The sequence below is a fragment of the Prevotella fusca JCM 17724 genome, assembly GCF_001262015.1.
GTDB classification, from domain to species: Bacteria; Bacteroidota; Bacteroidia; order Bacteroidales; family Bacteroidaceae; genus Prevotella; species Prevotella fusca.
The window spans coordinates 1,347,501-1,405,171 of record NZ_CP012075.1; the positions used below are offsets into that span (position 1 = coordinate 1,347,501).

Here is a 57,671-nt window from a genome sequence, read left to right on the forward strand (position 1 = left end):
GTTGGAGAGCACGAATTATTCGGTTATGTCAATACAAAAGGCAAGCTGGTCATTCCGTGTGAGTATGCCACTGCTGAGCCTTTCTCCGAAGGTCTTGCCGCTGTGGGGGATGGCGAGAAGTATGGTTTTGTCAACGATAAGGGTAGTATGATTATTCCTCTGTCCTATGACAGTGCCTATTGCTTTTCAGAAGGTCTTGCCGCTGTAAAGCAAGACAGGAAATGGGGATATATCGACAAGGCTGGGCACAAGGTCATTCCATGCGAGTATGATGTAGCTTTTCGTTTTGTTGAAGGTCTTGCCGCTGTAAAGCAGAATGGTAAATGGGGATATATTGACAAGACTGGACGCAGGGTTGTTCCGTGTGAGTATGATTTCGCTTATCCTTTTGTTGATGGTCTTGCAGTAGTGCAGAAAGGACAAAAGTTTGGTTATGTAGATAAGGTCGGCAAACTGGTTATACCGTGCAAGTATTGGACTGCATCCGACTTTTCCGATGGATTTGCGGGCGTAAAAGAAACGGTTGCATCGGGTCATAAGTACGTGGACAGAAAGGGCAGGGCGCTCATATCCTGTGATAAAGACGTTTGCTATCCTTTCTCTGAAGGTCTTGCTCTTGTTGTTAAGAAAGACATGCAGTCGGAGGATAAATATGGCTATATTGACAGACAGGGAAAGCAGGCAATCCCTTGTCAGTATGATTGGGCTATGTCTTTTTATGAAGGTCTTGCAGGAGTTCAGAAAGGAACAAAGTGCGGTTATATTGATAAGCGAGGACAGCTGGTCATTCCATGCAAGTATGATGCTTTGAGAAGATTCTCGGAAGGTCTCGCTTTTGTCGGACAGGGTGAGAAGTGGGGTGTCATTGATAAGAGCGGTAATCTGCTTGTTCCATATAAGTATGAGTTTGTCGAGGACTTCTCGGAGGGTTATGCAATCGTCAGTCTGGGAGATGACTACTTTATCCTTGCCGATCCTCTGCATGTTGCTGAACTCAACAAGGAACTTTCCCTCCTGAACGAAAAGTCATTCCTTTCCGTGATTGCACCAAAGTCGACAAGGGAGGTGATCTTTTATTGTGTAGCCTTGCTGATGATGACAATCGGCATTATTCTGTATGTGAAGACAAGGCGTAGAATGCGCAGGGCAGATGTTCCCAAACGCTACAGGAGAGTATTCATGTTCCTTGAAATAGCCTTTGTTGTTATTTTCATTCTCAATATTTCAATATATGCTTTCTTCCTTCATTTGGATATGTACAGCACATCGACAATGAAGAGTCCTGCCATTGAAGAAAAAGAACAGGTGCAACCAGGCATTGATTCCTTGGCAACGGACTCTCCCACTGCGGAAGGCGCAGCTGACACGACGTTGGATGGAGAAAGAATCATCCCTTACAAGGATGGCTCCAAAGCAGTAAACTGAGAATAAATCTTTGTTTGCTTAAAGCAAGAAAAAGATGACGTCTTTTGTACGAAGTCTGATAATTAATGTCTATATTTGCGTAGTTATAAAAATAAATTCTTTACACAAAGATTGTTTATGAGAATTGGAAGTATAAGTTGGAATGAGCCGTTTAAAAAGTTCGTGCAGCTCAATATCATATTGGGTGCTATGAAGGTGATGGTTGGAGTCTTTATTGGCATTTTGATTTTAGGTGAAGTTAGGGATTTCTCTTTGGTTTTCCTTATAGAAGTTTTCTGCTCTTTTATTTTGTTTCTTCTTAGTCTTAATGCCTGGATATTCAGTGAACATCGATGGAAACCATTGGCATTTACAGTCCTTGGGTCTTTCTTGATAATGGGCGTAGTCTTAGCGCTGTTGTGGTTGATGGTGAGTGATTCGTCTTGTTTGGGTGTGTATTCCCTTATCATCTTTCTCATTTATTTTCTTTATCACTTCATAGTTGCCTTGATATTTATTCCTGTGGGCTACGGTATCTTTCGCAATTGGTTTGAGGAGGATGAGGACTGATGTCTCCCTCTGAGCTGTTGATTACCCCCGTCAGTCATTTGACCACGAAGCCCATTATTCCTGTTAATCGTATTGATTTCTGACATATTTTTGGGTCTTCAGCAAGTTGGAGTAGTAAGGTTTGCCTTTTGAGTTTAGAACTTTGAAGAATTATCTCTCACAGAGTGCATAGATAAGCAGATGCTACAGACACGCAGAGACCTCTAAAGGTTGCGGATGTCGGAGAAGGCTAACACCCCATAGAAAAGTAAACCGTCAAAGTTCAGCACATAGAGAAATGGAGTGAACGGAGGTCTTTGAATGGTAGAAACCGTCAGGCACGGAAGCACTGTAAGTGCAATGGGTAAAGGAGAAGTTCCCCCTTACAGTCGGCATAGTTTATCCATATACTTTGCGGATATGCTCCTTCACTCCATGCACTGACGGTGTCTCTGTGGTCTACAAGTTCCGGTGTTTGATAAGTCCCAGTGCCCTTCGTGCCTCCGTGTGAAATCCTGATAATTATTCGAGCCGGTTCTCATCAACACGTCACAGTTCACAATTTTGAATTATTGATTACTATTGTTGACAGCGTTGATTGCAGTCTTACGCCTTCGTTACAAAGGCAGGTAATCTGCTTGAAATAAAACAAAATCCTTACAGGCTCAAATTCCGTTAAATGCGTGGATACTTTTCGTATAGCTTTAACGAAAGAACCGAGGTCATTCATTAAGCAAAAACATAGTCAAGACAGCCTTGGCTGTCTGTTTTATTTTCAACCTCCGACACGGAAAACCTTTTCATGTTAACGCTTCGAAAATTTGCGGATAAGGCATTGAAAAATAATGACATAATTTCGGGTAAAACATCTACAGATAAAGGCAAAAACACGCATAAAAAGCAAGTCTGCAACCAACAGTAAATCAATTAGTTATAAGGTGGTGCAGGAAAAGGTGCTTAATTGGACTTCAAAAGGGCGTCAGTTAGACCTCAAAAGGGCATCTATTGCAAGCCAATTGGGCGTCTTTTCAAAGCCAAAAGACCATGTATTGGTTTTGAACCGCATGAAAATAGTTTACAAACGTTGGTTAATATGGGGATAAGTTACAGAAGACGGAAAACTTGTTGATAGATAGACAAAATATCGATTTGTCTTTCCTGCATTACACCTTGCAACTTGTTCCCCTTTGTAAGACCATCTGTTTTTGGATAGTCATACGATACAGGTGTATAAGCCTTTATAGATACAATCTGTTCGACAATAAAGCAAGATCTGTTTAGGTTCTAATGATCGATATGGGTTTAACGGAAGAACCACATAAAAGGCAGTACCACAAGAAGGTAAAATATATTTCTTTAGTTTCATTTTGTGCGGTTTGAAAAAAGTGTTATATTTGCACTTGTAAACCTAAGTCGCTGAAATTATCCCTGAATCTGCAAATGTTATCTTGGGCGGAATGTAATCGCATCTGCTGTTGTACAGCTGCTGTTTAGTGGGTACAGAGCCCGGGAAGGGATAATCAATTTAGAAAACCTAATTTATAATATATGCAAACAAAAGTTTTATACGGCTTGACAGGTGCCCTGGCAATGGGTGCAGTCATTCCTGCCCAGGCACAGAAGAAACCGATGAACATCGTTTTTATCATGAGCGATGACCATTCGTACCAGACTATCAGTGCTTACGACAAACGCTTTATCAATACGCCGAACATTGACTGGCTGGCAGACAATGGTGTGAAGTTCCAGGAGAGCTTCGTTGCCAATTCGCTCAGTGGACCCTCACGTGCCTGTATGCTTACAGGCAAGCACAGCCATGCCAACGGCTTCACGGATAACTCAAAGACCTTCGACGGGGGGCAGCAGACGTTCCCGAAGCTGTTGCAGCAGCAGGGCTATCAGACGGCAATGATCGGTAAATGGCATCTTACCTCGCTGCCGACAGGCTTTAACTACTGGGATATTCTCATCGGACAGGGCGATTATTACAACCCTGACTTCCTCAGCAACGGTAAGAAGGTGCGCCGTCCGGGCTATGTGACGAACATCATTGCTGACATGGCGATTGACTGGATGGAGAATAAGCGCGACAAGGACAAGCCGTTCTGCCTGCTGATGCACAACAAGGCTCCGCACCGTGTGTGGAATCCTGATACCTGTGACCTGCGTCTTTATGACGACGTAACCTATCCGTTGCCAACGACTTTCTATGATGATTACTCCGGTCGTCTTGCTGCACAGAAGCAGAAGATGAGCATCATGATGGATATGGACCTCATCTATGACAACAAGATGGCTGATAAGGAGAACGAAATTCACACCAGTACAGGGCTTGAGCAGTGGGGACGTGGCAATTACCAGCGCATGACACCTTCACAGCGAGCGCAATGGGATAGCTATTACGACCCTATTATCAAGAAGTTCAAGAAGGACAAACTCTCGGGTAAGGCTCTCGCTGAATGGAAGTATCAGCGTTATATGCACGACTATATGCGTGTGATTCATTCCGTTGACCGCAATGTCGGACGTGTCATTGAGTACCTGCGTGAGCACGGACTCCTTGAGAATACAATGATTGTCTATACCTCTGACCAAGGATTCTACATGGGTGAGCACGGATGGTTCGATAAGCGTTTCATGTACGAGGAGTCGTTCCGTACACCGCTGCTGGTTTACCTCCCGGGTGGCAAGCACGGTGTTGTCAGCGAGATGGTACAGAACATCGACTATGCGCCAACCTTCCTCGAGGCTGCGGGCGCAAAGGTCCCGTCTGACATTCAGGGACGTTCTTTCCTGCCGCTGCTGCAGGGCAGGAAGCCGTCCGGCTGGCGTCAGTCGCTCTATTATCACTACTACGAGTATCCTGCCGAGCACTCTGTATGCCGTCACTATGGTATCCGTACAAAGCGTTATTCACTGATGCACTTCTATAATGATATTGATTCTTGGGAACTTTACGACCTGAAGACAGACCCTGAGCAAATGAACAATATCTATGGCAAGCCCGGTACGGAGAAGCTCACGAAGGAGTTGAAGAAGCAGCTCCTCCAGCTGCAGGTGCAGTATGATGACCCTATCCGCAAGAAGGAGGACATCATGAAGAAGTAAAACGGTAAGATGTTTTGTCAGCCAGTCTGATAAGGCAGATGCAAAATTGACCTTTCGGTCTGAATCAAGGGGTACATCATGCTGTGATGTGCCCCTTTTTCATGTTGTTCCGTAGGAGAGAGGAGCTGGAAGGAAGATTTGTTTTGTCCTGTTTTTCTCTCCCAGTATTTTCATTCTATGCTTTCCAGCACTCGAATTAAGCCCAAACTGACGTTCAATAGGGCGTTAATTGAAGCCTGACTAAGGCTTGATGGAAGTCGGATTAAGCACCTTTTCTTGTGCGGGTTTATAACATATTGAACTGCTGTTAGTTATAGACGTAAGGGTGAAAGGCTTTTGGTTCGTGTTTTAAGGAATGCTGATAAACATTTTAGTAAATATATTTCGGAAATCCAATCGTAGAAGAACGATATTTTTTCTTAGAGAGAAAGACAGGGTGATGACCAATGCGACAAGCATACACTTCTTTTGTTTTAACCGCATTAATCCTCTTGCGCCGCCTTATTGCAGAGACGGATATAGCAGACTTGGTCAGGATAGGGAGACATAGTGAAGCATTTATAAATTTTTCTATATGCTTTTTCTTTGTAAATGAATTGGTTTTTTGTATCTTTGCCGCCGATTGTGCAAATCTGTATTAAAAACCTAAATACAAAACATTCATAATAATCAGAATGAAGAAAATCTTACTATCAGTGGCAATGATGATGGCGACCATCTCACTCCACGCCACAGACGCGAATTACCAAGTAGTTCCTTTACCACAAAGTATTACTGCAGAGAAGGGCGCAGCCTTCGTGTTGGATGGCAGCACCGTTATCAACGTAGCAGGCACGGACGAGGCTATGCTGCGTAATGCGGAGTTCCTGAAGCAATATATCCAGGAGGCAACAGGTATTGTGCCCGGTGGAATGAGCAAGAAAGGGGCAACGATTACGTTGAAACTCAATACAAAGTTGGAGAATGAAGAGGGCTATGTCATCACCGTGAAGGCTAAGAATATCACGGTTGAGGGTAAGACCCCGCGTGGCGTGTTCTATGGAATCCAGACACTGCGCAAGTCTTTGCCATTGGAGAAGGCTGAAAGCGTAACCTTCCCTGCGGCCCGCATTGTGGATTATCCACGCTTCGGCTATCGTGGTACGATGCTCGACTGTGCCCGTCACTATTTCAAGATGAGCTTCATCAAGGAGTTTATCGACATGCTGGCACTCCATAATGTCAACACATTCCACTGGCATCTCACTGAAGATCAGGGCTGGCGTCCACAGATTGACCGCTATCCAAAGCTCACAGAGATAGGCTCAAAGCGTGCGCAGACAGTTATCGGCCGTATGACAAACCTCTACGATGAAACTCCTTACGGTGGCTATTACACGAAGGATGAGATGCGTGAAGTGGTGAAGTATGCAGCTGACCGATATATTACCGTAATCCCTGAGATTGACATGCCTGGTCACATGCTCGGCGCATTGGCAGCTTATCCGGAGCTCGGCTGTACTGGTGGTCCTTACAAAGTAGCGGAGACATGGGGCGTGTTCCCTGACATTCTCTGTGCTGGTAATCCTAAGACCTACGAGTTCGTGAACAATGTTCTTGACGAAATTATTGAAATCTTCCCATCAAAGTATATCCACCTCGGTGGTGACGAGGCCCCACGTGTTCGCTGGAAGAACTGTCCACGCTGTCAGGCTGAAATCAAACGTCTTGGCCTGAAGAGCTCTAACGGCTTCCCCGCAGAGGCGCAGCTGCAGGCTCACTTCATGAACCAGGCTGCCAAGCACTTGGCTGAAAAGGGTCGCAATATCATCGGTTGGGACGAGATTCTCGAGGGTGATGTGGACAAGGGAACGACTGTAATGAGCTGGCGTGGTGTTGCCGGCGGTGCTGAAGCTGCCAAGCGTGGATTGGATGCCATCATGACTCCTACCACTTATTATTACCTGGATTTCTATCAGAAGCCAGACAACAGCATGATTCTCATCGGTAATATGCTCCCTGTTGAGAAAACTTACAGCTACAACCCGGTGCCAGACGATGCTGCGCCTGAACTGAAGAAGCATGTCAAGGGTGTACAGGCAAACCTCTGGACAGAGTATGTTATCGGTCGTGACCTTGCTTTCTTCCAGCTCCTTCCACGTGTTGCAGCCATGGCAGAGACAGGCTGGACCGAGAATGCCAAGAAAGACTTTGATTCTTTCAAGGAGCGTGAAAGCCGCCTCAACCAGCTCTACAAGCATTTCGGATGGAAGACCTGTCAGGAAATGTATAAGGAAAAGAAGTAGCACTGTGGATGGTGAGACTTGGATTATGTTTGTCAATGGAGGTGAGAGTCTTGCAGTTGATATAGGACTAAGTGCGCACTTCAAAGATTACGCTCTTTTCAATCACGATGCCGACTTTCTGCAGTTATTAAGATGTGTGCAAAGGATGGTGATGTTTTCGTAAATATCTCTGGCTATCAGTATTTGGGTAAGAAGTATGTTTTTGTCAATAGATAACGTCCCTTTGATTGCAGACTAAGTTGTAGAAATGGATGCCAACTTCAAATATTAAGGCTTGGCTCGTAACAAGTTTCGACGCTGAAAACAAGCAGATTGTACATGTTACAGAACCACAGACACACTACATGTTCGACAGCAATCATTTAGTCTAAGGCTGTATTAGGTATAGGACTTGCACCACCTTTTTCTCTTTATCTTATTTTCTAATTTCTTTTTAAATTATATTTATACCCCACCCATGAGTATCTGTAAATGCATCTGTGCAGCTTTCATGACGATGTTTCTAAGCGCCAGTCCTGTTTTCGCGCAGGGTTTTCCCCGTGTCAGTACCAGTCAGGATGAGCATTGGTACTATGTTAAGTATCTCCGTTCCGGTAATGTGCTGGAGGACAAAGGCAACAAGCAAAATTGCCGTACAGCTTCTCCGCAGGTCATGAGCAGTGACCGTCAGTTATGGAAAGTAGTAGCAGCTAAGGGTTCGGATGCCGATCGGAAATACCAGCTGGTAAGCAGGAGCGGTCGTACGCTTTATGTCAATGGTACTGATCCTAACAGCTCGCGCTTTATGACAGGTGCCACGGCAGCAGGTACCAATACCTTCCATATCTTCCACAGCAGTAACAACAGCTTTGGATCTGGTGCGTTTGAGATTGCGCCTGACTCAACAGGCAGTTATGCGATGAATCAGGTAGGTGAGATAAAGGTAGGGCAGCTTGTCGGTTTGTGGGATAAGGGTGATATTAATAATGTCCTGTCGTTTGTTACCAAGGATGATATGGTGTTCCCATATTATATGCCGGTCACCTCAACGGCTGCAAATCCTGTTTATTATTACATTCAGTTCCAGACAGGTAACTGGCTCTTGAGTGCCAAGGACGAGAAGGCTACCTGTCAGACGGCATCATTGCATACTGGTAATCTTGATGATATGTTTTGGCGTGTGTCAGAGAGCAACGGAAAATACGCTTTTGTAAGCAAGAGCGGAAAGATACTTTATATCAATGACTCATACCTCAACGCATCAAAGGAGCGCAGTTCTAAGGATACGCTCTTTACGATGGTTGAATCAAAGAACGCATTGGGTGGCTTTGAGATTGGTAAGTCAACCTATGGACGTAACTTCTTCAATATGTACCAAGGAGCTGGTGAAGGCAAATATATCAGCTTCTGGGATTTAGGCGATGGTGGAAATGTAGTGCGCTTCGTACCTGCTGATGAGCTCGTACCTGTTGAAGGCATTGCTACTTTCAGTCCAGCCAACAAATATACGCTTTGGTACACAAAGCCTGCAACTAACTGGATGACCTCTTGTCTGCCAATCGGTAACGGCCAGTTTGGTGCAACTTTGATGGGCGATGTTGCCATTGACGACGTACAGTTTAACGACAAGACCCTTTGGAGCGGTAAGCTCGGTGGTCTGACCAGCACAGCTGCTTACGGTTATTATCTTAACTTTGGTAATCTTTATATCCGTAGCCGTGGTTTGTCAAAGGTGACAGACTATGTTCGTTACCTTGATATCAACGATGCCGTAGCAGGTGTGAAATATACGATGGATGGGGTAGAGTACAATCGTACTTACTTCGCAAGCAATCCTGACAGCTGTGTGGTAATCCGTTACACAGCCTCACAGGGTGGTAAGATCAATACAACGCTTACGTTGAGAAACCAGAACGGACGTGACGTAAGTTATACCGTAGACAATAACAATCAGGCAACAATTACCTTCGATGGTCAGGTTGCCCGTCAGAATGATTATGGTGCAACGACACCAGAGAGCTATTACTGTGCAGCGCGCATCGTGACAGATGGCGGTACGGTTACTAAGAATGCAAAGGGCATGATTGAGGTGAATGATGCTAACAGCATGACTGTTTACCTTCGTGGCTTGACCGACTTCGACCCGGATGCACCAGAGTATGTCTCTGGAGCTAACCTCCTTGCAGGTCGTGCAGCAGCAACTGTTGATGGCGCACAGGGCAAGGGTTATGATGTTTTGTTTGCAGCACATAAGACCGATTACAAGTCACTCTTCGAGCGTTGTCAGCTCACCCTCGGTGACATCAAGAACAATATTCCAACGCCACAGCTCATCAGCAACTATCGTAACAACCAGCATGACAACCTCTTCTTGGAGGAACTCTACTTCAATTATGGTCGTTACCTGCTCATCAGTTCAAGCCGTGGCGTATCGCTCCCAGCTAACTTGCAGGGTATTTGGAACGACAACAATACACCTGCATGGCACTCTGATATCCATGCGAACATCAACGTGCAGATGAACTACTGGCCTGCTGAGCCAACCAACCTCTCTGAACTCCACCGCCCATTCCTCGATTATATCTATCGTGAGGCGTGTGTGAAGCCTACATGGCGTCGCTTTGCACAGGACATGGGGCACGTGAATACAGGTTGGACCTTGCCAACAGAGAATAACATCTATGGCTCTGGTACTACCTTTGCCAATACCTATACCGTTGCTAATGCGTGGTATTGCCAGCACTTGTGGCAGCACTACACCTACACAATGGACAAGGAATTCCTACGCACAAAGGCATTCCCGGCAATGAAGTCGGCTGTTGACTATTGGTTTAAGAAGTTGGTAAAGGCTGCTGACGGCACCTACGAGTGTCCTAATGAGTGGTCGCCAGAGCACGGACCAACAGAGAACGCTACCGCACACAGCCAGCAGTTGGTTTGGGACTTGTTCAATAATACCCGTAAGGCTATCGGGATTCTCGGTAATGACGTGGTGTCAAAGGCATTCCGTGATGAGCTTGCAAGCTATTTTGAAAAGCTCGATAATGGTTGTCATACAGAGGTAAATCCAGCCGATGGCAAGACTTATCTCCGTGAGTGGAAGTACACTTCACAGTTTAATAATCCAAGTAAGATTGGTGTAAACGAGTATAAGGCACACCGCCACATCTCTCATCTCATGGGTCTTTATCCTTGTACACAGATCAGCGAGGATGTTGATAACAATGTCTTCGAGGCTGCACGTGCCTCCCTGATTGCCCGTGGCGACGGTCACGGAACAGGTTGGTCACTCGGTCATAAGATTAATCTCAATGCACGTGCTTACGAGGGTCTGCATTGTCATAACCTCATCAAGCGTGCTTTGCAGCAGACTTGGGACACTGGAACAAATGAGGCAGCAGGTGGTATCTATGAGAATCTCTGGGATGCTCATGCCCCTTATCAGATTGATGGTAACTTCGGTTATACAGCAGGTGTAGCAGAGATGTTGCTGCAGAGTCATAACGACAAGCTCGTTATCCTCCCTGCCTTGCCAACAACATTCTGGCAGAAGGGCTCTGTAAAGGGCTTGAAGGCTGTGGGCAACTTCACCGTTGACATTGAATGGGCAAATGCCAAGGCTACTAAGGTACAGATTGTATCTAACGTTGGAACAACCTGTGTTGTGAAGTATGCTGGTATAGCAAAGAACTATAAGGTGACAACTGCTGACGGAAAGACTGTTAAGGTGAAGCGCATCAGCGATGATGAAATCAGCTTCCCGACAGTGAAAGGTGGCGAATATGTCCTTGTTTCTAAAGAGGCAAATGCCATCGTAGCTTTGCAGGGTGCACAGGACAGCAGCGTTGCTTCCGTATGTTATTACAGCCTTGACGGTACAAAGGCTGCAGAATCACAGAGCCGTAGCGTTTACATCAAGCAGATGAAGTACAGCAACGGCTCAACAAGCACAACAAAAGTAATCAACTAATTACATTATACTTTTTACCCACACTTCGGTCTTGGCTGAGGTGTGGGTTCATCTAAAAACATCTATTATCTTTCATTTATATGAAAACAATCAGAAACTATGGTCTTCTCGCATTGTTACTGGCCTTAGCACCATCCGTGCTGAGGGCTGGCACATGGGGTGCGAAGCCTGAACACGGTAAGACCTATTTAATTTCAGTAGGGCAAGACACCAAGAATGTCCTTACTCCCTACAAGTATTCATGGTTAAGAGACACCGGGCTTGCGTTCCTAACTTACGCAGAAGGCAATGATGCGCAGAAGTGGAAACTCGTCGCTGTGAGGGGTAAGCAGGACTGCTATCAGTTGGTAAATGGAGACGGCGAGTTGGCTTTCGACATGGCGCTCAACGATGCACAGAAAGTCTCTGGCTACCCTTGTATGTGGACGCAGAGCATCACCAATCCTAATCAACAGATTTATATCACTAAGAAAGGCAGTGGTTATAAGTTGAGTGCAGTGTCTGCAAGGAATGGTCAGACTTATTATGTAACATTTGGTTCAATCTCTTCTGTCAACGGATATTACTGTGGTTATGAGAACAGTGAAGCATCAGCTGCTACGCTACAGTTCAAGGAAGTCCCTGCAGTCGTTGTTGCTGCGGGTCCTGATTGGGAGAATGCAAAGGTATATGAGCGCAATAAGGAGAGGGGTCACGCTACTTATATGCCTTACCCGTCGACAAGAGCGATGAAGGCTGATGCTCAGCGTTATGACAAGCCTTGGTTGGAGCCAACAGGTGCAAACTACCTTAGCCTCAATGGTACATGGAAGTTGCGTTGGAGCGAGGGTGCTAAGCCTGTACTGCTGGGCAAGGATGACTTCTGGGGCGATGGTGTCAGCACTGACGGTTCAGCGTGGAATGACATCAATGTTCCTTCTTGTTTGGAGATGAACGGCTATGGTGAGCCAATGTACGTGAATGTTGACTATCCATTTGAGGATCAGCAGCCTTATGTTCGCATGAAGCAAGGATTGAAGAATTCTGTGGGCTCTTATCGTCGTGATTTCACTCTGCCTGCAGGCTGGGAGAATAAGCGTGTCTTCCTCCATTTTGATGGTATCTACTCTGCTGCTTACGTTTATGTGAATGGCAATGAGGTGGGTTATACCGAAGGAGCAAACAACGTCAGTGAGTTTGATATAACAAAATATGTACGCACAGGCAAGAACAACGTTGCCGTACAGGTAATCCGTTGGACGGATGGCTCTTATCTTGAGGGTCAGGATATGTGGCACATGAGTGGTATTCATCGTGATGTTTACCTCGTGGCTACGCCAAAGACTTACTTGGCAGACCATTATATCAAGTCTACTGTCACCCCGGGTGCTACCACCGTTGCTACAGGTAGCGCAGCTACTTCAGTAGAACTTACCGTCTGCAACCGTGATAAGACAGCTGCAAAGAAGACCGTGACCGTTACGCTCTTCGACCCATCGGGCAAGGAAGTAAAGAAGCTGAAGTCTGACTTTGTCTTTGCATCTGGCGACAGCTTGAAGACACAGACCGTTGATTTCGGTACTCTCTCTGGCGTAAAACTTTGGTCAGCAGAGACTCCGACACTCTACACCTTCACCTTCAGCCAGTCACAGGACGGCAAGGAAGAGGAGGCTTTCTCTACAAAGTATGGCTTCAGAAAGATTGACCTTGGCAAGGGTTATCTTGAGGTGAACGGTCGTCGTACCTATCTCAAGGGTGCTAATACACAGGATACTGACCCATTACATGGTCGCACATTCGGCACTGACCTCATGCTGCATGACATCACAATGATGAAGCAGGCGAACATGAATACTATCCGTACCAGCCACTATCCACGCCAAGCAAAGATGATGGCAATGTTCGATCACTTCGGTCTCTTCGTGGTTGATGAGGCTGACATGGAACTTCACAGAAACTGGGAAGGCTCAAAGACGATTATCAACAACACCGACTGGACAGGTGCTATCGTTGACCGCAACGTGCGCAATACGCTTCGTGACCGCAACCACCCAAGTGTTGTGTTCTGGAGTCTTGGTAACGAGAGTGGTTCTGGTTTGAACATCATGGCTGCTTACAATGCTGTTCGCAACCTCGACAACCGCTACATCCATTATGAGGGATCAACCCGTGATAAGGCTGAAGGCACTGATATTCACTCTGTCATGTACCCTGCTATGCACGACTGGCGCAGTGGTACAACGGGTCCTGTAATATCTGATGTGAACCGTCCGAACACTAATAAGCCTTACTTCATGTGTGAGTATGCGCACGCTATGGGTAACGCTGTGGGCAACCTGCGTGAGTACTGGGAGGCTATGGAAGGCTCAGCAATGGGCGTCGGTGGTTGTATCTGGGACTTTGTTGACCAGAGTATCTACTCATACGATGCTATCAAGAACAATCAGCTGACACAGAATGGTTTTCCTGTTTACATCACTGGTTTCGACCGCCCGGGTCCTCATCAGCACAACTTCGTCAACAATGGTTTGGTCAATGCTGACCGTGCTTGGAGTGCTGAACTCGATGAGGTGAAGCGTGTTTACCAGTGGGTAGCCTTTGATTTGAACAAAGACAGCCGTCAGGTGAAACTGACCAACAAATATCTCGACCGCAACCTCGGTCAGTTCTATCTCAAGTGGACTCTCCTTGCTGACGGTAAGCCAGTACAGGACGGTACGTTCAAGAAGCTCAACTGCGCTGCTGGTGCTACACAGACTGTTGACTTGAAGTATAATACTGCAGCCTTTGCAGGTAAGGAACTCTTCCTCAACATCGGTCTTTATACTAAGGATGCAACGCTCTGGTGCGAGCGTGATTACCCGGTAGCACAGTTCCAGCAGCAGTTGGCAGCCGGCACAACAACCCTCGCTACGGTTGATAACACTAAGGCTGAAAAGCTGACTTCTACGAAGAATGCTGACGGTGGTTACACCTATGCCAACGGCAAGCAGAAGGTTACGTTCGACAAGCAGGGTAATATCACACTTTGGTCATACGATGGCAAGAACCTCTTTATGCCAAATGCTGGTCCACGTTTCGACCGCTACCGCTGGGTTGAGAATGATGGTCCGATGGAGGCTTATGGTAATAGTCCAACCGACAATGGCGTAACCTCACAGACGGCTACCTTCCAGCTCTCAGGCGATGGCAAGAAGGCTACGGTGAACGTAACGCAGAACGGTAACCACTGCAAGGCTACTTATAAGTACACTATCTATGCAAATGGTACTATCGACCTCACCAGCTCATACGAGGCACAGGGTAATGGCGCAAGACGTCTGGGCTTCAGCCTGAACTTCCCAGAGGAACTCTCAAAGGTTCGCTACTATGCACGTGGTCCATTGGCAAACTATGTTGACCGCCTCGATGGTTCAGACTTCGGCATCTACGAGACTACAGTTAAAGATATGTATGAACCATTCGCACATCCACAGAGCAACGGCAACCGCATTGGTCTGCGTTGGTTCACCCTCACCAACAATGAGGGCAACGGTGTGAAGGTTGAGACAGCGGGCGATGTAGCCTTCTCTCTGACTCCTTGGACAGACACCGAGTTGCGCACTGCACGTCATGAGTGGGAGTTGCCTACGTCAGACCGCACCGTAGCCCACTTCGATGCTGTCCAGCGTGGTCTTGGTAATCAGTCTTGTGGTCCGGGTCCATTGCCACAGTATGAGATACAGCAAGGTAAGAAATACTCAAATACCGTGCGCTTCATCCCTTTTTCAGAAGCGGCAGATGATACCGCAAACGGAATCTCTGCCGTAGTAAACCCAGCGACAACAACCGCACAAGTCTACGACCTCTCTGGTCGTAGACTCCCTGAAGCTCCTGCCAAAGGGCTCTATATTCAGGGTGGTAAAGTAATAGCAAACTAATGTACTACACGGTCGACCATAGCGGCTTAGAGTGTAGGGTAGGGACGCACGAGGTATTCGTCTGAATGGTGACGTTGACGGATGTATGCCTTGTGCGTCTTTACATTTCAAAGCAGTAATCCCACTGGTTAACTAAAAATATCCTATAATTAGGTTTGTCTTTCATCTGATAATGACAATAAAGCACGGCACTTTCCGTTCTCAACAATGGTGCTGACGGCAGGCACATGATGTGCGGATGGTATGCGCCACTTGTGCTGACGGCAAGCACGCTTTCAAGAGGATACTCCGAAAGGGAGTGAAAACGAAGAAAGACTTGTTATGAAGCAATAAAACAAAAATATCTTTATTATGAAACAGAAAAGTAACTATCTATTTCCCTTAGCCATTATCGGCTTATTCTTCTTCTCTATTGGCTTTGCCTTGGGTATCAACTCTTACCTGATGCCAGTGTTAGAGAAGTCTATGCATATCTCAGGTGCAGCTTCCAGTCTGTTGCTTGCAGCGACTTTCGTTCCGTTCCTGTTGTTCGGTATTCCTGCTACTCGTTGTATAAAGGCAATCGGCTACAAGCGTACAATGGCTTTGTCGTTTGTTATCTTTGCTGCTGCCTTCGGTTTGTTCATCCTCGCAGCAAAGCAGAATTCTCTGACATGGTTCCTCATTGCGAGCTTCGTCAGTGGTGCAGCCAATGCCGTTTTGCAGGCATCCGTCAATCCTTACGTGACTATTCTCGGTCCGATGGAATCTGCCGCACGTCGTATTTCTTGTATGGGTATCAGCAATAAGCTGGCTTGGCCTGTCACAACCCTCTTCATCACCTTGGTGATTGGTAAGGGAATTGGCGAGACACAGCTCAGCGACCTTTATATGCCATTCGGTATTATCATCGGTATCTTCCTGCTCTTGGGTGTTATCGCGTTGATGGCTCCACTGCCTGACGTGAAGGCTGCAGGTGAGGATGAGAGCGAGAGCAGTGACGAGGCTGCTGTAAGCTCATACGCTGACGGTAAGACAAGTATTATGCAGTTCCCACACTTGTTGTTGGGCTGTCTGGCACTCTTCCTCTATGTCGGTGTAGAGACCATTTCGCTTGCAACAGCAACGGGTTATGCTCAGTCATTGGGCTTGGAAGGCGACAACTACGGATTTATTCCTTCTGTGGGTATGATTGTGGGTTACATCGGTGGTGTAATCTTCATCCCACGTTACCTCTCTCAGGCTGCTGCAATGCGTATCTGTGCTATCGTTGCCCTCGTGGGTAGTGTGGCTGTAGCCGTTGTGCCCGACCCGGTTATCTCTGTTTATTGCATCTTCCTGATGGCGTTAGGCTGCTCACTGATGTGGCCGGCGTTGTGGCCTTTGGCAATGGCAGACCTTGGTAAGTTCACTAAGTCTGGTGCTTCACTGCTGACCATGGCGATGGCTGGTGGTGCAGTCATGCCTTGGTTACGTGGTGTGGTACAGGATGCAACCTCTTTCCAGACCTCTTACTGGGTGAGCGTTCCTTGCTTCCTCTTCATCCTTTATTACGGAATGGCAGGATATAAGATTCGCACGAAGTAGTGATATTAGGAGTGAAAGGGGGACTTCATTCCTCTCATTCCTAAGTTAAATAATATTTCTATGTATAAATCAAGACTCTTTCTTTTGTTATTGTTATGCAGCGTCGTTGGTGCGACTTGGGCTGTAATGCCGTCACCAATGCCTGCTGCAGGTACTCCAGTCAGCCTTCATCCTTTTGTGGCAACGACCATCTCTGGTGGTCAGTTTGCAGAGGGCACACGCTGGTACACGTTGAAGTTTAAGAACACTACCTTAGCTGCGGCAGCCGATGACGGCACTATCAGCGAGGTAGTTGCAATGGCGGGAAGTATTGATAGTGAGCTGCCTGAGCAGCCCGATAATCAGCTTTGGTGTTTCGTCGGAAACGAGACGGAGGGTTATACCGTGTACAACAAGGCTTTCGGTACATCGAAGGCACTTGTGGCAACTGATCCTGCTACCAATACGGCAGAGCCTACAATGGAGACGTTGGAAGGCAATCAGAAGTGTTCCAAGTGGTGGTTTTCCGCTTCAACCAACCTCACTTCTCCCTTTACTGACCCTGTCTATATGCAGCTGAAGAATGCTGATGGTTACGCACTGAACCTCAGCGGACAGACGGGTCAGATTTGTTTCTGGACGGGCGGTAAGGATAATGGTTCAACCGTTCTTATCGAACCAGCTTATTCAATCGTTCTCAATCCTTGTGTTCTCGACCCAGATAATGCTACGTTCTATCGCAATGACAAGAAGACAACGGGGCAGAAGTGGAATACTTATGTGATTTCAAACTACGCTGATCCTGTCGTTACGTTGGCGAATGCGGATGGTAAGAACAACATCGGTTTCAGCAGTACGACAACCCCAAAGACGATTGTTATTGCCAGTGTTAACAGCCAGAACTATACGCTCTCTGTGGAGAAAGGTTATATCATTACGGGCTATTCCTTCACTTTCAAGGGCGGTTCTGGTAATACAACGGTGAAGGATGTCACTACTTCCAAGAGTGAGACGGCTGATGCGACAACGGCCAAGACCTTCTCCGTGACAGGCTTGACCCACCAGTCAGTACCTTTCCAAGTGCTGACTGATTTTGCACATGTCCAGAGCCTCACTATCAATATTGCACCAGCTTCGGCTGAGCTTTTGAAACAGCAGCTTGCCGATAACGCAAAGTATAAGACGGCTGTCGTGTTTGATAACACCAAGTCACGCTTCGGCTATCGTATTCCTGCATTGGGTCAGGATAGCAACGGTAAGCTCTATGCAGCTGTTGACCTGCGTCGCACGGGTTCGGATATTGGTATGGGTAACGGTCATAATGACATTGTGATGAAGACCAGCAACGACCATGGGGCAACGTGGGACGCAGAGTTTACTACCATCGCTGCGGGCGACCAGAGTCAGGACAACAGTTCTAAGCAGTGGACTTACAGCTTCGGCGACCCTTCTATTGTCGTTGACCGCAACAATCCACAGAATGTTCTCGTGATGTGTGTGGGTGGTCATACAAGTTTCTTTGCAAGTAAGTATGAGGAGCCACAGCACGTGGTTAGATTGCTCAGTACCGATGGCGGACAGACTTGGTCAAAGGATTCGCTGACCTATCAGATATATAATCTGACAAAGAACAGCGTGGGTGGACAGACTTACGGTCTGTTCCTCACCAGCGGAAAGATTATGCAGAGCCGTTATATCAAGCAGGGAGCTTACAACCGCTTGTATATCGCTTATCCTACGAACAACACAAAGCAGAACGCTACCTTCGTGATTTATTCTGACGACTTCGGTGCTACATGGAAGTTGCTCGGTGGTGATATGCAGTTGCCAAATTCGGGTGCTGACGAGTCAAAGGTTGAGGAAATGCCTGACGGTAGTGTGTTGATAAGTGTCCGCAACCGTGGTTCTAACACACGTGGTTACAGTCTCTTTACTTACACCGATATTGCCAAGGGCGAGGGTAAATGGGAGTTCCAGACCAATGCTACAGCTATGAATAATGCCGTGAATGCCGTAAATGGTGAGATTCTCATCGTTCCGGCACGTCGCAAATCAGACGGAAAGAAACTCTTTGTTGCCCTCCAGAGCATCACACTTTCTAAGTCACGTGAGAAGGTGGGCGTCTACTTTAAGGAACTCCCGGATTATAACAGCTACGCTTCAGCAGAGGCATTGGCAGCCGACTGGCAGAAGGGTATGCAGGTGAGCAAGGTGGGTTCTTGCTATACAGGTATGGAACTGCTCAACAATGACAAGATTGGTTATATCTATGAGGAGGATGCACCGGGTGGTATCGGTGGTTATAACATCATGTTCAAGCAGATTGCTTTGGAGGATTTGACCAACGGAATGTATGAACTCGACCGCACTGTCGATCGCATTCCATACGTGAAGCAGGCGGCAGAGATACTCCGCACGCGTCTGCAGAGCTATAAGGCTGCCAACAGAAAGTATGTCGGAATGCTCTCAATGGAGGGCTTGTCGGCTGTAGAAACAGCTCTCGATGGTGCTGAGGCAGCCGTTGCATCGGCTGAAGCTATGCCGAGTGAGCCTGCTGTCTATGCTGCACAAGAGAAGATGGCTGCTGCCTATGACGTACTTTTCAATGGTGTTGAGCGTGTGAAGATTGAGGATGGTAAGTGGTATCGCCTGAAGAACAAGTTGAAGACCAACGTGATGTTGTCTTCTGATAAGAATATTCTTACACCTGCAGAAGTTAATGAAACTACTGTTGATCCAGCATTGTTGTTTCAGTTCAGCCGTACCGCCGAGGGCAGCTGGACGCTGAAGAATGCGAAGAATAAGGTGTTCGCAATGGCTACACCAGCACCCTTCACCTCGTTGTCGGTTACTACAAATCCAGCGGACGCAGGTAAGTATAATGTCGTTTCAACGATTGAAGGACTCAGCTATCTTCAGAGTCTGGATCCTGCTCGTGCCGTCTATCCTGCCATCCACGCTGATAACAACGGAAGGATTGTGGCATGGGCAATTACATCCGAAGCCTCACAGTGGTTTATCGAACCTGTTGACTATGCAGACGAAACTGATGGTATTGTTTCGCTTACCCCTGCTGTTGAGACTGTACAAGAAGTTTTTAATCTTCAGGGACAACGTGTCTCACCTCTTTCTTTGCAGAAAGGCAGCGTGTATATCGTTAATGGAAAGAAATTAGTATATTGAGGAACTAATCGGATTTAAGGAGTTGTAGGGAGTTAAGCCGTTACCCCATGTTTTCGTAGAAGTATGATGACGGGACTGGGGTAATGGTTTGACTCCTTTTTTGTTTCTTGTTTCTTTGCTCTTTGTTACGATACAAAGGTTGAAAAATGTTTACATGTTTTGCGATTCTTGTTGCTTGAAGGGAAGTGAAAACAGTTCTTCTCCTTGCGTTTATAACCTTCGGATAGTCAGATGGTTATGTCCTTTGTGAAACAATAGGTGCTTAGTTGGACTTCAATTAAGCCTTAGTTAGGCTTCAATTAAGCACCTATTGGAGGTCAATTAAGCCTTAGTTGGGACGTAATTAAGCATCATGAAAAAGCAGGGGTAGGAAAAAACAGGACAAAAAGAGTGGTGTGGGCAAAGGCAGAGACGGGGAAGGGAATGGGTAAGCAGGAACAGCACAGCTGGCACGCAGGACAAGGAGGACTGCCATCGGGCTTTTTCTCTGCATTTCCTGCTTTCGTTTCAACTATTTTTTATAATTTTGCTCCCTATCATGAGGTATACTGTCAAATGCAACAAATGCGGTCGCGACTTCGTGGCTGAGACTGAGAACTACGGGACAATGAAATATCGTTGCCCTTACTGTGGTAACGTGCTGAACTGCAGGTTTGATGCACCGGGGCCATTGCGCACACGTGCCCGTTCTGTTATTCCTTTGGCAGAAGCCACACCAGTTGAAATAAAGAAGGCCGATATGCTTCCTACAGTCTCAACAAACCTCATCAGCTCGCCTTCAAAAGAGAAACTTGCCGAAATGAGGGCTAAGCTGGCAGAAGCGTCCCAGCGTGCCCTTCACGTCTCCAGACAGGCAGGTGAGACGCTGAAGAATGCAACAGAGAGCACAAGCGAGTTTGTTGCCAAGTCGTCATCGCGTCTCCGTCGTTTTCAGGAGAAGTATGCCGATGGTGACCTTTGGATTTTCTTTGGTTTCAGTTTTGCCTTTATTCTTTTGGTTATCATCGGTCTGATTGTTTTTGCCGAGGGTGTAAAGCTGTTGGCGGAAGGTCATTCCTGGCTGTTCAAGAACTACATAGAGGTGAAGAATTCGTTTTAGGAAAGCTCTTCCCAGTCCTCTGATAGGGTGAAGGAAGTTGTGGGAGTGCAGGGGTAAGGATTGTCAGTTGGTTTTTCCCTGTTGGTCTTGTTCCCATAAGGTATAATAGCCTGTAACAGCTTGTAACCATAAAGATGTTTGTAACTGATACCTTCATGCACAGGACGATACGGGAAAGAATGGGCTTTCCCCTGTCATGGAAACCACGTGGACAAGGTCCCTAAAACTTAAAAAAAGTTTTTATCTTGTCAGAATTATATAACTTTTGTACCTTTGTAAGGAATAAGTTGCACTCAGCAAATAGGAAACAAGTTTCCTTTGCATCCGTTTGCATTTTATTTGTAGAGAATACTATAAAAGCTATATATGGGATTATTCAGCAGTTTCAAGAAGCTAACCGATGACCAGCTGAGACGGATTTCGCTTAGCGCACAGTATCAGTACCAGCAGGGAGGAGAGCATTTCGCCCTGTCAGCAAAGCTCGGCTCACGTGCAAAAGCCATCCTTGAACAGGGGTGGGGGATAGCAGATAAAGCCGACCTTAGGGAAACGGTGGAGGAGTTAATCGAACGCAATCACAGCACAGAGCTTGAGATCGTGAAGGAGGAGATGGCTGCTGAATTGCAGGAAGATGCTGAAATCGACAGTGAGGAGAAACGTATAGCCTCTATGGCAGCCATCATCGAGAAGCATGATGCTGATTTGCTGGTGGAGATGGAGACTTACTATTGCACGCTCTGTAACTATATCGACGCCCTGGATGCTTTGCTTGCCAACCAGTTGATAAGCTCGTGGGACTCCATTACGGCCAGGGACCTGATGGGATGGGACCTCGGAAGAGCCGCTTTCCTTGTGCGTCTTGGTGTGGATAGAAAGCTCTTCAAGAGTGATGAGGCATGGGAACTGTTGGAGAAAATCTATCAGAAAGCCATCGCAAACTTCAATGACTGGGAGGATTTCGGACGTTCCTACATCATTGGACGTAGTCTTTGGGCTGACAGTAAAGACGAACGTGACGTCTTAGGTTTCTGTAATGCCTTGAAATGGCTTATGAAGCACCCGGAGAGCCCATGGATGAGAGTAAGATTAAAGTAATTAAATAATATAACCGTTAATCAATTATTAAGTATGAGTCAAGATTTTATTTATTACCTTCTATTGATGGTTGGAATGAGTGTGATAGCCTTGGGAATAGTGTTTTTTATTCGTTATAAAGGTAAGAACAGTAAGGGTAAATACACTGAAGCTGCTATGAAATTCCTTGCAAAACAATATCCTACAATCGATTTGAATCACATTCATTGTGTGGAAAGTCATCTCCCTGGAAGTCTGGGTAGGGTTACTCCAATGCTTTTAGCCTATAACGCTGATGATATGTATATGATTCCCGTACTTCCTTTCCCGTTCCCTGGTTTACAGAAGATAAGGGTTTGTGAGGAAACAGACCATGAAATGGCGTATTTCCCAATGACAAGCATTGAGCAGGCTGGCTTTGATGAGCAGGCGCAGAAGTTCATTTTTGCAGTCAAAGGACAGTCGATAACGTTAAAACTGAAGCGGAAGAACGGCTTTATGGAAGATCAGCAGGAAGAAGTCAATCACTTCCTTACTACGATAGCACAGGTACTTGAGAAGAACAAGGCACTGAACGTATAAGCTGATAGGTCCTGTCGGAACAGTATTCACTGGCTTCTCGCAGGCAATGGAATCAAGCTGTTTTCTGATAGTTGTTTGTAGGAACGGACGGTTTGGCTACCTGTAGATAAAGTCTGTCAGGACATGTACAATCCGTCTGCTCCTATATTTTGATACCGCCTTTCCGATAAGAGTGGTTTGCTGATAGAAGCACTGTGGTGCTCGATGGGTAGTTGCTGATGGCTGTCTTTTGTGGAATCAGTGCAGGTGCAACCTGTATAAAGATTTTGATAATAAAGGGTGACGAAAGAGAGGGAAGTCTTTAAGACGTATCTTTCCCAACCGACAACAATATACGGAAGCCATACAGATGCTGTAAGGTAAGCCATAGTGATGGGTTCTATTTAGAATATTCTGGATAACAGTCAGGTGGAAAATCTGTTGATAATAAGTTATGTTGCCAGCTCTGTACATAATGTAGGAGCAGGCAGCATATTATACATTAATTTAACACATTCTTTACGCTTATGGATACATATATGTTTCTGTTCCCTGTTCTGGTCATAGTCATTATATGTCTTTTGATTCTCTACGCACGTCACAAGGGAAAAACCAGCAAAGGACAGTATGCGGCAGCGGCAATGAAGTTCGTTGAAAAGAACTATCCCGACATTGATACGCACGACAAGCAATGCCTTTCAACACGCATTGACTATAGCATCATCAGTCGTCATGTGCCCTTGCTTGTGTTCTACAACAGCCGTGAACTTCACCTTATTCCCGTCCACACCCTGGCAATTCCCCCTTTCTATCACATCAGGCACAATGATCATCATGCCAAGGATATGGAACATCTCTTGATGAATGGGGTTAAGGGCATATTCCTTGACCGTAAAGGGAAACTGCATATCCAACGAAAGGAAGGAAAAGAAATCGTTATCAAGGTCGGTGAGCACAATGTCTTCCATGAGAATCAGCATGAAGATGCTGTCCGCTTCTTGGCTACATTGAAGAAGGCTGCAGAACAAACTGACAAATGAGAAATGTCTGGCAAGGCAAATCATAGGTGGGTGTTCAAGGTTAAAAGCACCTATATTGCCTTTGTTTAGAGCATTTACTTGTGTGCTGCCAGATGTTCGTAACATCATAATCAATATTTGCTAATCGTGCTGTCTGGAAGGAGTTGATTATGATTATTGCTGTCCGACAAAACTTAAACGGCATACTTTCCCATGCTCTTTTAAACAGATAATATTGTATTGGTTTTGGAAAAGTAAGCCTTTTAATCAAAAATGTTTCGTTTGTTAATAGTAATATAACTCTTTGCTGACAACAAGTTAGTCGCATCCCGGCAATGTTCTGCAAGGCGTCTGACATGCAACACGGTTGGTGCTTAGTACTCAATACGGTTGGTGTTTACCACTAACACTGCGTGTGATGGGCACCAGCACACAGATAGAAAACGGGATGTGGAGATTATGGTTGGCATGCTAATAGTATAAGTATGATGCTAATGACTAACTTGTATGGAAAAGTCTTGTTGTTCACCAATAACTTGTGCTACTTTTCTTTATAAACTGTTGATGGGCGATTAGAAATTAAAAGGCACCTGATCGAGTCTCGACCAAGCGCCTTTTCGGATGATTTTGTAACATCTAATAGTTACAAACATGTAGATTAAGTGTTGTTTCCTTTGTATTTCTTGATAAGACAGACAACAGCTTCTGCAAGTATATTTCATGTTTTCTTTGCAGGAAATCAACGTCTGTTCTCTGTCAGGAACGGGCGGGAAATGAACTTCCTCCGTCTCGTTCCTACTTGTTTAAATTGATTCTAACGCCCATGTTGAGATTGAAGTTCGTGGGCTTATCCTTGTAAATGTTCTCAATGTCACTGCCATTATTGAAGTGATGGCTTATCCCAGGCTCGATGTAAGCACTGACATCTTTGCTGAATCTGAATTCTCCTCCAAGCGAAAGGGCGGTAGAGAATACTGGTCTGCCTTCTTTGATGGTCGTTTTTGTCGGGGTAATCTGAGATGTAGCATCGGCAGAAAGACTGGCTTCACCTTTCACAAGTTTCTCTATTTCAGCACCGGCAGTCGCATAAACATTGAACCTTCTGGTCTTGACGAAGCTGTAACTTGCACTTACAGGTAAGCCGACATATTGCAGTTTCTGCTCTACGGCATATTCTGCGCCTCTCTTGTTATAAGAGAAGTCGGAAGCAAGGCGGCTGTAGGAGAGTCCTGTCTGCAGGCTCCACCGATTGTTGAGATTGTACCTTAGGGAAACTCCTAACTTGATTGGCTGGTGGTGCTTTGTCCCTGTTCTTGTATCTTTTGTACCTATTGAGCAGTCCTTTATGTTTCTTCCAGAGAATTCCGGGTCATAGTCACCGTAAGGGTTTGCCACAGGCAGTAGAATCCTATCGGAATTACTGGATGTTCCTGTACCATAATTATAGGATGTACCTATGCTGAAACGTGAAGACTGGTCGTTGTTCTTTACATCCTGAGTGTAGTTTCTTCCAGAAGTTCCCCACGACTGCGGCTTTGTAGTCTGTTGTTTGTCAAGGTTTTCCTGCTTTTCCTGTCTGTTGCTGTGGGTTGTCTCCTGATTTCCGGTGACATTATTGTTGTTCGCCGTTGGCTTTTCCTCCCTGTTGAAGGTCGTACTGCCAGGCAAGGTGCTGACGGTAAGCGGTTCCTGTGTGCTGTGATGGCTAACGACAGCCAGCCTTACGTTCGTTGCCACCTTGCTCTCCGAAACTATGCTTGTTGTTGTAGAAGCCGGAACAGTATTTGGCTTTTTGTGAGTTATCGTTGCGTACTGCTTCGGGAGAGGAGTGTCGTCGAGAAGCAGATGGCTTAGTAAGATCCCAATGCCTATTATGGCGGCAGCAGAGGCAGCACGGTAAGTCCACAGAGGAATTACACTTGCCTTCTGCCGGGTAGAGCGCACAGGAGCAACTCCACGACGGTTCATCTCCTGTTTGATGTCATCGAGAAGACCATCTGGTGCCTTTACATCACATTCGTTCTGAATGCGTGTCTGCAATATGTCAAGCCAATCTTCCTTCATACTTTTAATTTTGTTTGTTTTGCTCTTTCAGCATCTTCGCAAGCATATTCCTTGCCTTGTGGAATTGTGATGCAGATGTATCTGGTTTGATGTTAAGAAGTTCTGCTATCTCCTTGTGGCTTTTGCCTTCTATCACATACAGGTTGAAGACAGTTCTATAACCTGGTGGCAGTTTGAGGATAGTATCTGTTATCTGCGTTATCGACATACTGTCAACATCAGGGTCTTCAGTACTGCTGTCGGCTATGTCCGTTGTCTTGTCAGTGAAAAGGCTTGGGTCGTTGTTCCTGAGGAAGTAAAGAGATTCGTTGATGACTATCTTCGTGAGCCAGGCTTTCAATGAGCCTTTCCCCCGATATTCAAATGTATGTATTCTGGTGAATATTCTGATGAAAGCCTCTTGTAAAACATCATGCCTGTCTTCTTGGTTACTAATATACCTCGAACACACTTTAGCCAGAAAATCAGCATACTCGCCATAGAGTTTATCCATGGCGAGTGCATCACCTTTTTCGAAAAGGCTTATAATATTTAGTTCTCTATTATTCCAAAATAATCCCATTGACAGGCAGAGGATTTACCTCTGTGCTATTTACGGCTTTTATATTTGAATGTTACTGTTTTCACACCTGAAAATGATTGCCACTTCAATGTCAGGTCCACTGTCTTTCCTTGTGTGTCAGGAAGGTCACTAAGCCTGAATGCCACAAGTCCGTCACGAATCAGCCCCTTTGTATCGCCGGAAGCATTGTGGTGGAGTACAACTTCGTATGGTTTGTCTCCTTTGACAAGGTTCATTACATGTTTTTTCCCGTTGCCGAAGTATGTTCTGAAGCGCAGAGTAAGGTAACCGTCTTCTACGATGGTTGTCCAGTCCTTGACTATTTCTACAGGATCCTTTCCATATACAGCTTCGTTTTTTACGCCGAGTGTTGGTGCCATTTGCTTGGTAAGTATGGTGTCAACCCAGTTCACATGTGCACTCTTTGAGTATCCTTCGGTCTTTCCGTCCTGGACTTTGATGTTTGTGAGTGCCCGCAGTTCCTTTTTCCCGTAAGTAGAAATATTCTTATTAGTAGGAAGAATTGTCGTTTCGTCATCCAACTGGAAGTAAACCTGCCCTGTGGTATTGTTGGTCTTGATTGTGACAAGTGCATTTGGATAATTGGTTGAGTAGTCTGTCTTGTCATCATCTAAGCAGGATTGCAAAGAGAAAGTGCCTAACACCATCCCGAGGATGAGAAAATAATATAATAACCGATTCTTTTTCATTTCCATTCCTTTTTTAATTAATACTGCAAATTTACTAAATCATTTCCGTTTTTTTTGTTTTTAAGTTGTTGTTTGAATTTTGATTGTTCTGTTATATAAAAGCAGATGTTTACAATCCTTGCTTCTTTAAATGTTAAAATGGTGTTAAATGATTTTCGTTGATGGTGTCTGATAAATTACATCCTGTCACCGCCAACGTTTCAGTTTATGCTGCAAACTCTTGAAACTGTGCGGAAACTCTACTAATTAAAGTCTTTGACTTCATTCCATTTTAACCAGACTTACAAGAGTAATCAGCGTTCAGTGAGATAGAACAAGTAATAATCAGAGTTTGAAAAAGATTTACATTATAGACTTTCTGTATTGCTTAAATACGGGCATAAACAGTCTTTTGGGACAAGTTGGTAACTGACAGGTAACCAGTTGGTTACAAAGCCATGCAAGAAAAGGTGCTTAGTAAGGCTTCAAAAGGGCGTTAGTTAGAGGTCAAAAGGGCATCTATTGGAGGTCAATTAAGGCTTAATTGGAATGCTATTAACCACCTATTGCAAACCAAGGCATGAATTTATTTTACATTACTCGCAAAGTCGTAGTCGACAACTATCATTCTTAACTTATGTTTCCAATGACCAATCGGACTTTATTGTGCCGTTCGGTTGACTTTGCTAATAAACTAAAAGGGGTCGTTTCTTCACCTGTCTGCCAAATCCAACTAACATCACCCATCAAAAACAGGCACTCTCAAAGACGGTTTGTTACTATCAAACTGTTTTTGCGTAAAAACAATTCTTCTTGTATTGCAGGCGGAGAACAGTTTTCCATCACATCATTTAGTATATAAATTTTCGCTGATTGGAAATTTATAAATACAGAGTCTGTACCAGCTTTTGCAGGGACATCACTCTGTGATTTACATCATAGCATATTCATAATAAAGTGTAAATGCGTTAAAGCTCTAATTTCCTGCATATATTAAAGTGTTTTTTAGTATCTTTGCAGAATAATTCCTTGTCAACAGGCAATGAACAAAAGTATAAATCAACAATAATAAATCATACAGGGAGAATCATGTTAATAGACTATAAGAAGGCAAACATATATCAAGATGAACGCTTGATTCTGAAAGATGTTGACTTTCAGGCAGAAAAAGGAGAGTTTATCTATCTTATCGGCCGTGTTGGTTCGGGTAAAAGTTCGCTGTTGAAAACTATCTATGGCGAATTGGATATTGATAGCGAAGATGTTGAGAAGGCTGTCGTTCTCGACGAGAGTATGCCTAACATCAAGCGCAGTCACATCCCTGCACTCCGCAAGCAGATGGGTATTATCTTCCAAGACTTCCAACTCTTGCATGACCGTTCTGTGGCAAAGAACCTCAAGTTTGTCCTGCAGGCGACAGGTTGGAATGACCGCCACAAAATCAACCGCCGCATTGAGGAGGTGCTGGCACAGGTTGGCATGGGCGACAAGAAAGACAAGATGCCAAGCGAACTCTCTGGTGGAGAGCAGCAGCGTATTGCCATTGCACGTGCACTTCTGAACGCACCGAAGATCATCATTGCTGACGAGCCGACTGGTAATCTCGACCCGGAAACAGCTGCAAACATCGCCGGCATTCTGAAGAACACATGCCAGACTGGTACGACGGTAATCATGTCTACCCACAACATCAACCTCCTGGACAAGTTCCCGGGCAAGGTTTATCGCTGCAAGGATGGTGAACTTCACCTGCTCACCGACAAGAAGGAAGCCAGCGACTTGGACGAGGAGACAGCCCCTGTGGAGGCAATCGAAGAGCCCGCACAGAACGACTAAGCGCATAGGACGCAGCATAAATCCACATTTACAAAGATTGAAGATGATGAAAGTAATGAAGTTCGGAGGAACATCCGTTGGCTCACCAGAGCGCATGAAGGGTGTTGCCTCATTGATAACAAGGTCGGGAGAGCCCACGTTCATCGTGCTCTCTGCAATGAGTGGAACCACAAATACGCTGATAGAAATCTCTGACTACCTCTACCGCAAGAACCCGGAAGGGGCTAACGAGCTAATCAACAACCTTGAACAGAAGTATCTCGTACATATCGAGGAACTCTATTCCACAGAGGAATACAAACAGAAGACCCGTCAGTTCCTGAGCGAAGAATTCAATTATCTGCGTTCGTTCACCAAGGACCTTTTCACCTCGTTCGAGGAGAAGAGCATCGTTGCACAGGGTGAGATTCTCTCAACTAATATGGTGGTGAACTATCTACAGGAGCAGGGCATCAAAGCCACATTACTTTCTGCACTTGACTTCATGCGCACGGACAAGAATGCTGAACCTGACGGACAGTACATAAAAGAGCATCTGACAGCCATCATGAAGGAGAATGAAGGTTATCAGATTTATATCACCCAGGGCTTCATCTGCCGCAATGCCTACGGGGAGGTGGACAACCTGCAGCGCGGAGGGTCTGACTACACCGCTTCACTCGTGGGTGCAGCCATCACCGCTGAGGAGATCCAGATATGGACTGACATTGACGGAATGCACAACAATGACCCACGTGTGGTTGAGAAAACCGAAGCTGTACGCCAGCTGAACTTCGAAGAAGCATCCGAGTTGGCTTACTTTGGCGCAAAGATTCTCCACCCCACTTGCGTCCAGCCTGCAAAGTACGCCGGCATCCCTGTTCGTCTGAAGAACACGATGGATCCGGATGCTGAAGGAACCATCATCAACAACACGCTTGTAAGAAGCAAGATCAAGGCTGTTGCTGCCAAAGACGACATCACGGCTATTAAGATAAAGTCGAGCCGTATGCTCGGTGCATCGGGCTTCCTGCGTAAGGTATTTGAAATCTTCGAGAGCTATCAGACACCGATTGACATGATTGCTACCAGTGAGGTGGGTGTGTCAATGACCATCGAGAACAACAGTCATCTGACTGAAATTGTTGACGAATTGAAGAAATACGGTACCGTTACTGTTGACGCTGAGATGTGTATTGTCTGCGTTGTCGGCGACCTCGACTGGAGCAACGTTGGCTTTGAAACATTGGCAACGGATGCGATGAAGGATATTCCTGTACGCATGATCAGCTACGGAGGCAGCAACTACAACATATCATTCCTTATCCGGGAGACCGACAAGCAGCGTGCCCTGCAGTCGCTGTCGGATGTCCTCTTCAAGTAACGAAACAGGCAGCAGGTCTGTAGAAGATGGCAGCATGATGTAGAGACGCACGGTCTGTGCGTCCGCCATCGGTCTTTCTTTACTGACACATGAGCGTATGTCTCTGCAGGAGGGCAGGTTTATCGGATAATGTACACACAACCACTACACAACACAAATCACACAGATGACCAAGAAATTCCCAACAGATAAGTTCAAAAACATAGAGACACCTTTTTATTATTATGACTGCAACCTCCTGCGGGAGACGCTACAGACGATTAATAATGAAGTGAAGCAGTATGAGGACTTTATCGTACACTATGCCATCAAGGCGAATGCAAATGCCAAAGTGCTGAATATAATCAGACAGACGGGAATGGGTGCAGACTGTGTGAGTGGCGGTGAGATACAGCGTTGTCTGGACTGTGGCTTCCCTGCTGACAAGATAGTCTATGCTGGTGTTGGGAAAGCTGACTGGGAAATAAACCTCGGTCTTGACCATGACATCTTCTGTTTCAACGTGGAGAGTGTTGCCGAGCTGGAGGTTATCAATGAACTGGCAGCCAAGAAAGGAAAGACAGCAAACGTGTGCTTCCGCATCAATCCTGATGTCGGTGCACACACACATGAGAAGATTACCACCGGGCTGGCCGAGAACAAGTTTGGTATTGCCATGCAGGATATGCTGCCGACAATACTGACAGCAGGCAAGATGGAGAACATCCGATTTGTCGGACTTCATTTCCACATCGGTTCACAGCTTCTTGACATGACCGACTACCGGCACCTCTGCAGCCGTATCAACGAGATACAGGATGGCTTGGAACAACATAACATAAAGATTGAGAATATCAATGTCGGCGGTGGGCTGGGTATTGACTACGAGCAGCCCGACAGCAATCCCATCCCCGACTTCAAGGCATATTTCTACACCTTCGGACATTATCTGAAGTTGCGTAAGGGACAGAAACTGCACTTTGAGTTAGGACGTGCTGTTGTCGGACAGATGGGAAGTCTCATCACCCGCACCCTTTACGTGAAACAGGGAACAGCCAAGCAGTTTGCTATTGTGGATGCAGGCATGACGGACCTCATCCGTCCGGCTCTCTACCAGGCAAGCCATAGGATAGAAAATCTGTCGAGCGATGAGGCACAACGAACCTATGATATTGTGGGACCTATCTGCGAGTCGAGTGATGTCTTTGCCAAAGACATATCCCTCAATACCATTCACCGTGGCGACCTGATTGCCTTACGGTCGGCTGGAGCATACGGCGAAATCATGGCTTCACAATATAACTGTAGGAAACTCCCCGTCGGATACCTGTCTGACGAACTGTAATAAATAATAAAACGAATAAATGTTCACCTTTGATAATACAACCATCATCCTTTCAGCAACGCTTGTCATCCTTGCATTGCTGACCTCACTGCTTAATCCTTTCCTCCGAAAGGTAAGGATTTCAGAGCATGGTGTGCCTGCTTCCGTGACTGATACAGAGGAAACTAAGGACGCAGATGACACTGCCGGGGAAGCAGTCAACACGACAGAAGAAGTGGATGTTATCTCTGCAACAGCCTGCACTCTGCCATCAATTTCAATCATCTTCACACCGCACGACAACGCAGGAGAACTGACAAAATATCTCCCTTTCTATCTGAATCAAAACTATCCGGCAGACTTCCAGGTGATTGTTGTGGCTCCACAGAATGACTATGAGACAAGTGATGTACTGAAGAGGTTTGCCGATAATCCCCACCTCTACACCACCTTCATCCCCGACTCATCCCGTTATATGAGCAAAAAGAAACTCGCTGTCACGCTTGGAGTGAAGGCAGCAAAACATGACTGGGTGATAATGGCAGACATCTGCTGCCGTCCGATGAGCGAAAACTGGCTGATGACAATCGCCAGCAACTGCACAGAAGGGAAAGAACTCGTTGTGGGTTACACCCGATATGAGGATGAAACACCCGATTACCGACACTTTGAACGCTATTACCAGGCACGCTACTTCATGCGTGAATACCAGCATCACAAAGCATACGGCTGTCCATTCAACGCACTGATATTCCGCAAGAGCATCTTCTTGAAAAGGGAAGGATTCCGTGGAAATCTCAAGTATCTGCGTGGAGAATACGATTTCATGGTCAACAAATATGCCAAGGGTGATAACCTCGTATTGGAAAATTCGCCTGAAGGAACACTCATTGAAGAGACTCCGACAGGGAAAGTATGGCTCGGTATACACCTTTTCTATATGGAGAACCGGCAGCACATGGAACGCACTGTACAGCATCGTTTCCTCCCTTATCTCGACCAGACGGCACTGCATGGCAACTACCTGCTGCAGTGTATTGCCCTCATTGTAGCCCTCCTGCTCGGTCAGTGGACGATTGCAGCTGCTGCCGGACTGGCACTTCTGCTGTCCGTAACGCTCCGTCTCATCATAGGAAAGAAAGCGCTGAGACGTTTTAACATCGACATTCCTGCATGGAAGATAATCCCATACGAAATAGCTGTTGCATGGAAGCACCTTGGTTACAGGATTAAATACCATCGTGCAAACAAGTACGACTTCATCTCCCATAAACTATAAATGCGCATCATACATTACATAGACGGCATAAAGGCAGGTAACCTGCTGTCAGATTACTTTCTTCGTCTCACCACGGCGCAGAAAGAACATGCTGATGTCAGAACCGTCACACGAAAGGACAACTTCAAGAAGCTGCTCACTGACTATCACCCTGACATCGTGCACATTCACACCTGCTGGGACTATCAGGCTGCAGCATACGCCAAGCGGGCTGCAAAACAGGGCTGTGCCGTAGTGTTCTCACCACATTGGGCACTTGACGAACGAAGCAGGACAACCGAACAGAAGCGCACGAAGCAACTGAAAGCACTGCTCTATCAGATGAAGATGGTGCAGCGAGTGGATGCGCTGCTCGTTACTACCGAACGTGAAAGACAGCACATCCTGCAGTTAGGCTGGACAAAACGCATTGACGTAGTGGCTGACAGCGTTCTGAACAGTCAGCTCAGCGATGACAATATGGCGCAACAGACGATTGCTTTCTACCGAAAAGTACTCGACACACGCTATCAGTTTGCCATGACAGCCATGGAGAAAGACGCCATACCAAGTCTGCTGCATGCTGGCCTGGCACGGGAAACAACCCACAACCTCCTGCCCAGTGACCAGCTCCTGAACCTGCGGAGTCTGAATCCAGAACAGTGGCGGCGCATCCTGCTTTATGCCGATGATGAAGGAATAAGGGATATTGTAGATAACAGTATCAGTCGGTTGCAACTCCATGCACCAGCCATTGACACCGCAGCCATCCAGCGATACATACTATTATCGCCCAAGGAAACAGAATCAGTAGATTCAAAGAAGCTGACAGGAAACCAACCCCTAATCCGGCAAAGGCTCAATGACAACCTCAAGCAGGAGGACGCTTTGCTCAAGGAGATTGCAACAATGATGGCTAACACACGACAGGTGGAGCGCAAAGACACGCTCTCCCTGCGCCTGCTTGCCGACCTGTACACTACAATAAAGTATAATGATTATGACGAAGACCGACTGGCAGAACTGCTCCGCCACATGCGTATCTATCGTTATTCACGCCGTATAATACAACTTCTTGCCGACAAGATTCACCTGAAAGAAGGGTTCATGCCTTTCCCTCCGCTCAATGACAGACGGACAAAGGGCATCGTAAGAAGGAATTTCACACAAAGACATTAACACATGACAAAAAAGAAATATGACTTGAAGAAGGACGAACGTTACCTGCAACTGCTGGCAAAGTCGTTCCCCACCATAGCTGATGCTGCAACTGAGATTATCAACCTTGAGGCTATCGCACATCTGCCAAAGGGTACGGAACACTTCCTTGCCGACATACACGGTGAATATCAGGCGTTCCAACATGTGCTCAAGAACGCCTCCGGAAACATCAAGAGAAAGGTCAACGAGCTGTTCGGAGAGACGCTGCGTGGCATCGAGAAGCGTGAGCTATGCACACTGATATACTATCCCGAACAGAAGCTGGAACTCGTCAAGCGTGAGGAGAAGGACATCAAGGACTGGTATCATATTACAATTTACCGGCTGGTAGAGGTGTGCCGTGACGTTTCCAGCAAATACACCCGTTCAAAAGTACGCAAGTCATTGCCGGTTGACTTCTCTTACATCATTCAGGAGTTGCTGCACGAACATTCTGACGACAAGGACAAGACCGACTATGTAAGTGCCATCATCAAGACGATTATCTCAACCGGACGTGCTGATGACTTCATCATCGCCATCTGTGAGGTAATCCAGCGACTGGTCATTGACCAGCTGCATATCTTAGGTGATGTGTACGACCGTGGGCCGGGTGCACACATCGTAATGGATACTCTGAAGAACTACCACACATGGGATATTACCTGGGGAAACCACGACATCCTGTGGATGGGAGCCTGTGCAGGCAACGATGCCTGTATCTGTAATGTCATCCGTATCGCACTGCGTTATGCCAACATGGCTACCATTGAAGACGGATATGGCATCAACCTTATCCAGCTGGCTACCTTTGCAATGGACATGTACGGCAATGACCCCTGCGAAGAATTCATGCCGAAGGTGTCGAAGGATAATCCGCTTGATGACCGCAGCATGACGCTGACAGCACAGATGCACAAGGCTATCAGTATCATTCAGTTCAAGATAGAGTCACAGATCATCAGCCGTCATCCGCTCTGGAAAATGGATGACCGCCGTCTGCTCAATGCCATTGATTACAAGAAGGGTACGATTACAATAAGTGGAAAGGAATACAAGATGCGTTCATGCAACTTCCCGACCATTGACCCGAAGCACCCCGACCAGCTCACTGAAGGCGAACAGGCTCTCATCGACCGACTGCACCATTCCTTCACAGGCAGCGAGAAACTGCGCAGCCATATCCGCTCCCTGCTCCGTCATGGATGTATGTATAACATCTTCAACCATAACCTGCTCTATCATGCTTCCATCCCGCTAACGAAGGATGGCGAACTGAAAGAGGTGGAGATTGCACCGGGAGTGAAGCTGAAAGGCAAGGAGCTGCTCTATCAGACTGGGATGAAAATCCGTTCTGCTTTCCAGACCAACAACGACCTGCAGACGGAAGAAGAGCATCAGGATGCCATAGACTTCTTCCTCTATCTATGGTGCGGACCGGACAGCCCGCTCTTCGACAAAGCCAAGATGGCTACCTTCGAACGTTATTTCCTCGCTGAGAAAGAGACGCATCATGAGGAAAAAGGATATTACTTCGACATGCGTGACAACGAAAAGATTGCTGACATGATCATGGACGAGTTCGATGTGCCACATCCTAACCGCCATATCATCAACGGTCACATGCCTGTCCATGTCGTCAAGGGTGAGAACCCCATCAAGGCAAACGGAAAACTGATGGTCATTGATGGCGGATTCTCACAGGCTTACCATAAGGAGACTGGCATTGCAGGTTACACCCTCGTTTATCATTCCCGTGGCTTCCAGCTCGTACAGCACGAACCGTTCACATCTACTGAAGATGCCATCATACGTGGTACCGACATTGTGTCAACCACCCAGATTGTCGAGATGAACCAGCAGCGTCTGCGTGTTGAAGATACGGACAAGGGTATAGAACTGCGGCTCCAGATTGAGGCTCTCAAGGAACTTCTCTATGCTTATCGCTGTGGTTTCATCACAGAACATGAGCGTAAGAATCCTCCGAAAGTCTGAAAGCAGATTGTAAAGCCATCAGTAGCAGGACTTTGCCAAAGGATTTCAACGAATATTGTTCCCACTCCGACAGCATCTTGCAAGGTGTTTAGCCCTCAGCACCATTGGTGCTCAGCCCCAACACCATTGGTGCCCAGTCCCAACACCATTGGTGTTTACCAACAACACATCGGTTGAAAACGGGATGAAAGGTTTATCTTTGTCATTACATGGTAAGACACTAAAGGCTAACTAAATTCTGACATATCCAAGTGTTTTGAGAATTTTGTTTCTCAGGCACTTGGATTTCTCACAAGATTTACCGTAATAGTAGAAGCCAGTCTCCTCATCCATCTCTTTGCCATTGAACTTGTATGGCAGGTCTTCGGATGATGAGTGCTCGTCAACCAACAGTTCACCATATGGCAGGTAGGCATCATGCTGTTACCTCCGTCGTCTGTGATGTAAGACGTACTGCCGAGGTGGTCACTGTGATAGAAGAAGGTTTCTTCACGTGATGTGTCATTGGGAATGTAACTATAACCAGCCTGTGGATTTATCAGGATTGCTCAGGTCTTTCCAAGAGATTAGGGCACTCAGAATTCTTAATAGAGAGTTATATAGACATTTGTAGAGAAAAAACCACCTTCTTTATATTGCCAAATGAAAACCTTTTTGTGCAACATCTCCGAAAGATTTTTTGCAGCAAAATAGTCTTCTGAAATCTCTATTCTCTTTTTTGATAGAATAATAAAAGGAGGAGTCCTTTTTTCTATCATGCTTAACTTTAACGTTTCTGGGATGACTTTTTCCCTCTTATTTTTTAAAGAAAAGCCAATGTATATAAATTCGTTATATTCTTCTACTTTAATAAATTCTGTACATATATCGAGAATCGAAAAAGAAACTTTCAGCCACTCTCTTCTTTGTATTTCATTACAAAAATCAGTTATATGACGATCTGTATAAATATCGTCAGAAAATGAAAATCTCTTAATCCACCTATGTAATCTCTTTCTACAATTTGTATCCATATTAAATTAAACTTTAAACCCTCCAGTGCTAAGCTGTTTCCGAGTTTTTCATTTGATGTTGTCAAAAAGAATAAGAACTACTGAACGGCATTTCACCTGTACGTGCATCTACCCCATACCAAATACTTGCCATAGGATTCAAGAACCTTACACCGTAATGGTACAAGCCGGTTTCCTCATCGAACTGCTTGCCGTTGAACTTATAGGGCATGTCTTGGGATGACGAGTGTTCATCAACTAACAGTTCACCATATGGAAGATAAGCATCATACTGTGTGATGTTGGCTTTATCATCTGTGATGTAAGACGTTGAACCGAGGTGGTCACTGTGATAGAAGAATATTTCTTCCTTTGTGGTGTCGTTTGGAATGTAACCGTAACCAACCTGCGGGTCATCAGGGTTGGTTGGGTCGTTCCAGCTTACAGGTGGACCAGGGTTGGTATTCGGTGTGGTGTTGGGGCGTGGAGTCTGAATCCAGCCCTGTGGCACATCGTGGTTACCGAGTGTGTCAATGATAGAGTTATATCCTCGTTTTGTATTCTCCGGATCACCATACGCACCCTTCATTGTAGGAACACCGGGAGCAATGCCCTGCTGCTTATAGTATGCTTCTTTCTGCTTCTGAATCTGATTCATACGTTCAGCATAGTCCTGCTGACCAGCCGTCACATATGAACCGTTGCGTCCATAGACGTTATTGAACAGACCTGTTCCTATCCTTGAAGCGATTCGTTTGTCACCAAGATAGTAATGCTTCGTAAAACGGTTCTTATTGATAGAGAGAATACTTGCAGGGTACAGCGTGAAGTTATCGGTTTCATGGAACGTTATTCCCTGCGGTGCACCATTGACATATACACTCTAAAACCTCCACTGACATAAAAACCGTTTTATTGTACTTCTACTATATTCTTTTCCACCTTGCTTCTCCCTACTTCGGTTACAGGATAGTAGACCTTCACCACACGTTGATTACAGAATCTCCTTAACATATATAATAATTTCATTTCCCCGATTAACAAATATGGAATCTCCTTTTTGTTCATAAGTGAAAACGGTACCATTATCAGAAAGTGATTTTTGTAGAATTATAATCTTTCTGTTTAATGGAATGTCTATATATTTTGTAAGATGCTTGTCGGATTTTAGTTCATTATTTGAATAGGATAGAATACCATCACTTCTATATATATCTACATTGTTTAATCTCCTATTTATATAATATCCTATCATTTTTACGGAATACATCTTCTCTTTATATGTTATAATCTTATCACTAACATTATAATGTAATCCTTGGAATGTTTCCTTACAGTATAAAACATTGAAAGATTCATACTCTTGCTCTTTAGTTGAGCAAGAGTATAACAATATGAAAAATGCAATTAAACAACCAGTTTTTTTCATTTTATTACTACATTTTTAGTTTGCGGTATTTTATTCACATCTCTTTTCTCTATTATGACATCTATTCTATTCTTATTTGTTTTGCTTTTTCTAGATTGATTTATAATACTATCTAATATTTTATTTGTGTAATCGTTAGAAGAAGACTTGTCGCTATTTGTAATTCCGAAGCATCCTTCAGAGGCAGCATAATGATACTCCCCTTTCAGATTATATATACCACCAACATGCATCATAACCCCAGCGGCAACATCACTTTTATTTCTATACTCCATTTCAACAGAAACATTATTAGAAGTTGCATACATAACCTCAGAGCCGTGTTGTTTTAACTTCAATGCTTTGGTGCCATTTCCTTTAGGATACTCTATAACTTGTGCTGTATAACGATTGTCTTCTTCATTTTTAGGTTCATAAGCAACATTAGATAAAACCAATTTATTACCATTTCTATCACCTTTCCGCACGGTAAAGGCATCCCTTGTGACAGAGAATTCCATACGAAAGTCCTTATCCTCCGTATCACGGACTGTTACTTTATAAAGGCTTACCCTTGTAATAACGTCTCTTTCTTGTCCCGTATAACCTATAATTCTTTGCCAAGTCGTCCTACCTGTTTTTTGTTTTGTGATTGTTATAATTGGATAAGCTCCATCTGGATCTACTAGTAAGATAGGGTTATTATGACAATAGGAATACGAACTAATATCAGGACACTTTTCTGTCAAAGGATCCACCCCATACCAAACACTTGTCACAGGATTCATATACCTTGCGCCATAATAGTATATTCCTGTTTCCTCGTCAAAATCCTTGCCGTTGAATTTGTATGGCAAATCTTCAGATGAGGAATGCTCGTCAACTAACAGTTCACCATACGGCAGGTAGGCATCATATTGCGTGATGTTGGCGTGCTCATCCGTTATGTAAGACGTGCTGCCGAGGTGATTACTGTGATAGAAGAACGTTTCTTCCTTTGTGGTGTCGTTGGCAATGTAGCCATAACCAACCTGCGGGTCATCAGGGTTGCTTGGGTCGTTCCAGCTTACAGGTGGACCAGGGTTGGTATTCGGTGTGGTGTTGGGGTCTGAATCCAACCCTGTGGCACATCGTGGTTACCGAGTGTGTCAATAATAGAGTTATATCCTCGTTTTGTATTCTCCGGATCACCATACGCACCCTTCATTGTAGGTACACCAGGTGCAATGCCCTGCTGCTTCTGTATCTGATTCATACGTTCAGCATAATCCTGCTGACCAGCCGTTACGTTTGAGCCGTTGCATCCATAGGCATTGTTGCCGTCGAATGGTTACTGTCCTCATATTTATAAGCGAAGTTATAAGACTTAGCAATTGTCGTTGAGTCTACTTTCTGCACCTTTGTGAGAGGTTCGTTCATCCGTCCGAATGACATCACCAAGCGACGTCCCGGCAAATCATAACTTGGAGTTGTCTGCTCATAGCTGATATTGATATGTCCTCCGAAAGGAAGTGTTACGGAGCGAAGCATGTTCGTTCTTTCCATAAGGTTACGGTAGATGATAAGCTGCTTGCCCATCAAATATGATTAAATCAGGTAGTCCGTCACCGTCTATATCTCTTATCGCAGTCTCAGTATAGCTGACACCATCAGACAAAGAACCTACTCCCTTGAATGTAAGTCTGAATTTCAAAATCCAAAAATGAATCGAAATTGAGACCGAGAAGTTGCCTTACCCTGAGACAGAAGTTTTCTCAAATATATATACGAACCGTTTTTTCTTTTGAATTGGCAGTGTTCTATCCATCTTTTCCTTTAGTCATAAGTTTATTTTGTTTTGTAAATAATCAATTACAACTTTATGCGTTGATTCAACATCATACGATACACTGGTGCTTAAACCATTTTGTGTGAATATAGTCCATGTATCTATTCGCTTTGCTCTTTTCGTTTTGTCATTATATAGGGAATATCCTTTTGCAGCAATATGCCCGTTTTTATATCTCTTTATCACATACACAACCTTCCCAGACTTTATATTATTATACGTCAAAACGCTGTCTTTTTCTTTGTCCCCAACTTTATGGAATAATACTATCCCATTATCACGAGACTCGAGTAAATATTGTGAATACAATTTATGTCTAAATTCATTTATAGAGTCTATACCATCGCCTGCGTACCATTTATCAGTATTGGAGTAATATGTCCAAGTTCCATCTTTCTTATCGAAAGAGAGCGAAAACTCACAATCACTCATGAAATAATAAATATAAGAATAACCATGAAACATAACTTCTGAAGTCTCTTGGTCTTCAAATAAATCAATAGAATCTAATTTTGTAGGATACATTCCATGAGAATGACGGTACTGCTCTAATCTACTTATAATATCTTTACCATACTTTTTACCTAAATAAATTTCGTAATAATTACCAGAAATAATTATTAAGGATATAACAACAATTGAAAAAACAATTGACATGGCAGTTTTACCTATTATCATTTTTGTCTTCATACTTCAATTCCATTAATTATAATATATCCACAAAATATTATCATTTTAATTATAAGTTCATTGTTTTATTACTTTTTTTATATCTTAACGGACCTATATTATTAGTGCCAATTCTAATATTCATTATCTTCTTTTTTTCATCAAAAGACAATCTTATGTTACCTTTATTTGTATTATTAAAATTTGATATAAGTTTAAGTACATCTTGCTTGGTATAATTGGCTTTCCTATGAGGATTGTAATAGGCATTCATAACTAATTGTGAGAAATAAATTGCCTGACCAGCCTTATAATCTTGAGTCGTCCTAGCAAAAGTCCAATGACTACTTGCCCGAGCCACAACCGATGCATGAAGAAAATGGCTAGCAACCACCCCCTTATGATTATCTTGAAAGTGCATATCTTCATGAAACAACGTGTTCATTAAATTATATCTATTTTTAAGAAGAATATCTGGTGTGCCTTTTTCTCCTGCTGGAATCCAAATAGCATTATCTTTAGGATTATAATAAGCAGGTTCATCTATTCTAATGTCACCTATAGCGCCTACGGTCGCTTTTATGCCTATAGCTTTAGCATAATACCCAGCAACGTTCGCAATTATTTGTCTGTTCTTCCCATTTCCCCAACCAAAGAAAATGGACTTAGTTTCATAATCTGAAAAATATTTCTTAGAACCATCTGGATTAACAATTGTTATATTCGCAGAATTATTATTTACGACTTTAATTATATTGCCATTACCATTCACATGAAACTCATCATTGCCATCAACATCAATAATTTTAATGGGATTAGCACTACAATATACATAAGAACCTAAAAATTGATACTTCTCTGCCAGTAGATCCACACCATACCACAGACTTGTAACAGGATTCATGTACCTTGCACCGTAATAATACAAGCCTGTCTCTTCATCGAACTGTTTGCCGTTGAACTTATATGGCAGTTCTTCACTACTACTATGCTCGTCAACGAGAAGTTCACCGTATGGTAAGTAGGCATCATACTGTGTGATGTTGGCGTGTTCGTCTGTGATGTAAGACGTTGAGCCGAGGTGGTCACTATGATAGAAGAAAGTTTCCTCTTTCGTAGTGTCGTTTGGAATATAACCATATCCAGCCTGCGGGTCATCAGGGTTGCTTGGGTCATTCCAGCTTACAGGTGGACCGGGGTTGGTATTCGGTGTGGTGTTGGGGCGTGGAGTCTGAATCCAACCCTGTGGCACGTCATGATTACCGAGTGTGTCAATGATAGAGTTATACCCTCGTTTTGTATTCTCTGGATCACCATACGCACCCTTCTCTGTTGGTACACCAGGGGCTACACCCACCTTCTTATAGTATGCTTCTTTCTGTGTCTGGATCTGATTCTTACGCTCTGCATAGTCCTGCTGACCAGCTGTTACATATGAGCCATTACGTCCGTAAACGTTGTTAAACATACCCGTTCCTATCCTTGAAGCAACTCGTTTGTCACCAATAAAGTAATGCTTTGTGAAGCGATTCTTGTTGACAGAGAGGATACTTGCAGGGTACAGCGTGAAGTTATCCGTCTCGTGGAACTTCAGTGCAAACCAAGCACAAAAGAGCTTGCTCATTTTGTCTTGGTACAGCCTGAAGTCGACATTTGTCAAGATGATGCCCTGCGGTGCACCGTTGATATATACCCCCTCCATCGTACCATAACTCTTCATGATACGCTCACCAGCAGCGTTATACGTGTAATGTGTAGTTTTAACGTTATCTATTAAATTCATCATATCATATTCAAGAACTTTAATATTCCATATATTAATGATGCAATAGCTCCCATCCAACCTCTCATATACATATATTCACCACCTCCACCTGAATGATGAGCTTTTGAGCAACCCCATATCATAATAATGCCCACTATTATATAGTTTATTCCATCTAGGCCTTTACAGAATAAACCTACAACACCCAAAATTAAAAAAATGCATAAGACTATATAAACAACTAAGTTTCTCAATTGTTTTTGCTTTGCGACTTTCTTAAGCGATAGAAGAGATAGCAAACTAAAGATATAGACAAAAAACCAGATATACTATATACTCCCATTGGTTCAATCTATCTATTATTCGAATTAGTATCTTTGTGGTTCATTCAGCAATTCAAGTGGCACGACAATCATACAATGCGTATAATCAGAGTTTGATACATGTTTAATCTCTTAATCCATACGCATAGCGCCTCATCAAATTTATTTTATTGCTTCTAATTAATCCATCTTCATTCGAAATACCTTTTTAATTTTCTGCTCTTGATTCAGTACAAACATATAATAGTATTGCTGAAGCGCAGTATTTATTACAGATTCATAATTAACCGATTTACCATATTCTTGTAACCGATAAACTTGAGCAAGGAAAAAGCCATCTTTTATCCTAGAGAAAAAGATACTATACTCTGTCTGTGGGGAGAGCTTATTAAAATTCCTATCCAATATCGAAGAATAAACATCTGGGGTTGGCTTATCTTGCTTTTCATGAAGAATCTCTTCTAATGAACTATTCTTTACTGAATCAATAAACATAAAACAATCTAAGTCATAGGCGATACCTGAGACTGCAACTTCTTTTTGTAAGATATCTAAATCTGCAGAGATAAAGGTAATAGCACTCTGATACAAAGACAGACTATCTACTGACTGTGAATTTGCACACAGCGGGAACAGCAACACAATGATATTCAGACAGAGATTCTTTTTCATTTCCTTACGTTTATTTCTATATATTGTGAAAAGGGAGAAGGGTTCATTCCCATCTTTATACTATTTAAAGAACTTCTATCAAAAGGAAGGAAACTGCTTGTAGCCTTTTCATTTGGAATAATACTTTTATAGTTAAGCCGTTGACCAAAATTCTTCCATTGCATATTGAGTTCTTGCCTAATTACATTCATTGCATCAACAACATTTCCCGTACCAAATAGTTCATCTGTATCTATCATACTTCCTCCAGGACCTGTATGATGAAGTTCATGCAACAATGTCATCCCCCATCCTAATGTTGCAGGATTAAGATTAAACGTATGATTGATAAAGTTTTCTATCTGTGATGAAGATAATCCTACTTGTTTCTGACCATGAGGGGTTACAGACCTTCTTTGCCCTACAAAAACATCAATATTGGGACCATCAATTATATCTATCAAGAAATTTCTTGCTGTTTCACTTCCTTGATTATAAATTGGACTTCCATCTGTATTCCTTTCATACTGCAGATAATTTCCTGAAACCGAAATATTCAAACCTGTGATTAGGCTTAAATCTTTAGTAATCTTACGGAGATTATTACTGAAATAGTATTTATCCATCATTATGACATTACTCATATTTAAGGAGTCTCCTTTTAAATCAACATATTTAATTGGATTCCCTGCACAATAAGAAAATGAAGATAACTGTGAATATTTCTCGGCTAATCTATCCACACCATACCAAATACTTGCTATAGGATTCACGTATCTTGCACCATAGTAGTACAGACCTGTCTCTTCATCGAATTGCTTGCCGTTAAACTTGTACGGCAGTTTTTCACTACTACTATGTTCGTCTACTAATAGCTCGCCGTAGGGCAGGTAAGCATCGTATTGGGTGATATTGGCATGGTCGTCTGTGATGTAAGATGTACTACCGAGGTGATCACTGTGATAGAAGAAAGTTTCCTCTTTCGTAGTGTCGTTTGGAATATAACCATATCCAGCCTGTGGGTCATCAGGGTTGCTTGGGTCATTCCAGCTTACAGGTGGACCGGGGTTGGTATTCGGTGTGGTGTTGGGGCGTGGAGTCTGAATCCAGCCCTGTGGCACATCGTGGTTACCGAGTGTGTCAATGATAGAGTTATATCCTCGCTTTGTATTCTCCGGATCATCATACGCACCCTTCATTGTAGGAACACCAGGTGCAATGCCCTGCTGCTTATAGTATGCTTCTTTCTGCTTCTGAATCTGATTCATGCGTTCAACATAGTCCTGCTGACCAGCCGTTACGTATGAGCCGTTACGCCCATAGACGTTATTGAACAGACCCGTTCCTATCCTTGAAGCGATTCGTTTGTCACCAAGGAAGTAATGCTTCGTAAAGCGATTCTTGTTGACAGAGAGGATACTTGCAGGATAAAGTGTAAAGTTGTCCGTCTCGTGGAAGGTGATGCCTTGTGGTGCTCCGTTGATATACACACCTTCCATCGTTCCGTAACTCTTCATAATGCGTTCGCCAGTAGCATTGTAAGTATAACGACTCGTCTTGCCATTATCAGAGAGTACCATCAGGCGATTGTCTTCATCCCAGTACATCTCACGAGTAATATTCGTAGAGTCATTTGTTACCAGCGTTGGATTACCGTTGGTATCGTATGTGTAATGGTCGTGACCAATCTGCGTTGGAGCGTCGGATGGTTACTGTCCTCATACTTATAAACGAAGTTATAAGACTTGGCAGTTGTCGTTGAATCCACCTTCTGTACCTTAGTGAGCGGTTCACTCATCCGTCCGAACGACATCACCATATCATACGATGCACGCTTAGCCTTACCACTTGCGTGGACAAGGCAGTTCTGCTCGTCATACTCATACGTATGCGAACTCCTTCCTCCCAGCTTCGCCCTATTGAGTTTTGTAAGTGACGTTGGGTTGGCAGCATTCGTAATACCGAGGATATTATCCACAGCATCATAACGATACCTATTTTCCATCACAGTCTGACCGTCCGCTGTAAGGTTCATCACCTGCAGACGTTCACGCTGCTTGTCGTAGGTATAGGTAGTCTCCGTGCCGTTACCGAGCTTCGTATAGACCGTATGACCCTCCTTGTCGTAACCTATCCTATCAACAATAACGCTCTGACGTCCCTGTTTATTGCTCGTAAGACTCTCCACCTGTCCTGCTACGTTTGTAATGGTAGCCCTCATGTAGTCCCTTCTTGCAATATGAGACCAGTTTTAACAGCCTGTCTCAAGTTGCGAAATATTATATTCCCTAATTCTTACAGCCTTATCTCTTTAGTATCGGCTGAAAGAAATAATACAAAAATAGACGGAATGAGTGTGAAGTCTCGTTCCATCTATTTCTGTTGTCGGGGCAGAAAGTTCTTATAGCACCAGAGAATGAGTGTGGATGCGAGCGGATAGAGTTCCTTCCCGATGCTTGAAAGCCTGTATTCGTTGGTTTCGTCAATGATAATCCTGTCCTCTTTTAATGCCCTTAGGGAAACTGAGAGCGGATAATCTGGCATATCCTGACTTAGTTCAGTATATGTTGCCGAGCCTTTCAAACCAAGTAGTTGAATAAGGCAGAGCGTGTCCGGCACGCATATCCTTGCGAGGATATTGCGAATCGGGCACGTCGGAAAAAGTGGATCAATCACCATTTCAGTTCGTCATTCAGTATGACACCATCACTGGCAGGAGTGTCATCCTCGGCAAAACTGTTGGCTTTGTACTGGATACAGAGCATGAGCATTTCGTCGTTACCAGTATTCTTCAGCGCACGCTTGCCGTCAGGAGCAACACGGATAATACTGCCTTCAGATACAGGGAAGAGTTCTCCATCTACCTGGTATTCACCTTTCCCTTTGAGGATGAAATAAAGTTCCTCATGTGTCTTGTGTGTGTGAAGAAAACCACTGTCCTGCCCCGACACGAGGGTTTGGAACGAGAGTTCGCTACCTGTTGCCTGCAATGCCTGCCCTACGAACACCTTACCAGGGATTTCAACGTTTCCCAAAGGGAGTACATAATCCTTGACTTCGTTGAATTTGCCTACGTTTACTGCTGTGAAATTCTTACCATTCTTGATTGTTTCAATTGTCTTCATAAGTCTTTGTTTTATTGTTTAAATCTTGTTTTGATGATGCAAAGGTATTCTCTTTCAATGGTTTATGCAAGTAGGCACGCAGATGTCAGTCAGTTACCTCGAGGTAACTAATATTGAGAATAAGGCATTTGAACATCTGATGTTTTACATAGTTTAACGATAAAAGAAATGCCCCTTAGACGATAATAGTTACTTTTGTGCAGTAATACAACTTTAAGAGCTTATAAGTATGAACAGAAATGAAGTGAGAGACGCCCTATATCCTGACTGTCCTGTCCGTAATGTGTTGTCAAGAGTGGGCGACAAATGGTCAATGTTAGTGCTTTTCACGTTGGAGGCTGACAACAATCAACGTTTCAAGGAGCTGCAACGCAATATACCTGACATTTCCCAGAAGATGCTTACGACAACACTGAAGATGCTTGAAGGCGACGGACTCATTCATCGTGAGGTTTTCCCGGAGATACCGCCTCGTGTGGAATATTCGCTTACGGAGAAAGGGCAGAGCCTGTTGCCACTTATCAATAACCTGCTTTCGTGGGCAAGTGCGAATATGGAAGATATTATTGCATCGAGAAAACAATATCTGTTGAAGTAGTGTTATCGTGGGCTTTAGAGGTCAACTATTCATCGGGCAGGAACATATTTTGTCTGTTTTTTTCCTCTCCTTGATTTTAATTAAGGCTTAATTGCATCTCGATTAACGCCCAATCAGCTTGCAAAAGATGCCCTTTTGAGGTCTTACTAACGCCCTTTTGAAGACTAACTAAGCACCTTTTCTTGCACAACTTTATAACCAGCTTATAACAAGATAGTTGCAAGGGTGGTCAAATGAGCATTCTTTCAAGTCTTTTTAGGAAAGAAAGCAAGATGTAATGTAAAGAAAATTCGGTATAATGAAAATATCCTCAGCTATCCGGAAGTGGATAGGTGAGGATTTTTTTATGTATATTGATAAATGCTTCCAGAGTGGTTTCAGTGTGTTACAAGTTCTCTGGAATCTGCTTCTTGGGCGTGATTCCTAATGTTTTCAGTCCTTCCAGGCGGCGGACGATATTCCCCTTTCCCTCGTTGAGCTGTCCCTTTGCCTTGTTGAAATCTTGTTGTAGGCGTTCGATATTACTGCCTAACTTCAAAAAAGTCTCGCCGAAGGTGACGAACTTATCGTATAATTCATTGGACTGGTGGAGGATTTCCTCCACATTCTTTGTTATGCGGAAGTTCTGCCACATGGTGTGTGTCAGTTTCAATGCCATGAGCAGGTTGCTCGGACTGAGGATGATAATGTGCTTGCGGTAGGCGTATTGCAGGATGGAAGAATCGGTCTTCAAGGCTGCTGAATAGCCACTTTCATAAGGGATGAACAGCAATACAAAGCCGATGCAGCCCGGTACAATCTTCTCGTAATTCTTGGCAGAAAGCTCGTCAATATGCTTCTTGACGGATGCAACGTGCTCCTTCATGTACCGCTCACGCTCGGCAGCATCTTCCTCTTTGACGGCAGCCTGATAAGCAGTCAGCGAAACCTTGGCATCAATTACAGCTCGCTCGTCATTCGGGAAAACGACAACGGCATCTGGACGGAGGTTGTTTCCATTCTCATCTTTGTAGTTCTCTTGCAGGAAATACTGCTGGTCCTTGATAAGACCACAGTCTTCCAGTGTCTTGTCGAGAATCATCTCTCCCCAGTCGCCCTGCATCTTGGAGTCGCCTTTGAGTGCTTGTGTGAGTGAAGCAGCATCATTGCCAATGCGTTCCGTCTGTTCACGGAGTTCCTTCACCGCACGTTCCTGGTCCTCACGCATGGCTTTGATGGTCAGCTCCTGTTCGGCATGCAGGCGTTTCATAGCCTCCTCAAAGGTCGTCTTTATCTCCGTCTTGTTGGCAGTGTTCTCCTTGCTGTTGTTCGTAACAGTCTGATTGAAAGCCTCCAAACGCTCTTTTAGCGGTGAGAGGAGCGCATCTAAGCGTTCCTTATCCGCCATATTCATCTTCTCACGGCTCTCAGCAAGCATCTGTGCAGCCATATTGCGCACCTCTTCCTGCAGCAGTCGGTTCTTTGCTTCAGTCTGTTTCTGTAGTTCGCTGCGTAGTTCCTCGCCGTGTTTCCGTTCTGTTTCTATCTGGTTCCGGCTACTCTCTTTCATCGCTGCGATGCGCTCGTCCACATTCTTCCGCTCCGTTTCAAGCTGACTGCGGAGTGCTGCCAGCTCCTCACCGGCTTTCCTTAATTCTTGTGTTGATTTGTTTTTCATCCACAGCAGCATGATGGTTGCGCCGATGATGATACCGAGAAGTATATAAATAATTGCCATAATGAAAGAAAAGACCAGCCCCTCCCTATGGGGGAGAGGAGGGGAGAGGGGCTGGTATGTGTGGTTTGATGTGGTATGTTTTTCTTTTTTCTTCTTTTTTAATCCTGGAAGTAAACCCTCTTTACACGGTTACTGATGGTTGTAAGAACTTCGTAAGGGATGGTGCCGAGGGTATCACTGAGGACAGTGACAGGGAGGTTGTCGCCAAAGATTTCGACACTGTCGCCTTCCTTACAGTCGATACCAGTAACATCAATCATGGCTACATCCATACAGATATTGCCGACATACTCTGCCTTCTGACCATTCACCAGACAATGACAGTGACGATTGCCAAGATGGCGGTTCAAGCCGTCAGCATATCCGATTGGGATTGCCGCAATCAGGCTGTCATGCTCAATAACACCCTTGCGAGAGTAGCCTATGGATTCACCTGCAGCAACATGACGCAGTTGTAGAATGGTAGTCTTGAGAGTAGACACGTTGTTGATAATCTTGTTAGTACGTGGATTGATACCGTACAATCCTAAGCCTAACCGGCACATATCCAATTGATGTTCGGGGAAATGTTCAATGCCTGAAGAGTTATCCATGTGACGGATTATCTTATGACTGAAAGCTGCCTGCAGCTTCTTGCTGCCCTCGTCAAAGAGTGCAAACTGACGTTCAGAGAAGTCATCGAAGCTGTCAGCATCAGAGCCGACAAAGTGAGAGAAGACCGAACGGGGGATGATAGCATTCTGATGCTTCAACCGGTTAATCAGTTCATCCATATCCTTCTGTGGGTCAAAGCCCAGTCGGTGCATACCTGTATCCAGTTTTATATGCACAGGGAAGCCTGTGATACCCTCCTTCTGTGCCGCCTTTACGAGTGCATCCAGAAGTCGGAAGCTATATACTTCCGGCTCAAGGTCGTAGTCGAAGAGCGTCTTGAAGGAACTCATCTCCGGATTCATAATCATTATATTGCTTGTGATACCGTTCTTACGGAGTGTTACACCCTCATCAGCAACAGCCACGGCAAGATAGTCGACACGGTGGTCCTGCAAGGTCTTGGCAATCTCTACAGCTCCAGCACCATAGCCGTCAGCCTTAATCATACATACCAGCTTGGTCTCTGCTTTTAGGAAAGAGCGATACCAGTTGAGGTTATCAACAACGGCATTGAGGTTCACTTCCAAAACTGTTTCGTGTACCTTCTTTACCAAGAGTTCTGTCAGACGGTCAAAACCGAACTGTCGGGCACCTTTCAACAGGATAACTTCATCGTGTAAATCGGCGAACACGTCGCTGTGAATAAAGGCATTGACGGTAGCAAAGAAATGCTTTTTACCCAAGTGTTTGAAGGCAGAACGCTGTGCCAGCAGCCCTTCACCGATACCGATGAACTTCTCAACACCACGTTTCTCACACAGGAATGCCACCTTATTATAAAGGTCTTTATCCGTGTCGCCACTCTGCAGAATATCGCTCAGAATCAGTGTGCGCCTGCGACCCTTGTGGTCAGGACGACGGTTCATGAAGTCAAGTGCAATATCCAGAGAATTGAAGTCAGAGTTGTAGGAGTCGTTAATGAGCGTACATCCGTGCTGTCCTTCCTTCACCTCCAGGCGCATAGCTACTGGCTCCAGTTGTGCCATCCGCTCGCTGAGAACAGCAGGGGTGATGCCCAGGTGGAGTGATACGACAGCACAGGTGATGGAGTTTTCAACGCTGGCTTCATCAATGAATGGCAACTTGTATTGTCCTTCTGTCTTGCCTTTCCATATATAGTCAATGGTGGTTTCAACATCTTTCTTGTCAATTGATTTGATGTAGAAAGCCGCATTTTCATCCTTTTCAGACCAGCTCAGCTTCTCTCCTTTGTAGTCATATCCTGCCAGACAACTGTTCATCATCTCGTCATCCAGCGAGTAAACTATAGCCAGTGTGTCGTGAAAGAGCTTCAGCTTCTCTTTACATTTAGCCTCAACAGAGGGGAAATTCTCCTGATGTGCTGTGCCGAGCGTGGTAAATACGCCGATAGTCGGCTGGATAATATCATGCAATGCCATCATTTCACCCGGCAGACTGATGCCCGCTTCAAACACACCTACCTGTGTGTTCTCGTTCAGCAACAGTACTGACAAGGGCACACCAATCTGGGAATTATAGCTGCGAGGTGAGCGTGTGACCACCATCTGCGGAGAAAGCAACTGATAAAGCCACTCCTTAACCATCGTCTTGCCATTGGATCCCGTAATACCCACAATCGGAATCAGGTATTCATCACGATGACGTTCAGCCAGTCTCTGGAGTGCTTCCAGCGAACCGACTACTTTAAGGAAGTTAGATTCGGGGTAGCGTGTAGCCCAGTTGTCCGGCACTGTTTCCACGACAAAGTTTCTCACACCCCTTGCATAGAGTTCAGGGATATAGTTATGTCCGTCGTTGCGCTCGGACTTGAGGGCAAAGAACAAGGTTTCTTCAGGGAAACACAGGGAACGGCTGTCGGTAAGTACAAAGCTGATGTTTGCATCCTTATCGCCATAACGGCGTGCACCAATGAGCGTCGTTACTTTCTCAATAGTATAATTCATTACTATTCTATAATTGTTTTTAATCTTATGCAAAGGTAATGAAAACTCTTAATACAGCCTATCTTCCACGCTGTTTTTTCGTCTTATCGTTTAAGATAATATCGGCGGGAACAGTCCGGGCAGAGTCCTTTCACCATATAATTGACGGATGACTGTTCGTATCCTACAGGCAGATTCACCTGTGGGACAGGAATATCGTTCAGACAGAAAGTGTGCTGACACCTCTCACAATAGAAGTGTACGTGTATGTCATCATCTTCTTCCGCATTACGGCTCAGGCACAGCTCGTACCGCACAACGTCATTACCATCCTCAAGCTGATGCACGAGGTGATGGTCCTTGAAGAGCGACAGCGTGCGGAAAATATTGGACTTGTCAATGGTCTGAATCTTTGCTTCCAGCTCCTTCATCGAAGATGGAGAGTCAAGTCCAGACAATGTTCGTGCTATGAGAATGCGGTTAGCGGTCAATCTGATTCCATGTGTCTTCAGCAGCTGTTCTATCTGCTTGTCATTCATTTCTTCCATTGTCATAAATTCAGTTTCAAATTAGGGTATTTCAGTTTCAGTTTTATTACTGTTTCTTTTGTTTTCTGTAGAAAGTTACGATATGCTTCCGACTCAGGATTGAACGGACGGTGCCCCAGTGCCTCCTTGACGGGTCGCCATTCTTCCAGAAACGACTTGGCTTCTGCGGAGAAACAGGTATCTACAAGCCGTTCCCATATATACTCAACAGCCTGTTCGTTGGGGTGCAGCATATCTGCTTTATAGAAACGGTAGTCACGCAGTTCATCATTCACAATCTCGTAGGCAGGAAAGTAATAGACCGTTTCTCCTTGTTCCTTCATCAGTTTGTCGGCAGCCAGCAGTAGTACTGCCTTCGACAGCTGACTTCCGTGGTAGCCGTATTTGGCATAACGGATTGGACTGACAGTGAGGATAATCCGGATCTTAGGATTGGCTTGTTGTAGTAATGTGATAGCCTCGCAGAGTGCATCAGAACATTCTTCAATCGTAAGTTCCCGTTCTTCAAACAACCGATGCGGACGTTTCTTGCAGTTATCAACAATCTCGCCTGTTGCCCGTTCCACATAGACGTGGTTTGTTCCTAAGGTAAACATGGCTGTGTCAAAGTTGCAGTTCTCCATCTTTTTCACCGTATGCAGGACTGATACGGGGTTATACATCACGCCGAAAGGATTTACCATAGCACGGAACTGCTCTTCCTGGAACCGCTTGCCAATGTTGTCGGCAAAGCATGAACCAACGAAAAGAATCCGTTCACAAGGTTCTATTTTAAATGCCGGATGGGGTATGTTGACGATTGTTCTAAACTCCATAGTCGCAAAGTTAACAAAAATAAGAGAGAGAACCTATCACTAAAGAATATTTTTCATACTTTTTGTTTGCTTAAATATTCTTGTTAAATAAATATTCTGTCAGATGATGTTCCTTTTCATATATTATTTGTATATTTGCCATACGTATGAATTTATCGTTTTTAAGTTAAGTAATGGTATGGATAAAAAGACGTTAGAATTTGTTACTTATTGCATTGGTAAGTTGTCGGTAATGTTGAAACTGCCGCAGCAAGAAGTGTATCGTAGGCTGAAAACCTCTGGTATACTGGATGAATATGTTGTTCCTTCTTATGATGTCTTACATACCTTCGGCTCTCGTTACTTAATGGAAGATTTGACAGATTATATGAATGAGAAAAGAGTTTTGTAAATAAAGAGACAATAAATGTACACATACCAATATCCGCACCCAGCCGTAACGGCTGACTGTCTTGTCTTTGCACGCACTGAAGAGGGAATGAAACTGCTGTTGATACAGCGGAAGAATGAACCTTGCAAAGAGAAATGGGCTTTCCCGGGAGGCTTTATGAATATTGACGAGACGACCGTTGATGCTGCCCGTCGTGAACTGGAGGAAGAAACAGGACTGGTGGTTGGCGACTTACATCGTGTTGGCGTCTTTGATGCCGTTGACCGTGATCCACGCGAGCGAATCATAACAGTGGCTTATTATACGATTCTTGATAAGCCTGCTGAAGTCAGTGGGTTGGATGATGCAGCACAAGCAAAGTGGTTCCTATTGACAGAACTCCCCGAATTGGCTTTCGATCATGACGAAGTGCTCAAGGAGGCTTTGAGCGTGATGGGGCTTCATAGATAGATTGTAAGAAGATATAAAAAGATTTTAAAAGGAAGCTATATGATTGCAAGCAGCTTTGAGAAAAACTCAGAGCTGCTTGCATTGTTATTTTTAATACTATTTCTTCTTTGGAGACACAGAAAGATTAAGCAGTCTATAAAGCCCCCAAGTACTTATAATCTGTAGTATAATAATGGGGATTGTGGGTTTAAGCTCTGTTCCTAATAATAACAGAGCGTTGCCAACTATGTAGATAGATAAAATCAAGAAAGCTCTTTTCATGTTAATTGGTTTTTAATTATAAGTAGATGCTGTTTGCAAATATAATCTATATAGTTGAATGCACCAAAAATATTCTTTGTTTTTAATGCGAAACAGAATGGTTTTGTTATAATGGGCTCTTAAAAGTAATTTTTAACCGCATAAGTGTTTTGATTTGTTTCATATTAAAAGATAAGGGGCGGTTGATAGAAGAGCTTAATTCCATAATCTGTTGTCTTAATAACTGCATGTAGCGAATTATTTTCATGAAAAAAAATATTTTTTGTCGTGAAAATAAATATTTCTTTTCATGAAAATAAATTCTTTTTATCGTGAAAATAATTCCGAGTTTGTTGTTATAGGAAGGCTATGGTAAGACCTGCCATCACGATGCTGACCATACTCATCAGCTTGATAAGGATGTTAAGCGATGGACCAGATGTGTCTTTGAAGGGGTCGCCAACGGTATCACCGACAATCGTTGCCTTGTGGGAATCGGAGCCTTTACCACCGAAGTTGCCTTCTTCGACATACTTCTTCGCATTGTCCCATGCGCCACCAGCATTCGACATGAATACGGCAAGGGTGAAGCCTGCTGCCAATCCGCCAACCAATAACCCTAATACGCCTGCCACACCGAGTAGAAGACCTACGATAACAGGGATGATGATGGCTAAAAGTGATGGGATAATCATTTCGTGCTGCGCACTTTGTGTACTGATTTCCACGCATCGTCCATAGTCTGGTGTGCCTGTTCCTTCCAATATTCCTTTAATCTCACGGAACTGACGACGCACCTCTTCCACCATCTTTCCTGCAGCTCTACCCACTGCACCCATCGTGAGTCCGCAGAAGAGGAAGGCTGCCATGGCACCGATGAAAGCACCGACAAGTACCTTCGGATTCATCAGGTTTACTTGGAAGTAGTTCATGAAGTCTGGAATCGTTGCCTTTGTTGCGTCAATAGTTTCGCCCGCAACATTAGTCATCTGTACGCCAACACGTGCCATAGCAATCTTGATTTCTTCGATATAGGAAGCCAACAGTGCCAAAGCTGTGAGTGCAGCCGAACCGATAGCAAAGCCCTTACCTGTTGCAGCTGTGGTATTGCCTAATGCGTCAAGGGCATCTGTGCGGTGGCGCACTTCCTCTCCTAACTCGCTCATTTCAGCGTTACCGCCGGCGTTGTCGGCAATCGGTCCGTAGGCATCTGTCGCTAAGGTGATACCCAAGGTTGAGAGCATGCCGACCGCAGCAATACCGATACCATAAAGTCCGTGCTGGATGGAGACAGCCGACATGGACATGTCAAAGCCGTTGGCACAGAGATAACTCAGCATGATTGCTATGGAAATAGAAAGGACAGGAACGCAGGTGGAAATCATACCTGTACCGATACCTTTTATAATTACTGTTGCCGAACCTGTCTGACTCGCCTCAGAAATAGCCTTTGTTGGCATGTAGCTTTGGGAAGTATAGTACTCCGTTGCCTGACCGATGATAACACCAGCAGCCAAACCAGCAATGACAGAGAAACTGACACCGAGCCAATTCTCCAAGCCTAAGAGGTAGAGAATCAGGAAGCTGGCAGCAGCGATGAGTACGGCAGCCGTGTTTGTGCCGAGTCCCAGGGCGTGGAGGAGGTCCTTCATCGTCGCTCCCTCCTTCGTTCTTACGAGGAAGATACCGAGCAAACTAAGGAAAACACCCACGGCAGCGATGAGCATCGGAGCAATGACGGCACGCAACTGCATATCGCCTGATGAGGCTGCAAAGGCGGTTGCACCCAAGGCTGCGGTGGAAAGAATCGAACCGCAGTAGCTCTCGTATAGGTCGGCACCCATACCCGCCACGTCACCCACGTTGTCGCCCACGTTGTCGGCAATCGTTGCAGGGTTGCGTGGGTCGTCTTCAGGGATGTTGGCTTCGACCTTACCCACAAGGTCAGCACCCACGTCAGCAGCCTTTGTATAGATACCGCCACCCACACGGGCAAACAAAGCCTGTGTAGATGCACCCATACCGAAAGTCAGCATCGTTGTCGTGATGGTGATGAGCATTTCGCTCGTTGTCATCTTGTCTGAATAGAACCAGGTGAGAATGATGAACCACAGGGCTATGTCTAACAAGCCTAATCCTACGACCACCAGTCCCATGACTGCTCCCGAACGGAAGGCAATCTTGAGTCCGTCGTTGAGTCCCTTACGTGCTGCATTGGCTGTTCTTGCACTGGCGTAGGTTGCTGTTTTCATACCGAAGAAACCAGCAAGACCAGAGAAGAAACCTCCTGTCAGGAAGGCAAAGGGTACCCATTCGTTCTGGGCATTGAAGCCGTATGCCATGACGGAGAAGACGATCGCAAGGACGATAAAAACAATCAGGACAACCTTGTATTGCTGTTTCAGATACGCCATTGCTCCCCGACGTACATATTCAGCAATCTCGATCATACGGGGTGTGCCTTCATCGGCTTTGATCATGGACTTGAAGAAGTACCATGCCATTCCCAATGCGCACACGGAAGCAATGGGAATGAGCCAGAATACTTGTGGGATATATTCCATAATTCAATACATTTAGGTTATGTAATAGATTTTACTTACTTGTTCGCAAATATATAAAAAAATATTGATAGCAAGTCTGTTTTACTTTTTTTCTTATAATTTGATGGTGAAAAATATTATCATAGGGGTAATTTTCTTATTTTTTATTGTTACTTTTGCAACCCTGCGTAGAATTGTACTATATGTTTTTTCACTATAATGCTAGTGAAAACTCTATAGAGGGCAAAACTCTGAGGAATTTATTGTTCCTCAGAGACTTGTAAAAACATTAACAATAAGTTGGTTTTTTCGTTGCGGAATTAAGGATGAATACTATTTAACATTTTATTTTTAAAAGATATGACACATCAAGAACTCTACCAAGAATTGCTAAATCCTAAGTCTGATTTGGTATACCCTTTTAAATATGATAATGAAAGTAAAGATTATTTTGATTATTGGAGTGATTTAGTTGAGAAGTATAAAAAAAAGATTTATAGTCTTAGTGATGAAAGTGTAAATATTCTGGACAAGGCTTTTGAAAAAGAATTAAAAGGGTATGAGCAATATAAGCCAACTAAAAGACATAATTTTAAAGCAGATTTTGATGAGATTTGCATAACAATAGAAGAAGCATTAAAATTATGCTATATGAATTACTATGAAGATGCATATAAATTATTGTCTGAATTCTTCAATAGACATGATCTTTTCTATTTGAAAATGCTTCCAAGATTAAATGTTGAGAAGTACGTATTTTATAGAATACGACATGGTTTTAAGCCTAGCAAAGGAAAAAAACAAGATGGTGACTTATTTCATCTCCCATTTCATTTACGTCACAAAGTTGCTTCCACTAGATATGGCTTCTTAGGTTATCCTGTCTTCTATCTTGCTGGAAGTTTACAAACTGCTTGGTATGAAATGAACAGTCCTGATATCAAGTCCTTCTTTTATGCAAAATTTAAACCTAAAAAACCATTAAGTTTCTTAGATTTAGGTTACCCTATCTATGAGAAATTAGAAGACTGGGAATATTATAGCTTTTTAGTTTTCTACCCTTTAATAATGGGGTGTCTTATATCTGTAAAACATTCCGATGACC

General features: G+C 44.4%; 38 protein-coding genes and 5 pseudogenes (2 of these 43 cut by a window edge). 21 read left to right on the top strand and 22 right to left on the bottom strand.

The genetic code is table 11. The features are described from left to right. From ADJ77_RS12800 to ADJ77_RS12855, 11 genes are all read left to right on the top strand, one after another. Positions 1–1,425: the 3' portion of a WG repeat-containing protein gene (locus tag ADJ77_RS12800; RefSeq protein ID WP_167336717.1), read on the top strand. 144 nt of this gene lie to the left of the window's left edge; 1,425 of the gene's 1,569 nt are visible here — the last part of the coding sequence; its start codon lies off the left edge, out of view; its stop codon occupies positions 1,423–1,425. A 2,076-nt stretch (positions 1,426–3,501) separates the two neighbouring features. Next, on the top strand, positions 3,502–5,061 hold the full coding sequence (locus tag ADJ77_RS12810) for a sulfatase family protein (RefSeq protein WP_025078115.1): 1,560 nt from the start codon (positions 3,502–3,504) through the stop codon (positions 5,059–5,061). A 674-nt stretch (positions 5,062–5,735) separates the two neighbouring features. Further along, entirely contained in the window at positions 5,736–7,346 is a 1,611-nt protein-coding gene (locus tag ADJ77_RS12815) for a beta-N-acetylhexosaminidase (RefSeq protein WP_050696502.1), read from the top strand. A gap of 457 nt (positions 7,347–7,803) precedes the next feature. Then, positions 7,804–11,295 (top strand): glycoside hydrolase family 95 protein, encoded by a 3,492-nt coding sequence (locus tag ADJ77_RS12820; RefSeq protein WP_050696503.1) that lies wholly within the window; start codon positions 7,804–7,806, stop codon positions 11,293–11,295. 80 nt (positions 11,296–11,375) lie between these two features. Next, positions 11,376–15,194, top strand: a complete 3,819-nt coding sequence (locus ADJ77_RS12825; protein ID WP_244148567.1) for a glycoside hydrolase family 2 TIM barrel-domain containing protein — start codon at positions 11,376–11,378, stop codon at positions 15,192–15,194. Positions 15,195–15,545: 351 nt separating this feature from the next. Next, on the top strand, positions 15,546–16,760 hold the full coding sequence (locus tag ADJ77_RS12830) for an MFS transporter (RefSeq protein WP_050696504.1): 1,215 nt from the start codon (positions 15,546–15,548) through the stop codon (positions 16,758–16,760). Positions 16,761–16,820: 60 nt separating this feature from the next. Then, positions 16,821–19,922, top strand: a complete 3,102-nt coding sequence (locus tag ADJ77_RS12835; RefSeq protein ID WP_082224178.1) for a sialidase family protein — start codon at positions 16,821–16,823, stop codon at positions 19,920–19,922. 538 nt (positions 19,923–20,460) lie between these two features. Continuing rightward, positions 20,461–21,021: a hypothetical protein gene (locus tag ADJ77_RS12840; protein ID WP_025078112.1), complete on the top strand. Its 561-nt coding sequence runs from the start codon at positions 20,461–20,463 to the stop codon at positions 21,019–21,021. A 366-nt stretch (positions 21,022–21,387) separates the two neighbouring features. Then, on the top strand, positions 21,388–22,116 hold the full coding sequence (locus ADJ77_RS12845; RefSeq protein ID WP_050696506.1) for a DUF1266 domain-containing protein: 729 nt from the start codon (positions 21,388–21,390) through the stop codon (positions 22,114–22,116). Positions 22,117–22,149: 33 nt separating this feature from the next. Continuing rightward, positions 22,150–22,677: a hypothetical protein gene (locus tag ADJ77_RS12850; protein WP_025078111.1), complete on the top strand. Its 528-nt coding sequence runs from the start codon at positions 22,150–22,152 to the stop codon at positions 22,675–22,677. 506 nt (positions 22,678–23,183) lie between these two features. Continuing rightward, positions 23,184–23,696 carry a hypothetical protein gene (locus tag ADJ77_RS12855; protein ID WP_025078110.1) on the top strand — a complete coding sequence of 171 codons (513 nt, stop codon included), beginning with the start codon at positions 23,184–23,186 and terminating at the stop codon, positions 23,694–23,696. 774 nt (positions 23,697–24,470) lie between these two features. Here ADJ77_RS12855 and ADJ77_RS12860 read toward each other — a convergent pair. The 3 genes from ADJ77_RS12860 to ADJ77_RS12870 are packed head-to-tail and all read right to left on the bottom strand — an operon-like array spanning position 24,471 to position 27,017. Then, entirely contained in the window at positions 24,471–25,739 is a 1,269-nt protein-coding gene (locus tag ADJ77_RS12860) for a porin family protein (RefSeq protein ID WP_025078109.1), read from the bottom strand. Positions 25,740–25,743: 4 nt separating this feature from the next. After that, positions 25,744–26,301: an RNA polymerase sigma factor gene (locus ADJ77_RS12865; RefSeq protein ID WP_042740889.1), complete on the bottom strand. Its 558-nt coding sequence runs from the start codon at positions 26,299–26,301 to the stop codon at positions 25,744–25,746. Positions 26,302–26,327: 26 nt separating this feature from the next. Beyond that, complete coding sequence (locus ADJ77_RS12870) at positions 26,328–27,017, bottom strand: NigD1/NigD2 family lipoprotein (RefSeq protein WP_394330595.1); 690 nt, start codon at positions 27,015–27,017, stop codon at positions 26,328–26,330. Positions 27,018–28,079: 1,062 nt separating this feature from the next. On the opposite strand from ADJ77_RS12870, the gene ADJ77_RS12875 reads away from it, so the two are divergent. From ADJ77_RS12875 to ADJ77_RS12900, 6 genes are all read left to right on the top strand, one after another. Then, positions 28,080–28,826, top strand: a complete 747-nt coding sequence (locus tag ADJ77_RS12875; RefSeq protein ID WP_025078108.1) for a cell division ATP-binding protein FtsE — start codon at positions 28,080–28,082, stop codon at positions 28,824–28,826. Positions 28,827–28,872: 46 nt separating this feature from the next. Beyond that, positions 28,873–30,189: an aspartate kinase gene (locus ADJ77_RS12880; protein WP_050696538.1), complete on the top strand. Its 1,317-nt coding sequence runs from the start codon at positions 28,873–28,875 to the stop codon at positions 30,187–30,189. 166 nt (positions 30,190–30,355) lie between these two features. Continuing rightward, entirely contained in the window at positions 30,356–31,513 is a 1,158-nt protein-coding gene (lysA, locus tag ADJ77_RS12885; RefSeq protein ID WP_025078107.1) for a diaminopimelate decarboxylase, read from the top strand. A gap of 19 nt (positions 31,514–31,532) precedes the next feature. After that, the gene (locus ADJ77_RS12890) at positions 31,533–32,771 is read left to right on the top strand and encodes a glycosyltransferase family protein (protein WP_025078106.1); all 1,239 of its coding nucleotides are present in this window, start codon (positions 31,533–31,535) and stop codon (positions 32,769–32,771) included. After that, a complete protein-coding gene (locus tag ADJ77_RS12895; RefSeq protein ID WP_025078105.1) occupies positions 32,772–33,929 on the top strand; it encodes a glycosyltransferase family 4 protein in 1,158 nt (385 codons plus the stop codon). Positions 33,930–33,932: 3 nt separating this feature from the next. Next, the gene (locus ADJ77_RS12900) at positions 33,933–35,945 is read left to right on the top strand and encodes a fructose-bisphosphatase class III (RefSeq protein WP_025078104.1); all 2,013 of its coding nucleotides are present in this window, start codon (positions 33,933–33,935) and stop codon (positions 35,943–35,945) included. 231 nt (positions 35,946–36,176) lie between these two features. On the opposite strand, the pseudogene ADJ77_RS14055 reads toward ADJ77_RS12900, so the two are convergent. The 14 genes and pseudogenes from ADJ77_RS14055 to ADJ77_RS12970 form a co-directional block, all read right to left on the bottom strand. Continuing rightward, a pseudogene (locus ADJ77_RS14055) lies at positions 36,177–36,512 on the bottom strand (RHS repeat domain-containing protein); the annotation flags it as partial. 17 nt (positions 36,513–36,529) lie between these two features. Continuing rightward, positions 36,530–36,958, bottom strand: a complete 429-nt coding sequence (locus ADJ77_RS12910) for a hypothetical protein (protein WP_050696507.1) — start codon at positions 36,956–36,958, stop codon at positions 36,530–36,532. A 61-nt stretch (positions 36,959–37,019) separates the two neighbouring features. Further along, positions 37,020–37,817 (bottom strand): annotated as a pseudogene (locus tag ADJ77_RS12915) (RHS repeat domain-containing protein); the annotation flags it as partial. 114 nt (positions 37,818–37,931) lie between these two features. Further along, on the bottom strand, positions 37,932–38,366 hold the full coding sequence (locus tag ADJ77_RS12920; RefSeq protein ID WP_050696508.1) for a hypothetical protein: 435 nt from the start codon (positions 38,364–38,366) through the stop codon (positions 37,932–37,934). After that, positions 38,363–39,663: pseudogene (locus ADJ77_RS14340) on the bottom strand (RHS repeat domain-containing protein); the annotation flags it as partial. The pseudogene ADJ77_RS14340 and the gene ADJ77_RS12920, both read right to left, overlap by 4 nt. Next, complete coding sequence (locus ADJ77_RS14615; RefSeq protein ID WP_456238381.1) at positions 39,630–39,890, bottom strand: hypothetical protein; 261 nt, start codon at positions 39,888–39,890, stop codon at positions 39,630–39,632. The gene ADJ77_RS14615 and the pseudogene ADJ77_RS14340, both read right to left, overlap by 34 nt. Positions 39,891–39,894: 4 nt before the next feature. After that, positions 39,895–40,038, bottom strand: a complete 144-nt coding sequence (locus tag ADJ77_RS13975; protein WP_154663413.1) for a hypothetical protein — start codon at positions 40,036–40,038, stop codon at positions 39,895–39,897. A gap of 126 nt (positions 40,039–40,164) precedes the next feature. Continuing rightward, a complete protein-coding gene (locus tag ADJ77_RS12935; RefSeq protein ID WP_025078099.1) occupies positions 40,165–40,863 on the bottom strand; it encodes a hypothetical protein in 699 nt (232 codons plus the stop codon). 49 nt (positions 40,864–40,912) lie between these two features. Further along, positions 40,913–41,614, bottom strand: a complete 702-nt coding sequence (locus ADJ77_RS14520) for a hypothetical protein (RefSeq protein ID WP_394330603.1) — start codon at positions 41,612–41,614, stop codon at positions 40,913–40,915. 8 nt (positions 41,615–41,622) lie between these two features. Further along, positions 41,623–42,685, bottom strand: a pseudogene (locus ADJ77_RS14525) (RHS repeat domain-containing protein); the annotation flags it as partial. A 425-nt stretch (positions 42,686–43,110) separates the two neighbouring features. Next, the gene (locus tag ADJ77_RS12950) at positions 43,111–43,602 is read right to left on the bottom strand and encodes a hypothetical protein (protein WP_006045795.1); all 492 of its coding nucleotides are present in this window, start codon (positions 43,600–43,602) and stop codon (positions 43,111–43,113) included. Further along, positions 43,599–45,400: pseudogene (locus ADJ77_RS14345) on the bottom strand (RHS repeat domain-containing protein). Before ADJ77_RS14345 ends, ADJ77_RS12950 begins: the two are co-directional and overlap by 4 nt. Positions 45,401–45,954: 554 nt before the next feature. Continuing rightward, positions 45,955–46,260 carry a helix-turn-helix domain-containing protein gene (locus ADJ77_RS12965; RefSeq protein WP_025078094.1) on the bottom strand — a complete coding sequence of 102 codons (306 nt, stop codon included), beginning with the start codon at positions 46,258–46,260 and terminating at the stop codon, positions 45,955–45,957. Next, positions 46,254–46,706 (bottom strand): cupin domain-containing protein, encoded by a 453-nt coding sequence (locus tag ADJ77_RS12970; RefSeq protein ID WP_025078093.1) that lies wholly within the window; start codon positions 46,704–46,706, stop codon positions 46,254–46,256. The genes ADJ77_RS12965 and ADJ77_RS12970 overlap by 7 nt, the downstream gene beginning before the upstream one ends. A 229-nt stretch (positions 46,707–46,935) precedes the next feature. Here ADJ77_RS12970 and ADJ77_RS12975 point away from each other — a divergent pair, with 229 nt between their 5' ends. After that, entirely contained in the window at positions 46,936–47,304 is a 369-nt protein-coding gene (locus ADJ77_RS12975; protein ID WP_025078092.1) for a winged helix-turn-helix transcriptional regulator, read from the top strand. Positions 47,305–47,689: 385 nt separating this feature from the next. Here ADJ77_RS12975 and rmuC read toward each other — a convergent pair whose 3' ends face one another. From rmuC to ADJ77_RS12995, 4 genes are all read right to left on the bottom strand, one after another. Next, positions 47,690–49,021, bottom strand: a complete 1,332-nt coding sequence (gene rmuC / locus ADJ77_RS12980) for a DNA recombination protein RmuC (protein ID WP_025078091.1) — start codon at positions 49,019–49,021, stop codon at positions 47,690–47,692. A gap of 98 nt (positions 49,022–49,119) precedes the next feature. Further along, entirely contained in the window at positions 49,120–51,600 is a 2,481-nt protein-coding gene (locus tag ADJ77_RS12985) for a bifunctional UDP-N-acetylmuramoyl-tripeptide:D-alanyl-D-alanine ligase/alanine racemase (RefSeq protein ID WP_025078090.1), read from the bottom strand. An 83-nt stretch (positions 51,601–51,683) separates the two neighbouring features. Then, entirely contained in the window at positions 51,684–52,118 is a 435-nt protein-coding gene (locus tag ADJ77_RS12990; protein ID WP_025078089.1) for a Fur family transcriptional regulator, read from the bottom strand. An 11-nt stretch (positions 52,119–52,129) separates the two neighbouring features. Further along, on the bottom strand, positions 52,130–52,942 hold the full coding sequence (locus ADJ77_RS12995) for a GSCFA domain-containing protein (protein ID WP_025078088.1): 813 nt from the start codon (positions 52,940–52,942) through the stop codon (positions 52,130–52,132). Between the two features lie 178 nt (positions 52,943–53,120). Here ADJ77_RS12995 and ADJ77_RS13000 point away from each other — a divergent pair, with 178 nt between their 5' ends. Next, positions 53,121–53,333: a DUF3791 domain-containing protein gene (locus ADJ77_RS13000; protein ID WP_025078087.1), complete on the top strand. Its 213-nt coding sequence runs from the start codon at positions 53,121–53,123 to the stop codon at positions 53,331–53,333. Positions 53,334–53,348: 15 nt separating this feature from the next. After that, positions 53,349–53,783: an NUDIX domain-containing protein gene (locus tag ADJ77_RS13005; RefSeq protein ID WP_025078086.1), complete on the top strand. Its 435-nt coding sequence runs from the start codon at positions 53,349–53,351 to the stop codon at positions 53,781–53,783. Positions 53,784–54,379: 596 nt separating this feature from the next. On the opposite strand, the gene ADJ77_RS13010 is transcribed toward ADJ77_RS13005, so the two are convergent. After that, complete coding sequence (locus ADJ77_RS13010; RefSeq protein WP_050696510.1) at positions 54,380–56,587, bottom strand: sodium-translocating pyrophosphatase; 2,208 nt, start codon at positions 56,585–56,587, stop codon at positions 54,380–54,382. Between the two features lie 339 nt (positions 56,588–56,926). On the opposite strand from ADJ77_RS13010, the gene ADJ77_RS13015 reads away from it, so the two are divergent. Then, positions 56,927–57,671 carry the 5' portion of an RES domain-containing protein gene (locus ADJ77_RS13015; RefSeq protein WP_025078085.1) on the top strand. It continues 383 nt past the right edge of the window, so 745 of the gene's 1,128 nt are visible here — the first part of the coding sequence; it begins with the start codon at positions 56,927–56,929; its stop codon lies off the right edge, out of view.

Bases quoted from the DNA above. Each gene is read 5' to 3' on its own strand.
- ADJ77_RS12830 (WP_050696504.1), top strand. From the start codon at position 15,546: ATGAAACAGAAAAGTAACTATCTATTTCCCTTAGCCATTATCGGCTTA.
- ADJ77_RS12985 (WP_025078090.1), bottom strand. From the start codon at position 51,600: ATGAATTATACTATTGAGAAAGTAACGACGCTCATTGGTGCACGCCGT.
- ADJ77_RS12990 (WP_025078089.1), bottom strand. From the start codon at position 52,118: ATGAATGACAAGCAGATAGAACAGCTGCTGAAGACACATGGAATCAGA.
- ADJ77_RS12860 (WP_025078109.1), bottom strand. From the start codon at position 25,739: ATGAAGGAAGATTGGCTTGACATATTGCAGACACGCATTCAGAACGAA.
- ADJ77_RS12895 (WP_025078105.1), top strand. From the start codon at position 32,772: ATGCGCATCATACATTACATAGACGGCATAAAGGCAGGTAACCTGCTG.
- ADJ77_RS12855 (WP_025078110.1), top strand. From the start codon at position 23,184: ATGGATACATATATGTTTCTGTTCCCTGTTCTGGTCATAGTCATTATA.
- ADJ77_RS13010 (WP_050696510.1), bottom strand. From the start codon at position 56,587: ATGGAATATATCCCACAAGTATTCTGGCTCATTCCCATTGCTTCCGTG.
- ADJ77_RS12920 (WP_050696508.1), bottom strand. From the start codon at position 38,366: ATGAAAAAAACTGGTTGTTTAATTGCATTTTTCATATTGTTATACTCT.
- ADJ77_RS12820 (WP_050696503.1), top strand. From the start codon at position 7,804: ATGAGTATCTGTAAATGCATCTGTGCAGCTTTCATGACGATGTTTCTA.
- ADJ77_RS12870 (WP_394330595.1), bottom strand. From the start codon at position 27,017: ATGGAAATGAAAAAGAATCGGTTATTATATTATTTTCTCATCCTCGGG.
- ADJ77_RS12935 (WP_025078099.1), bottom strand. From the start codon at position 40,863: ATGAAGACAAAAATGATAATAGGTAAAACTGCCATGTCAATTGTTTTT.
- ADJ77_RS12810 (WP_025078115.1), top strand. From the start codon at position 3,502: ATGCAAACAAAAGTTTTATACGGCTTGACAGGTGCCCTGGCAATGGGT.
- ADJ77_RS12890 (WP_025078106.1), top strand. From the start codon at position 31,533: ATGTTCACCTTTGATAATACAACCATCATCCTTTCAGCAACGCTTGTC.
- ADJ77_RS12965 (WP_025078094.1), bottom strand. From the start codon at position 46,260: ATGGTGATTGATCCACTTTTTCCGACGTGCCCGATTCGCAATATCCTC.
- ADJ77_RS12995 (WP_025078088.1), bottom strand. From the start codon at position 52,942: ATGGAGTTTAGAACAATCGTCAACATACCCCATCCGGCATTTAAAATA.
- ADJ77_RS13005 (WP_025078086.1), top strand. From the start codon at position 53,349: ATGTACACATACCAATATCCGCACCCAGCCGTAACGGCTGACTGTCTT.
- ADJ77_RS12900 (WP_025078104.1), top strand. From the start codon at position 33,933: ATGACAAAAAAGAAATATGACTTGAAGAAGGACGAACGTTACCTGCAA.
- ADJ77_RS12850 (WP_025078111.1), top strand. From the start codon at position 22,150: ATGAGTCAAGATTTTATTTATTACCTTCTATTGATGGTTGGAATGAGT.
- ADJ77_RS12825 (WP_244148567.1), top strand. From the start codon at position 11,376: ATGAAAACAATCAGAAACTATGGTCTTCTCGCATTGTTACTGGCCTTA.
- ADJ77_RS12975 (WP_025078092.1), top strand. From the start codon at position 46,936: ATGAACAGAAATGAAGTGAGAGACGCCCTATATCCTGACTGTCCTGTC.
- ADJ77_RS12845 (WP_050696506.1), top strand. From the start codon at position 21,388: ATGGGATTATTCAGCAGTTTCAAGAAGCTAACCGATGACCAGCTGAGA.
- ADJ77_RS12880 (WP_050696538.1), top strand. From the start codon at position 28,873: ATGAAAGTAATGAAGTTCGGAGGAACATCCGTTGGCTCACCAGAGCGC.
- ADJ77_RS12835 (WP_082224178.1), top strand. From the start codon at position 16,821: ATGTATAAATCAAGACTCTTTCTTTTGTTATTGTTATGCAGCGTCGTT.
- ADJ77_RS12910 (WP_050696507.1), bottom strand. From the start codon at position 36,958: ATGGATACAAATTGTAGAAAGAGATTACATAGGTGGATTAAGAGATTT.
- ADJ77_RS12970 (WP_025078093.1), bottom strand. From the start codon at position 46,706: ATGAAGACAATTGAAACAATCAAGAATGGTAAGAATTTCACAGCAGTA.
- ADJ77_RS14615 (WP_456238381.1), bottom strand. From the start codon at position 39,890: ATGGAAAGAACGAACATGCTTCGCTCCGTAACACTTCCTTTCGGAGGA.
- ADJ77_RS12840 (WP_025078112.1), top strand. From the start codon at position 20,461: ATGAGGTATACTGTCAAATGCAACAAATGCGGTCGCGACTTCGTGGCT.
- ADJ77_RS12865 (WP_042740889.1), bottom strand. From the start codon at position 26,301: ATGGGATTATTTTGGAATAATAGAGAACTAAATATTATAAGCCTTTTC.
- lysA (WP_025078107.1), top strand. From the start codon at position 30,356: ATGACCAAGAAATTCCCAACAGATAAGTTCAAAAACATAGAGACACCT.
- ADJ77_RS12815 (WP_050696502.1), top strand. From the start codon at position 5,736: ATGAAGAAAATCTTACTATCAGTGGCAATGATGATGGCGACCATCTCA.
- ADJ77_RS13000 (WP_025078087.1), top strand. From the start codon at position 53,121: ATGGATAAAAAGACGTTAGAATTTGTTACTTATTGCATTGGTAAGTTG.
- ADJ77_RS12875 (WP_025078108.1), top strand. From the start codon at position 28,080: ATGTTAATAGACTATAAGAAGGCAAACATATATCAAGATGAACGCTTG.
- ADJ77_RS12950 (WP_006045795.1), bottom strand. From the start codon at position 43,602: ATGAAAAAGAATCTCTGTCTGAATATCATTGTGTTGCTGTTCCCGCTG.
- rmuC (WP_025078091.1), bottom strand. From the start codon at position 49,021: ATGGCAATTATTTATATACTTCTCGGTATCATCATCGGCGCAACCATC.